38 protein-coding genes (2 of these 38 cut by a window edge) are annotated in these 57,671 nt (G+C 73.0%); 15 read left to right on the forward strand and 23 right to left on the reverse strand.

Features of this window, described 5'->3' with window-relative positions:
• Window positions 1–256: the 5' portion of a globin gene (locus tag IF19_RS0108395; RefSeq protein ID WP_030116570.1), read on the reverse strand. 149 nt of this gene lie to the left of the window's left edge; the window shows 256 of its 405 coding nt (coding positions 1–256); the start codon lies at window positions 254–256; the stop codon falls past the left edge of the window.
• Between the two features lie 127 nt (window positions 257–383).
• Between IF19_RS0108395 and IF19_RS0108400 the strand changes: the two genes are divergently transcribed.
• Entirely contained in the window at window positions 384–1,391 is a 1,008-nt protein-coding gene (locus IF19_RS0108400; RefSeq protein ID WP_030116571.1) for a methyltransferase domain-containing protein, read from the forward strand.
• Between the two features lie 100 nt (window positions 1,392–1,491).
• On the opposite strand, the gene IF19_RS0108405 is transcribed toward IF19_RS0108400, so the two are convergent.
• The 13 genes from IF19_RS0108405 to IF19_RS0108470 form a co-directional block, all read right to left on the reverse strand.
• Window positions 1,492–3,150: an FHA domain-containing protein gene (locus tag IF19_RS0108405; protein ID WP_030121212.1), complete on the reverse strand. Its 1,659-nt coding sequence runs from the start codon at window positions 3,148–3,150 to the stop codon at window positions 1,492–1,494.
• 130 nt (window positions 3,151–3,280) lie between these two features.
• Complete coding sequence (locus IF19_RS0108410; protein WP_030116573.1) at window positions 3,281–4,630, reverse strand: vWA domain-containing protein; 1,350 nt, start codon at window positions 4,628–4,630, stop codon at window positions 3,281–3,283.
• 17 nt (window positions 4,631–4,647) lie between these two features.
• On the reverse strand, window positions 4,648–6,234 hold the full coding sequence (locus tag IF19_RS0108415; RefSeq protein ID WP_032748307.1) for a PP2C family protein-serine/threonine phosphatase: 1,587 nt from the start codon (window positions 6,232–6,234) through the stop codon (window positions 4,648–4,650).
• Window positions 6,235–6,236: 2 nt separating this feature from the next.
• Window positions 6,237–9,095, reverse strand: a complete 2,859-nt coding sequence (locus tag IF19_RS0108420) for a serine/threonine-protein kinase (protein ID WP_078580973.1) — start codon at window positions 9,093–9,095, stop codon at window positions 6,237–6,239.
• Window positions 9,092–10,444 (reverse strand): hypothetical protein, encoded by a 1,353-nt coding sequence (locus IF19_RS0108430; RefSeq protein ID WP_030121217.1) that lies wholly within the window; start codon window positions 10,442–10,444, stop codon window positions 9,092–9,094. Before IF19_RS0108430 ends, IF19_RS0108420 begins: the two co-directional genes overlap by 4 nt.
• A 105-nt stretch (window positions 10,445–10,549) precedes the next feature.
• On the reverse strand, window positions 10,550–11,584 hold the full coding sequence (locus IF19_RS0108435; protein ID WP_030116581.1) for a glutamate ABC transporter substrate-binding protein: 1,035 nt from the start codon (window positions 11,582–11,584) through the stop codon (window positions 10,550–10,552).
• Window positions 11,585–11,595: 11 nt separating this feature from the next.
• Entirely contained in the window at window positions 11,596–13,026 is a 1,431-nt protein-coding gene (locus IF19_RS0108440; protein WP_030121219.1) for a hypothetical protein, read from the reverse strand.
• Between the two features lie 315 nt (window positions 13,027–13,341).
• The gene (locus IF19_RS0108445) at window positions 13,342–14,499 is read right to left on the reverse strand and encodes an N-acetylglucosamine kinase (protein ID WP_050493946.1); all 1,158 of its coding nucleotides are present in this window, start codon (window positions 14,497–14,499) and stop codon (window positions 13,342–13,344) included.
• Window positions 14,490–15,755: a 6-phospho-beta-glucosidase gene (locus IF19_RS0108450; RefSeq protein WP_030116585.1), complete on the reverse strand. Its 1,266-nt coding sequence runs from the start codon at window positions 15,753–15,755 to the stop codon at window positions 14,490–14,492. Before IF19_RS0108450 ends, IF19_RS0108445 begins: the two co-directional genes overlap by 10 nt.
• Window position 15,756: 1 nt before the next feature.
• Window positions 15,757–16,659 (reverse strand): carbohydrate ABC transporter permease, encoded by a 903-nt coding sequence (locus IF19_RS0108455; RefSeq protein WP_030116586.1) that lies wholly within the window; start codon window positions 16,657–16,659, stop codon window positions 15,757–15,759.
• Between the two features lie 3 nt (window positions 16,660–16,662).
• Window positions 16,663–17,604, reverse strand: a complete 942-nt coding sequence (locus tag IF19_RS0108460; RefSeq protein WP_030116587.1) for a carbohydrate ABC transporter permease — start codon at window positions 17,602–17,604, stop codon at window positions 16,663–16,665.
• A gap of 6 nt (window positions 17,605–17,610) precedes the next feature.
• Window positions 17,611–18,942: an ABC transporter substrate-binding protein gene (locus IF19_RS0108465; RefSeq protein ID WP_030116588.1), complete on the reverse strand. Its 1,332-nt coding sequence runs from the start codon at window positions 18,940–18,942 to the stop codon at window positions 17,611–17,613.
• 88 nt (window positions 18,943–19,030) lie between these two features.
• Complete coding sequence (locus IF19_RS0108470) at window positions 19,031–20,254, reverse strand: ROK family transcriptional regulator (RefSeq protein WP_030116589.1); 1,224 nt, start codon at window positions 20,252–20,254, stop codon at window positions 19,031–19,033.
• A 535-nt stretch (window positions 20,255–20,789) separates the two neighbouring features.
• Between IF19_RS0108470 and IF19_RS0108475 the strand changes: the two genes are divergently transcribed.
• From IF19_RS0108475 to IF19_RS0108485, 3 genes are all read left to right on the forward strand, one after another.
• On the forward strand, window positions 20,790–24,446 hold the full coding sequence (locus IF19_RS0108475) for a LamG-like jellyroll fold domain-containing protein (RefSeq protein WP_050493948.1): 3,657 nt from the start codon (window positions 20,790–20,792) through the stop codon (window positions 24,444–24,446).
• 192 nt (window positions 24,447–24,638) lie between these two features.
• A complete protein-coding gene (locus IF19_RS0108480; protein WP_234313247.1) occupies window positions 24,639–31,001 on the forward strand; it encodes an RHS repeat domain-containing protein in 6,363 nt (2,120 codons plus the stop codon).
• The gene (locus tag IF19_RS0108485; protein ID WP_030116593.1) at window positions 30,998–31,516 is read left to right on the forward strand and encodes a hypothetical protein; all 519 of its coding nucleotides are present in this window, start codon (window positions 30,998–31,000) and stop codon (window positions 31,514–31,516) included. The genes IF19_RS0108480 and IF19_RS0108485 overlap by 4 nt, the downstream gene beginning before the upstream one ends.
• A 68-nt stretch (window positions 31,517–31,584) precedes the next feature.
• Here IF19_RS0108485 and IF19_RS0108490 read toward each other — a convergent pair whose 3' ends face one another.
• Complete coding sequence (locus IF19_RS0108490) at window positions 31,585–32,652, reverse strand: mechanosensitive ion channel family protein (protein ID WP_030116594.1); 1,068 nt, start codon at window positions 32,650–32,652, stop codon at window positions 31,585–31,587.
• 313 nt (window positions 32,653–32,965) lie between these two features.
• On the opposite strand from IF19_RS0108490, the gene IF19_RS0108495 reads away from it, so the two are divergent.
• Entirely contained in the window at window positions 32,966–33,502 is a 537-nt protein-coding gene (locus tag IF19_RS0108495; RefSeq protein WP_030116595.1) for an HNH endonuclease, read from the forward strand.
• 120 nt (window positions 33,503–33,622) lie between these two features.
• Here IF19_RS0108495 and IF19_RS0108500 read toward each other — a convergent pair whose 3' ends face one another.
• Window positions 33,623–36,610 carry a glycoside hydrolase family 84 protein gene (locus tag IF19_RS0108500; protein WP_030277533.1) on the reverse strand — a complete coding sequence of 996 codons (2,988 nt, stop codon included), beginning with the start codon at window positions 36,608–36,610 and terminating at the stop codon, window positions 33,623–33,625.
• Window positions 36,611–36,954: 344 nt separating this feature from the next.
• On the opposite strand from IF19_RS0108500, the gene IF19_RS0108505 reads away from it, so the two are divergent.
• From IF19_RS0108505 to alc, 5 genes are all read left to right on the forward strand, one after another.
• Window positions 36,955–37,266 carry a hypothetical protein gene (locus IF19_RS0108505; RefSeq protein ID WP_030116598.1) on the forward strand — a complete coding sequence of 104 codons (312 nt, stop codon included), beginning with the start codon at window positions 36,955–36,957 and terminating at the stop codon, window positions 37,264–37,266.
• Complete coding sequence (gene malQ / locus IF19_RS0108510) at window positions 37,267–39,609, forward strand: 4-alpha-glucanotransferase (protein WP_030121285.1); 2,343 nt, start codon at window positions 37,267–37,269, stop codon at window positions 39,607–39,609.
• Between the two features lie 20 nt (window positions 39,610–39,629).
• A complete protein-coding gene (locus IF19_RS0108515; protein ID WP_428835876.1) occupies window positions 39,630–39,860 on the forward strand; it encodes a hypothetical protein in 231 nt (76 codons plus the stop codon).
• A 213-nt stretch (window positions 39,861–40,073) separates the two neighbouring features.
• Window positions 40,074–41,000 (forward strand): LysR family transcriptional regulator, encoded by a 927-nt coding sequence (locus IF19_RS0108520; protein ID WP_030116601.1) that lies wholly within the window; start codon window positions 40,074–40,076, stop codon window positions 40,998–41,000.
• A 60-nt stretch (window positions 41,001–41,060) separates the two neighbouring features.
• Window positions 41,061–42,215, forward strand: coding sequence for an allantoicase (gene alc, locus IF19_RS0108525; RefSeq protein ID WP_030116602.1), 1,155 nt, complete (start codon window positions 41,061–41,063; stop codon window positions 42,213–42,215).
• Between the two features lie 249 nt (window positions 42,216–42,464).
• Here alc and IF19_RS0108530 read toward each other — a convergent pair whose 3' ends face one another.
• Complete coding sequence (locus IF19_RS0108530) at window positions 42,465–42,998, reverse strand: hypothetical protein (protein WP_030116603.1); 534 nt, start codon at window positions 42,996–42,998, stop codon at window positions 42,465–42,467.
• A 192-nt stretch (window positions 42,999–43,190) separates the two neighbouring features.
• Here IF19_RS0108530 and IF19_RS0108535 point away from each other — a divergent pair, with 192 nt between their 5' ends.
• Window positions 43,191–43,652, forward strand: a complete 462-nt coding sequence (locus IF19_RS0108535; RefSeq protein ID WP_030116604.1) for a hypothetical protein — start codon at window positions 43,191–43,193, stop codon at window positions 43,650–43,652.
• Window positions 43,653–43,725: 73 nt separating this feature from the next.
• Here IF19_RS0108535 and pepN (IF19_RS0108540) read toward each other — a convergent pair whose 3' ends face one another.
• Entirely contained in the window at window positions 43,726–46,302 is a 2,577-nt protein-coding gene (gene pepN / locus IF19_RS0108540; RefSeq protein ID WP_030116605.1) for an aminopeptidase N, read from the reverse strand.
• A gap of 103 nt (window positions 46,303–46,405) precedes the next feature.
• Here pepN (IF19_RS0108540) and IF19_RS0108545 point away from each other — a divergent pair, with 103 nt between their 5' ends.
• Together IF19_RS0108545 and IF19_RS0108550 are read left to right on the forward strand one after the other, a co-directional pair.
• A complete protein-coding gene (locus IF19_RS0108545; protein ID WP_030116606.1) occupies window positions 46,406–46,636 on the forward strand; it encodes a ribbon-helix-helix domain-containing protein in 231 nt (76 codons plus the stop codon).
• Window positions 46,623–46,970, forward strand: a complete 348-nt coding sequence (locus IF19_RS0108550; protein ID WP_030116607.1) for a type II toxin-antitoxin system PemK/MazF family toxin — start codon at window positions 46,623–46,625, stop codon at window positions 46,968–46,970. The genes IF19_RS0108545 and IF19_RS0108550 overlap by 14 nt, the downstream gene beginning before the upstream one ends.
• A gap of 71 nt (window positions 46,971–47,041) precedes the next feature.
• On the opposite strand, the gene IF19_RS0108555 is transcribed toward IF19_RS0108550, so the two are convergent.
• From IF19_RS0108555 to pepN (IF19_RS0108570), 4 genes are all read right to left on the reverse strand, one after another.
• Window positions 47,042–48,070 (reverse strand): aspartate-semialdehyde dehydrogenase, encoded by a 1,029-nt coding sequence (locus IF19_RS0108555; protein WP_030116608.1) that lies wholly within the window; start codon window positions 48,068–48,070, stop codon window positions 47,042–47,044.
• A gap of 255 nt (window positions 48,071–48,325) precedes the next feature.
• On the reverse strand, window positions 48,326–51,634 hold the full coding sequence (locus IF19_RS0108560; protein WP_030277531.1) for a S8 family serine peptidase: 3,309 nt from the start codon (window positions 51,632–51,634) through the stop codon (window positions 48,326–48,328).
• Window positions 51,635–51,961: 327 nt separating this feature from the next.
• Window positions 51,962–53,041, reverse strand: coding sequence for a hypothetical protein (locus IF19_RS0108565; protein ID WP_030116611.1), 1,080 nt, complete (start codon window positions 53,039–53,041; stop codon window positions 51,962–51,964).
• A 354-nt stretch (window positions 53,042–53,395) separates the two neighbouring features.
• Complete coding sequence (pepN, locus tag IF19_RS0108570) at window positions 53,396–55,996, reverse strand: aminopeptidase N (RefSeq protein ID WP_030116612.1); 2,601 nt, start codon at window positions 55,994–55,996, stop codon at window positions 53,396–53,398.
• 181 nt (window positions 55,997–56,177) lie between these two features.
• Here pepN (IF19_RS0108570) and IF19_RS0108575 point away from each other — a divergent pair, with 181 nt between their 5' ends.
• Both IF19_RS0108575 and IF19_RS0108580 read left to right on the forward strand, forming a co-directional pair.
• Entirely contained in the window at window positions 56,178–56,828 is a 651-nt protein-coding gene (locus IF19_RS0108575) for a mycothiol-dependent nitroreductase Rv2466c family protein (RefSeq protein WP_030116613.1), read from the forward strand.
• A 139-nt stretch (window positions 56,829–56,967) separates the two neighbouring features.
• Window positions 56,968–57,315, forward strand: a complete 348-nt coding sequence (locus IF19_RS0108580; protein WP_030121288.1) for a VOC family protein — start codon at window positions 56,968–56,970, stop codon at window positions 57,313–57,315.
• Between the two features lie 36 nt (window positions 57,316–57,351).
• Here IF19_RS0108580 and IF19_RS0108585 read toward each other — a convergent pair whose 3' ends face one another.
• On the reverse strand, window positions 57,352–57,671 hold the 3' portion of the coding sequence (locus IF19_RS0108585) for an NCS2 family permease (RefSeq protein WP_030116615.1). Its footprint extends 1,138 nt past the window's final position; only the last 320 of its 1,458 coding nucleotides appear in the window; its start codon lies off the right edge, out of view; its stop codon occupies window positions 57,352–57,354.

The following is a 57,671-nucleotide window of genomic DNA, read 5'->3' on the forward strand; positions in this document are numbered from 1 at the left end:
GGGCGTGCCGCATCCGCAGACGCGGGTGACCGCGGTGGTCGCTGTAGGTGCGCGGGCCGCCCCAGTACTGCATCAGGAAGAGCGCGAACCGTTCCTCGGCCGGGCCCAGATCCTTCTCCGGGTACATCGGCCGCAGCAGTTCGTCGCCCGCCACGCCCTCGTAGAAGCGGTGGACCAGGCGCCGGAAGGTCGCCTCGCCGCCGACCTGCTCGTAGAAGGTCTGCTCCTGAAGCGTGTCGCGCGGAATCTCAGTCACCCGTCCATGGTCGCAGACGCACCGGCCGAGGACGGCGGTCCTAGGACCGGGAGCGGGCGGACCGCACGGATTCGGCCCGCCCGCCCCGTCGTTCGCCGAAGCGGCCCCGGCGCAGGACAGTGGAGTCATGGGCGCACACCGGCACGGTCCCTCCTCGTCCGCCTCCGCACCCGACCCCGAGGCCGACGCGGCGCGGGCGGCCCTGGTGCGGGAGATCGCCGCCCGGGGCGCGTTCACCGACCCGGCCTGGCGCACCGCCTTCGCCGATGTGCCCCGCCACCTTTTCGTCCCGTTCTTCTACGTGCACGGGATCCGGGGCTACGAACGCCTCTGGGGCGAGGACCCCGACCCGGAACGGCGGTCCCGCTGGCTGCGCGGCGTGTACGCGGACGGGGCGCTGGCCACCCGCCTCCAGGACGGTGAACTCGTCTCGTCCTCCAGCCAGCCGTCCCTGATGGCCCTGATGCTCGACGCCCTCGACGTGGCGGACGGACACACGGTCCTGGAGATCGGCACCGGACCCGGCTACAACGCGGCCCTGCTCGCCCACCGGCTCGGCGGTCCGGCGGTGACCACCGTCGATCTGGACCCCGCGATCACGGACGCGGCCCGCGGTCACCTCACCGCGGCCGGATACCACCCGGCGGTGGTCACCGGCGACGGCGCGCGGGGCTGCCCGGGACGTGCCCCGTACGACCGGATCATCGCGACCTGCACCCTGCCGTCGGTGCCCCGTGCCTGGCCGGAACAGTGCCGTCCGGGGGCGCGGATCGTCGCGCCGCTCGCCACGGGGCTCGTCGCGCTGCAGGTCGGTGCGACGGCGCACGGTCCGCGCGCCGAGGGGCACTTCCTGCACACCCCGGCGTACTTCGTGCCCCTGCGCGGGGCGTATCCGGCCGCCGGCCCCCTCCCGCACCTCGGCGGGCTGCCGCGCCGGGTGGCCGGGGACGACCTCTTCCGGTTCCTGCTGACCCTGAGCGCGGGCGCGCTCGATCCGCACGAGGCCCTCTCCCTCTGGGAGCGCGAGGGGCGTCCGGAGCGGGAGAGGTACGGGGTCACGGTCGACCGGGGCCGCCAGTGGGCCTGGCTCGACGACCCGCGGGGCCCGTACACCTGGCCGCTCGCCGCCGACTGAGCGGGCGTGTGCCCGGTCGTGGAGGACCGGGCCGGGCACACCGCACGGGGAGGGGGCGGAGCGGCGCCGCCCGGCCCGACGGCCGGGGGCGCCGCGGCCCTCAGTCCCGGCGCAGGGTGATCGTCGTCCACGCCCCGACGTGCACCCGGTCGCCGTCCTGGAGGGGTACGGGGACGTAGGGCTGGATCGGGTCCTCGGCGCCGTTCAGCGTGGTCCCGTTGGTGGAGTTCTGGTCCACGACCGCCCAGTCGCCGTCGGGCTGCCGCACCAGCATCGCGTGCTGGTGCGAGACGCCCGGGTCCTCCGGGGGTACCGAGAGGTCGACGTCGGGGGACTCGCCGGTGCTCTGACGGCGACGCCCGATGGTGACCTGCTCGCCGCTGAGCGCGAGACGCTGCTCCGGGGAGTACGCGGGCAGGTTCAGGCCACTGGCCTCGGGCCCGCTGCGCTGCATCATCGCGAGAAAGTACTCGCGGTCCGGAGCGATCACGGCCGTCCAGGTGGCGGCCTGCCGCGGTCCGCCCTGGCCGGGCACCCCGGCGTGCTGCCGGCCGTCCTGGTCGTACCCCTGGTCCTGGCCCCGCGGCGCCTGGCCGTGTCCCGCGTACGGCTGGTCCTGGCCGCCGCGGTCGTACGGCTGGTCCTGGCCGCCGCGTTCCGGGTCGCCGCGGTCCGGGTTCCGCTGGTCCTGGCCGCCCGGGACGCCCGGGCCCTGCGGCCCATGGCCGGGGCCCTGCCCCTGGCCCTGGTGCGGGCCGGGCTGCTGGAACTGCTGGGGCGGCTGCGGGGGCTGCGCCTGGGAGGGCGGCGGCAGCATCCAGTCGTCATCGCCGTCCGGGTGTCCCGACGAGCGCGGCGGCGCGGGCGGCGCCGACTGCTGCTGCTGCGGGGGAGCGAAGGGCGAGGACTGCTGCGGTTCGAACGGCGAAGGGGCCGACGGGGCCGACTGTTCACGCGGTTCGAACGGTGAGGGAGCCGAAGGAGCCGACTGCTCGCGCGGCGGGTGCCCCTGCTGCTGGAACGAGGGCGGCGGAGGGCCCTGCTGGAACGAGGGCGGGGGCCCCTGCTGGAACGACGGAGGCGGAGGGCCGCCCTGGCCGCCGTTCCCCCGCGGGCCGTCCTGCTCGGGGCCGAGCGGTTCGGCGGGACGGTTCATCTGGGAGGGGCGCGACCCTTGGTAGTCGAACGGGTCGTGCGCCCGGGGCGCGCCGGAAGGCCCGCCCTGCCCACCGGGACCGGGCTGCCCAGGGCCACCGGGGCCAGGCTGTCCGGGCCCACCGGGCCCGTGCTGTCCACCGGGACCGTGCTGTCCGGGGCCACCGGGGCCAGGCTGTCCGGGGCCGCCCTGCCCACCGGGGCCAGGCTGCCCGTGGCCCGGCTGGCCACCCGGGCCGCCGGCGCCCGGCGACTGGAAGCCGGGCGGCAGGTTCAGACCGGCCGGCCGGCTGCCGGGCGTGCTGTGCTGCGGGGCCAGCGGGGTGTACGAGGTCGCCTTGTTGGTGAGGAAGTTCCAGCGGCACTCCTCGCAGAACGGCGCCATCGCCTCACGCGGCGTGCGGCACTGCGGGCAGAGCTCCGCCTGCATGGTGGGCGGGCCGTCACCGGCCCCCGGCTGCGGGTAGCCGTAACCGGGCGCGGGCGGCGGGGGAGGCGGCGGGGGCACGGCGCCCGAGGGCGCTCCACCCGGGGCCATGCGGTGTCCGCAGACCTCGCACCAGTCCTCGGAACCCGACTGGTGTCCGTTCGGGCAGGTCGGCATGTCGGCGCTTCCCCCTCTCCTCTTCCGGCCCCGAGGGCCGTCCTTGCCGTCGATCGCGGCGTCGTTGCTCAGCGAATGTGCCGGGCTGTTCGGTGGTGACGGTCGGTGGTCATCGGATGACCGGGCCGTGCTACTTCTTGACGCGAACGGTCTTGGTCGAGCGCGTTTCGAGAGTCATCTCGTCCGCTTCCGCGACCTTCGCCTTCAGTCGCACAGTACCGGTCGCGGCATCGACGACGTCGACCACCTTCGAGAGCAGTCGCGCGGTGTCCTGGTTCCCGGACGCCGACGCCAGCTGCACCGCGCGCCCCAGCTTGGCCGTCGCCCCGTCGAAATCACCCGACTTGCGCGCTTCCAGGCCCTGCTGGATGACCTGCGCCAGCTCCGCCTGGCCCGTGTAGTGCGCGACCTGCGGATTGATCGAGGTGGACGCCGCCATGTCGTCCGTCCACACGGCCCGTACGAGCCCCTGCGACAGGGTCTGCGGGGCGCCCGCGCCCGAGGGGTCGGGCAGGATCAGGGAGACCCGGGCCGCCAGCATCTCCTGGCCGATCCCGGCCTGCGGCACCCGTACGCACACGTGGTAGTCGCGCGACTCGTCGCCCCACGAACCGGTCGGGTAGTCCCCGGCCCGGGGCCCCGCCTCGGTGCGCCGCCCGGTCAGGTCCGCCACGCTCGGCGCGACCTGCTTCACGAACCGGATCTCCACCCCCACGGGCGTCCAGAGCCGCAGCGCCACGTCCGCGACCTCCTTGCCCATGACGTTCTCCATCATCCGCGTGAAGTCGTCGGCCAGGCCCGAGGGGTCGGCGACGATGTCGGCGGTGCCGAGGAGCGCGGAGGCGATGCCGGTGACCTCCTTCACCTCCCAGTCGGTCCCCACCCCGCGGGCGTCGCAGGTGAACCGGCCCGCGCAGGACTCCAGCGCCGCCCGCAGGTCCTCGGGCGCCTCGTGCTCGTTGCGGCCGTCGGTCAGCAGGACGCCGTGCCGGATGCCCGCGTCGGCCGGGCCCAGCAGCCGGTCGGCCAGCCGCAGCCAGGTGCCGATCGCGGTGCCGCCGCCCGCGCTCAGTCCGCGCAGGGCGTCCTTGGCCAGGGCCTTCGTGTGCGCGTCGGCGACCGCGAGCCGTCCGCCGCCGGGGTAGACCTCCCGGGCCACGTGGGTCCCGGCGACCACCGCGAACAGCGTGCCCTCGCGCAGGGTGTCGATGGCGGCGGCCGTCGCGTCGCGCGCGTTGCGCATCTTCGTCGGGGGGTAGTCCATCGAGCCCGAGCAGTCGACCATCAGCACGACGGCCGCGCCCGGCCCCGTCCCGTACGCGGGCCCCGAGCCCGCCAGGGGTATCCCGCCGGTGGTGCCGCCGCCGGTCGAGGTGACGGTCACGATGGCGTTGACCTCACGGCCGCCCTCGGGCAGGAACGCGTTCTGGTACACCTCGACGGAGAACTGCGGCACGTTCGACTTGGAGAAGTTGGCCATGGTCGACTCCTTGAGGTTCAAACGGATTCGCGGGCCGATCCTGCCCCGTCCGGTCCTACGGCGAACGGCAGCAGCGCCACCGTCACGTTGTCGTGGCCCCCGCCGTCGAGGGCGTGGCCGACGAGCACCTGGGCGGCGTGCAGCGGACGCTCCTGCGCGTCGGCCGGGACGGCGGCGGCCATCTCCTCGCCGGACTCCGCGTAGTTCCACAGGCCGTCCGTGCACACGACCACCAGGCCCGGCCGGTCCGGCTTGAACGCGGCCGTGTGCGGCTCCAGTTCGTACGCGTCGGCGCCGAGCCAGCCGGTGATGGCGTGGGCCCGGTCGTCCGCGTACGCCTCCGCCTCGTTCATCAGGCCTGCCGCCACCATCTGCGCGGCCCACGAATCGTCCTCGGTGAGCCGGGCGGTGGGCCGGGTCCGGTCCTCGGGCACCCAGTAGACGCGGCTGTCGCCGACCCAGCCGACGATCAGCAGACCGCCCGCCACGACCGCGCCGACCAGGGTGCAGGCCGGGGCGTTCTGGTGGCGGTGGGCGTCGTGCCCCATCGCCCCGGCCGGCTCCTGTGCCAGGGCGTTGACCGCCTCGGACGCAGCGACGATCGCCTCGTGCATCGCCTGCTGCGGATGCGTACCGCGCGGCAGGGCCGCCAGCAGCGCCTCGTTCGCCGCGGTCGCGGCGGCGGCCGACGCCTCGTCGGGGCGGCTCGCCGACGAGACGCCGTCGCAGACGATCGCGACGACGGCCGGCGAACCGTCCGGCAGCGCGGTCGAGGAGACCGCGAAGGAGTCCTCGTTGCGGTGGTGGCGCAGCCCCCGGTCGCTGACGGCGGCCACCGTGTCGAGCTCCTGCTCCATGTGGTCGCGCTCACGGGGCTGGGCGTGCCCGCAGTTCTCGCAGTAGCCGTCGGGGTCCACCCGGCCGGAGCGGCACGCCACGCAGACCTTCTCCCCGGCGGCCGGGGCGGCGGGCGCGTGCTCCGCCGTACGGGGGTCGGGGGCGGCCAGCGGGAAGTCACCGGAGTCCGGATCGCCGCCGGGCTCCGCCGCACCGTCCGGGGCGGCGCCCGCGACCGCGGCCGCCCGGTCGCCCGTCGTCCGCGCGGCCCCGCCGGCGTCCGCCGCGGCGCCGGTGGCCGTACCGCCTCCCGGTGCCGCCCGGTGGTCGTGCCGGACGCGGACGGCGCCCGCCTCCTCGTGCGCCGGCCCGCCCGGCGCGGCCCCGGCGCCCCCGCCGGACTCCGCCCCCGGTCCCGTCAGCGGCCTGCCGTCCGAATCCGTCCCCGGCACGTCCGCCGGGCTGTGCACGGGCGCGGGCACGTCCGAGCTGTCGGTCTCCGCGGCGGCCGGCCACCGTACCGCCCCGCCCTCCACCGCCCCGGCGCGCGGTGCGCCCGCGTCCGGTGTCCCGGCGTCTCCCGGCCCGGCCTCCGCCGCCTGCCCGGCCGGGGGCACCGCGACGGCCATCGTGGGCCGGTCGCCGGGGCCGGTCGGCACGGCCGAGAGGTCGTGGCCGCACGCCCCGCAGAAGCGGTCGCCCGCGTCCAGCGGCTCCTCGCAGCCGGGGCACGTCGGCAGGGCGGGCTGCTGGTGGCTCTGAGACATCTTCACACCCACGTCCGGGGGCGGAAACGGTTGGCCCGCTCCACCAGTTCGATCCTCTCGTCGCCCTGCTGCGCGAGCCGGGCGAGCATGCGGTACGAGCGTTCGAGACCGAACCGCAGTCCCCGCTCGTCCAGTTCGGCGCCGAGCAGCTTCGGTGCGCCGCCCGGCGTACCGGCGGCCGGTACGTCCGGCCCCTGGACACCGGGACTACCGGAGAGTACCCAGTCCAGCGCCTTGCCCAGTACCTCGGTCGACAACTGCTCGTGGCGCACCGGGTCCAGTCCGAAGGCGGCCAGCGCCGTCACCTGCTCCCCGGCGGCCCTCAGGTCGGCCCGCAGCGGCTCGTGGGGCGAACGCTCGCGCAACCGCGCCCGTACGGTGGCCACCCGCGCGGCCGTGTAGTGGATCGACGCCTCCGGCACGGACTCCAGGGTCGCGACCGCCGCACCCCGCTCACCGGCCGCGATCTGCACCCGGGCCAGGCCGAACGCCGCGCTGACGAAGCCCGGATCGGTCGTCCACACCAGGCGGTAGTACTCGGCGGCGTTGTCCAGCTGACCCAGCACCTCCGCGCAGATCCCGAGGGCCAGCTTGGGCGCCGTCTCCCCGGGGAACGCGTCGTAGACCGCGTCGAAGGAGAGCGCCGCCGACTCGTGGTCGCCGGTCACCAGCGAGGTGATCCCGCGATACCAGACCACCCGCCAGTCGTCGGGGTGTTCACCCTCCAGAGTGGACAGCGCGCGGGAGGCCGCGTCCTGCTCCCGCATCTCCAGCCGGGCCCGCAGCTCCCGCAGCCGGGTCTCCAGCGAGGGCGCCGGGACCGTGTGCAGGGCGGCGATCAGCTCGGCGGGGGCGGAGGCCATCAGCCCGGCCAGGAAACCCGCGTTCGGGTCCGTCGCGTCGACGCGGGGGACCGGCAGCGCCAACGAGGCGGCCCGGGCGTCGAACAGCGCGAGCCGCACGCCCCCGGCGGTCCTCCCGGCGGAGCCGTACGGACCGGCCGGCCCGGCGTACGGTCCCGCCGCCGGCCCCGGGACCGGCTCGGCCGCCCGGGGCCCCGGAAGCGGGGCGTGCGCCGGAGACCCCGAAGCGGGAGCGTGCGCCGGGGGAGGGTACGGGAGCGGGGCCCCGCCGCCCGGGGCGGAACCCCGTACGTGCGTCGCCTCCACCGCCAGCGGAGCCGCCCCCGGGCCGGACGAAGGACTCCCCGCCGGCCCGTGCGGCCGCGCCCCCACCGGCAGCGCGCCGGCCACCGCCGACGCCACGGCGCCCGGCGCGACCGGCCGCGCCGGGTCGGCGAGGTGACCGGCGGTGCCGGACGCCGTACGGCGACCGCCGCGGCGGCGGCCCGGCAGCCCCCGCGACGCACCGGTGTCCCGGCCGCCCAGCGACGATACGTCGCCCGTCTGCGGGGCGAACAACTCGGTGTCGACCACGCGCGGTTCCGCGCCGAACAGGGTCGACAGCGCCGGACGCGGCCGGCCGGACCGCAGCGCCACGACCTCCCGCAGCACCCCCGTCAACTGCTCGGCCATCTCCGCCGCCGAGGCGAAACGGCGCTCCGGATCCGGGTCGGTGGCCCGCACCAGCAGCCGGTAGAACGACTCGTAGGTGCGGAACACCTCGATCGTGTCCGGGTCCGGCAGGGCGTCCACGTACACGTTCGTGTAGCCCTGGAAGTCGAACGTGAGGATCGCCAGCGTCCGCGCCACCGTGTACAGGTCGGAGGCGACCGACGGACCCAGCTCCGCGACCTCGGGGGCCTGGTAGCCCACCGTGCCGTAGATCGCCGACTCGTCGTCGTCCATCCGGCGCACCGCGCCCATGTCGATCAGCTTGAGCTGGTCCTCGCTCTGGATCGCGTTGTCGACCTTGAAGTCGCAGTACAGGAGGTTGCGCCCGTGCAGATGGCCCAGCGCCTCCAGCGCCTCGATCCCGTACGCGCACGCCTGGTCCACCGGCAGCGGATCGCGCTTCCCGGCCGGGGTGCGGCGCTCGTTGGCGATCTCCTTGAGGGACTTGCCGCCGACGTACTCCATGACGATGTAGCCGTCCAGCGAACCCGTCCGCTGGTCCAGGTGCTCGACGAAGTTGTAGATCCGCACGATGTTGGCGTGCTCGATCTCGGCGAGGAAGCGGCGCTCGGAGATCGCGGCGGCCATCGCGTCCTGGTCGCCGGTGTCCAGCAGGCCCTTGAGGACCACCCAGCGGTCCGACACCGCCCGGTCCACCGCCAGATACACCCAGCCGAGCCCGCCGTGCGCCAGGCAGCCCACCACCTCGTACTGGCCGTGCACGATGTCACCGCTGTTCAGCTTCGGCACGAAGGAGTAGGGGTGCCCGCACTTGGTGCAGAACCCCTCGGTCCGCCCCGGCCGCTCGCCGCGCGCCCGGCCCACCGGCGCCCCGCAGTCGGAACGGGAGCAGAACCGCTTCCGCTCCGGCACCTCCGGACGCTCCATCACCGCCGTGCGCGGATCGTGCCGGGGCACGTCCGGCACCTGGACCAGCCCGGCGCCGAGCCGCCCCCGGGCCGACGCGGTCGAGGACGAGCCCGAGGAACGCACCGAGACCGAACGGGAGGTGGACGCCCCGGACAGCGAGCGCGACAGCCGGCCGGAGACCGAACGGCGCGAGGTCGAGGACCGCGACGAGGCGCGGGCGGAGGCACGGGAGGCCGACCGCTGCGAGGAACTGTCCCTCCCGCCCCTCCCGCCCCCGGCGATCCCGGTGGGCGGCGAGGAGACCATGCCCGTCGGCGAGACGACCGGGGCCAGACCGCAGGTGTCGCAGTACAGCTCACCGCCGCCCATGTCCTCGTAGGACCCCTCGCACGAGGGGCGCTGGCACCGCGTACTCATCGTGTCTCCCCCAGTCCGCCCGTGCCCCGGCGGTCCTCCGGCTCCTCGGACGGGCGCGGCGTCAGCGCCTCCGCGACCGCGTGCTGGTAGCGCAGGACGGCCTGCTCGGCGGCGCGCAGATCGCACGGCGCGCTCCACAGCATGCGGCGCGCCGCGTCGTACCGCTCGATCAGCACCAGATCCTCCGCCAGCCCGTGCCGGGCCGCCTTCGCCTTGTACGCGTCCAGCCGGCCGCGCAGCTCCGCGCGGACCGCCAGCGGAGCCGTGACCGAGGTCAGCGACTCGCGGGCGCGCAGCAGTTCGTCCTCGGCCTCCTGCTCCAGCGCCTCCAGCAGCGGGGAGAGCCGGTGCCACCGGGCGTGCCGGCGGTGGTCCGACGCGGCCGCCAGCCGCTCCTGGAGGGCGGTCGGCGGCCCGCTCACCGCGGGCACCTCGGACGCGGCGATCTTGGCCAGCACCTCGCCGCGCGCCGCACGCGCCTCCGTCAGGGTCCGGTCGGCCCGCGAGAGCACGTCCCGCAGCCGCACCAGGCGCGCCTCCGCGTCCTGCCGCACCGCGAGGACCGCCTCGATCTCCCGCCGTACGTCCTCCAGCGCGCGGGCCGCCCGGTCGTAGCGCGAGGTGTCGGGACGGCCGCCGCCCGGCGCGGCGCTCCCCGGACCCGGCAGCCAGAACGCCAGCGGGTCGGAGACCACCTGCACCCGCAGCGTCGTCAGCTCCTCGGTGATCTCCGCCAGGTCGTCCCCGGACGGATGCTCACCGGGCCGCACCCCCACGGAGTGCGCCAGCGAACGCGTCCGGTGCAGTTCGGCCGCGAGCAGGTCGATCCGGGCGGGCAGCGCCGACCAGACCGCGTCGGAGGCGACGACCATGTCCAGCGACCTGGCGTACAGCTCGTTCATCCGGGCCACCAGCTCCTGGAGCGAGAACCGCTCGGAGAGCCGGGCGGGGCCCGCCTCAGGCGGCGGCACCGACGCCCCCGGGTTGGCGACGGTGACCGCCTCGCCGCACAGCAGCTCGGTGAGCGCGACCAGGTCCTCCCGGTTCGGGTGGCGGCGGCGCGCACGGATCTCCCGGGCCTCGGCCAGCGCTCCCGCGTACGCGTCGAAGTACCCCCACAGCAGGGTGATCGCCCGCTCGGTCGTGGCCCAGCGCTCCCGGGTGACGCCGGTCAGCTCGGCGCCCTCCAGCAGTCTGCGGCCGGCATGGTCCTGGAGCGCGAGGAGCGAGGTCTCGATCGCCTCGTGCTCCGCGCCGAGCCGGGCCAGTGCCCGGTCCGCCTCCTCCCGGTCCAGGACCGGGCCGGGGGGCTTCCCCGCGAAGCCGGGGAAGGATCCCGCGACGCCCATCGATCACCTCTCCGCTCTCCCCGCCGGGCCGGTCGGCCCGGCGGGATCGGTCTGCTTCGGTCTGGCTCCGGCCCGCCGCTCCGGCCCGCACGGGGGCGCCCCGGCTCAGTCGCCGCGGTACTTGGGGGCGGGCGGCCCGGATATCCCGGGCAGGCCCGCCGCGAGCCACTGCCGGTAGGACGTCATCCAGGCGCTGTCGTCGCCGCCCGCCCGGTAGTCGACGAGGACCTTGTTGACCCGGGCCACCAGGTCGTCGGCGCCCTTCTTCGCCGCGACGCCGTAGTACTCGGTGGTGAACGGGGTCTTCCCCTTGAGCTCCACCGCCGGGTCCTGCGCCGCCTGACCGGCCGCCAGGGCGTTGTCCGTGACCACCGCGTCGACCTCGCCGAGCTGGAGCCGCACCAGGCAGTCCAGCTGGTTGGGCACGGTCAGCAGGTCGGGGTCGCGCTTGGTGCCGTCGTGGTCGTCCTTGTAGAGCGCGCCGAACGACTGCCTCTCCAGCGCCTCGTACGCCGTGGAGCCCTCGGCCGAGCAGACCCGCTTGCCCTTCAGCGAGGAGTCGTACCCGGTGATCGCCGACTCCTTCGGGGCGAGCACCTGCTGCCCGGCCTGGAAGTAGGCGGTGGAGAAGGAGACCTGGTCGAGCCGCTTGCAGTTGATCGTCATCGTCCGCACGACGACGTCGACCCGGTCGTTCTCCAGGGCGGCGATGCGCTGGTTGGTGGGGATCGCGCGGAAGACCACCGCGTCCGGGTCGCCCAGGACGTCCTTGGCGATGGCCCGCACCAGGTCGATGTCGAACCCTTCGAGGCGGCGTGTCGCCGGGTTGCGGTAGCCCCAGCGGAAGCTGTTCTGGTCCACGCCCGCGATCAGCTTCCCGCGCTGCTTGATCCGGTCGATGTTCGGCCCGCCGCCGTCCGAGGGGGGCAGGCTGGCCTCGGGCTCGGTGCACGCCTCGGCCCGCGCCCGGTCGGCCGTCGCCACCCCGCCGCCCGAGAGGTCCGCCCCGCTCGCCCCGCCGTCGTGGTGGGCCAGCGGCAGCAGGGTCACCGCGGCGGTGAACGCGCACGCCGCCGCCATCCCCGTCACGCCGCCCCAGCCGCGCAGGCGGCGCGCGGGCCGGCCGATCGCCCTCCTCATCGCTGCCCCTCTCACCGGTACTCCGAGAGCCTGCGGTTGACTCCGACGATCACGGCGGCGGCCCCCAGGACCGCCAGCACCGCGGCCCCGTTCGGCAGGCCGCGCAGGGCCCCGCGCCCGTCCCGCGCCGCCGAGGTGAACTCGACCTGCTCATGGGCGAGCGCCGCCTGCAGCGCGGTGTCCACCTGCTCGAAGGACTGCCCGGTGGACTCCTCGGCCCCGATGACGCGGCTCAGGGCGCCGTCGTAGTCGCCCCGGTCGTCCGTGGCGCGGGCCTCGCGGTGCCGGGCCTGCCACTGGGACGCCCCCTCGACCGCCTCGGCCACCGGCCTCCGCCCGTTCGCGTCGTCCGCGAGCCGCCCGGCCTTCTCCAGCCGGTCCTTCAACGTCGTCATCCCCGCCGCGTAGTCCGTCTCGTACTGGTCGGCGGAGCCGTCGGCGGTCAGCACCGCACCGCGCGCCACCAGCGTGAGGTTCTCGTTGGCGCGGGCCTTCAGGGAGCTGATCCGGGCGTCGTTGAGCACGTCCAGGGACGCCTGGCCGTGCTCCATCGCCGACCGCAGCTCCGTACGGGCCACGGTGTGCCCCACGGCCAGCCACAGCACCACCACCGACGCGGCGGCCGTCGCCGCCAGCAGCCCGTGGTTCAGCACCCGGTTCGTCCGGCGGTAGGTGCGCCGCTGCATCCACACCAGGGCGCCGAGCACCACGATCCCCGCGCCGATCGAGAGGAAGGGCCAGCGCCGGGCGTCGGCGGAGTCCGCCTCCAGGCGGCCGGTCTCCACCGCGTACAGCCGCTCGGCGGCCGGCAGCATCTCGCCGGCCATCTTCTGGTTCGCGTACCGCAGATAGGCGCCGCCCAGCGGCAGGCCCTGGCGGTTGTTGGCGCGGGCGCGCTCGATCAGCCCCGTGTAGACCGGGAGCAGTTCGTTGAGGGTTGCTATCTCGTGGCCGGCGGCGCTGTCGGCGTCGGTGCCCGCCGCCGCCTCGACCAGCAGCCGGGCCGCCCCCTCGATGTCGTCGCGGTACCGCGCCTGCACGTCCCGGGGCTCCTGCGCGCCCGCGAGGAACCCACTGGCCGCCGTCGTGTCCGCGTCCGCCAGGTAGCGGTAGACGTCCGCCGCGTCGGCGCTGAGCGGCTGGCTGCGGCCGACCACGTCGTCGGCCGCGGCGGCCCGCTGCGAGACCTCCAGCGTGGTCACCGCGCCGAACGCCACGACCAGCAGCGCCAGGACGGCCCCGATGATCCGGAGCCGACCGGGCTCGGTCGTCGCCGCGGCGCGCAGCCGTTCGGCCTGGACGGCCCAGGCGGCGCGGGGCCGCGCGGGCACGGCGGTCGGCACGAGTGCTCCGGCGGAGGCGGGTGCGGGTGCGGCGGCGGGCACGGGCTTCGGGTCCGGCGCGCGCGACGTCTGTGAGCCGCCGCTCGGCGGGTGTGTCACTCGACCTCCCCCTCGGTCACCGACGGTGGGCCCCCGCCCCCGTCCCCGTTATCGGTCCCCGCATTCGACCAGGGCAGGCGCGGCCGATCAAGGCGGACGGCGCAACGTGCCCGGATACATCCCCATAAGCGAACGGACTTCCCATCAGGTACACGTTCCGGAGGCCCGTCCGGTTCCCTCGCGCCCCTCCCGTGCCAGGCGTTCACCCGTACGGGTAACGAACAAGAGGCGCCCCCACGCGCGTCGCGTGACGGGGCGCCTCTCTGCGGTCCGCAGACCGGGCCGGACGCGTCCGCAGGCCGGTCCTGACACGCCCTACGCCGGGGCGGACGCTCCCGGGGCCCGGAGGTACTGCGCGCGCAGCCTCCGGCGGACCTCCTGGTCAGCCCCCGTACGGTCCAGGCCCAGCAACGCCGCGCCCAGCACCGGCGGTTCGGTCACCACGCGGACCTCGGCCTTCGGGGCGCGGGCCGCGAGGAGCGCCGCGATCCGGTCGTTCAGCTGCGGGTGGCGTGCGGCCAGCACACTGCCGCCCAGCAGCACCGGAGCCTCCTCCTCCAGCAGTCCGAGCCGGTTCAGCGCGACCGAGGCCATCGCCACCACCTCCTCGGCCAGCCGCTCCACCAGCGCCGAGGCGACCGCGTCCCCCGCCGCCGCCGTGGCGAACAGCACCGGCGTCAACTCGTGCCGCCGCACCATCGGGATCGCCCCGCGGTGCAACGCCTCGATCAGCGCGTACATCGAGTCGAGCCCGAAGTGGCCCGGCAGCGCGCGAGCCAGTTCGGACGGTTCGCCCCGCCCGTCCTCGGCGCGCGCGGCGAACCACAGTGCCTCCTCGGCGAGCCCCGAACCGCCGCCCCAGTCACCGGATATGCGCCCGATGGCGGGGAAGCGGGCCGTCCGCCCGTCCGGGGTCATGCCCACGCAGTTGATCCCGGCCCCGCAGACCACGGCGACGCCCCGGGGGTCGTCCACCCCGGCGCGCAGGATCGCGAAGGTGTCGTTGCGCACCTCCACCGACGAGCCCCAGCCGCGGGCCTCCAGCGCGGCGGCCAACTCGGCCTCCTCGACCGGCAGATCGGCGTTGGCCAGACACGCGGAGACATGCACGGACGGCCCGAGCACACCGAGGCCGCCGGAGGCGCCGGGCACGCCGGAAACGCCGCGCGTCCGGGCCGCGCCGGCCGTGCCGGAAGCCTCGCCGCGCGCACCGGAAGCGCCGAGCGGATCAGAAGCACCGGAAGCACCGGAAGCACCGGCCGAGCCCCCCGACCCGCCCGCCGCCGACAGCTCCGCGACCGCCCGCCCCAGCGCCTCGGCCAGCACGTCGACCGCGGCCTCCACCCCGACCACCGGCGGCTGGAAACCACCCCCGCGCGCCGTGGCCAGCACCGTGCCGTCCTCGCCGATCAGCGCCACGTCGGTCTTGCTGTTGCCCGCGTCGATGGCGACGACCGACACGTTCACGCCCACGCCAGGTGCTCCCGGTTGTGCGCGATCAGCCGGTCGGTGAGCCCCTCGGCGTAGTCGAACTGGCCGATCAGCGGGTGGGCGAGCAGCGCCTTGAAGACCCGGTCCCGGCCACCGCGCAGCGCGGCGTCCAGGGCGAGGTCCTCGTACGCCGTCACGTTGGCGATCAGACCGGCGTACAGCGGGTCCAGCGCCGGAACGGGCAGCGGCGCCGCGCCGTCGCGTCCGACCCGGGCCTGCACCTCGATCACCGCGTCGTCGGGGAGGAACGGCAGGGTGCCCCTGTTGTACGTGTTGACCACCTGGACCGGCGATCCGCCGTCGCCCAGCAGGGAGGCCGCCAGGTCCACGGCCGCCTCGGAGTAGAACGCGCCACCGCGCTTGGCGAGCAGCTCGGGCTTCTCGTCCAGCGCCGGGTCCCCGTACATCGCGAGGAGTTCCTTCTCCATCGCCGCGACCTCGGCGGCCCGCGACGGCTTGGTGCCCAGCTCCCTCACCACCTCGTCGTGGGCGTAGAAGTAGCGCAGGTAGTAGGAGGGGACGACGCCGAGGCGGTCCACGATCCGCCGGTCCATCCGCAGATCGCCGGCGATGGCCTCACCGTGCTCCGCGAGCAGGCGGGGCAGCACGTTCTCGCCGTCCGGGCCGCCCAGACGCACCCCCAGCTCCCAGGTCAGGTGGTTGAGCCCGACGTGGTCGAGGTGCACCTCGGAGGGGTTCACGTCCAGCAGCCGGGCGAACTTCCGCTGGAAGCCGATCGCCACGTTGCACAGGCCGACCGCCTTGTGCCCGGCCTGGAGGAGGGCGCGGGTGACGATGCCGACGGGGTTGGTGAAGTCGATGATCCAGGCGTCCGGGTTGGCGCGGCGGACCCGCTCGGCGATGTCCAGGACGACGGGAACGGTGCGCAGCGCCTTCGCGAGGCCGCCGGCTCCGGTGGTCTCCTGGCCGACGCAGCCGCACTCCAGCGGCCAGGTCTCGTCCCGTTCGCGCGCGGCCTGTCCGCCGACGCGCAGTTGGAGCAGGACGGCGTCGGCGTCGGCCACGCCCGCGTCGACGTCGGTGGTCGTGGTGATCCTCCCGGCGTGGTCCTGCTTGGCGAAGATCCGTCGGGCGAGGCCGCCGACCAGCTCCAGGCGGTCGGCCGCCGGATCGACGAGCACCAGCTCCTCGATGGGCAGGGTGTCCCGCAGCCGGGCGAACCCGTCGATCAGTTCAGGGGTGTAGGTGGACCCGCCACCCACTACAGCGAGCTTCATGTCAGCCTTTTACTCCGGTCAGTGTGACGCCCTCGACGAATGCCTTCTGGGCGAAGAAGAAGACGGCGATCACGGGGGCCATGACCAGGACGGTCGCGGCCATGGTCAGGTTCCAGTCGGTGTGGTGCGCGCCCTTGAAGGATTCCAGGCCGTAACTGAGCGTCCAGGCGGCCGGGTTCTCCGAGGCGTAGATCTGCGGTCCGAAGTAGTCGTTCCAGGCGGCGAAGAACTGGAAGAGGGCGATGGCCGCGATACCGGGCTTGGCCATCGGCAGGACGACCTTGATCAGGGTGCGGAGCTCGCCGCAGCCGTCGACCTTCGCCGCGTCCAGGTACTCGTTCGGGATGGTCAGCAGGAACTGCCGCAGCAGGAAGATGGAGAACGCGTCACCGAACGCCATCGGGATGATCAGCGGCCACAGGGTGCCGGAGAGGTCCATCTGCTTGGCCCAGAACAGGTACATCGGGATGATGACGACCTGCGGCGGCAGCATCATCATCGAGATGACGAGCATCAGCGACAGCTTGCGGCCCCGGAAGCGGAACTTCGCCAGCGCGTACGCCACCGGGATCGACGACACCACGGTCAGGACGGTGCCCGCGCCGGCGTACAGCAGCGTGTTGCGCCACCAGACCAGGAAGCCGTCGGTCCTGAAGACCCGTGCGTAGTTGTCCCACTCCCAGGTGTTCGGGGTGAGGTCGCGGGTCAGCGCCTGCTGGTCGCTCATCAGCGAGGTCAGCACCACGAAGACGAACGGCAGCACGAAGAAGAGCGCGGCGGCGACCCCGAGGGAGTGCACGGCGATCCAGTGCAGCAGCGCCGTGCGGCGGGCGGTACGGGAGGCCGGCGTCCGGGGCGCGGTGGCCGGGGCGGAAGCGTCGGTCTTGTCGAGGAGTCGGGTCATGGCTCAGTCACCGGCCGAGATCAGGTTGTTGCGGCCCCGCATCAGCAGCGCCGTGAAGGCCATGGCCAGGGCGAACAGGACGAGGGCGACGACACAGGCGGCGCCGTAGTCGAACCGCTGGAAGCCCAGGTTGTAGACGAGCTGCGGAAGCGTCAGTGTCGACTTGTCGGGATAGCCGGGCTCGAAGGACTGGCCGGAGCCGCCGATGACTCCGGCGGCGACCTTTCCGGCGATCAGCGGCTGCGTGTAGTACTGCATCGCCTGGATGACGCCCGTCACCACGGCGAACAGCACGATGGGCGAGATGTTCGGCAGGGTCACGAAGCGGAACTTCTGCCAGGCCGACGCCCCGTCCAGCTCGGCCGCCTCGTACTGCTCGGTCGGCACGTCCAGCAGCGAGGCCATGAAGATGACCATCAGGTCCCCGATGCCCCACACCGCGAGCATGGTGAGCGCCGGCTTGGACCAGGAGGCGTCGTTGAACCAGCCGGGCGCCGGCAGCCCGGCCTCCGCGAGGAGCGCGTTGACGGGCCCGGTGCCGGGGTTGAGCAGGAAGACGAAGGCGAGCGTCGCCGCGACCGGCGGGGCCAGGTAGGGCAGGTAGAACAGGGTCCGGAAGACCCCGGCCCCCGTCTTGATCTTCGTGATCAGCATCCCGACGCCGAGCCCGAAGACGACCCGGCAGGTGACCATGACGAGCACCAGCCACAGCGTGTTGCGCAGCGAGGGCCAGAACATCGGGTAGTCGGTGAAGACGTACGTCCAGTTGGTCAGCCCGTTGAAGACCGGGGCCCCGAAACCGTCGTAGTGGGTGAAGGAGAAGTAGACGGTCGAGACCATCGGGTAGACGAAGAAGACCGAGAACCCGATCAGCCACGGCGACATGAAGGCCGTCGTACGCAGCGCCGATCTGCGGCGCTTGGAGCGGAGCGTGTGCGTCGTCATCGGGGGCTACTTCGCCTTGGCGATGTCGGTGTCGATCTGCCGCGCCGTCTTCTCCAGGCCGGCCTGGAGGTCCTTCACCGCGCCCTTCTCGTACTGGAAGCCGAAGTCCTGGAGGGTCTGCTGGTACGTCGATCCGTTGACGGCCCCGTCCGGGGTGTTGGACTTCGGGTGCTGGGCGATGTCCAGGAAGGTGGTGAAACGCGGGTCGAACTTCAGGTCGGGCGACTTCAGCGCCTCGAAGGTGGAGGGCACGTTCCGGATGCCGTTGGCGAAGTCGACGACCGCCTTCGTGTCGCTGGTCATGAACTCGACCAGCTCCCACGCCGCGTTCTGCTTCTTGCTGGCCGGGGCGATGCCCACGATCGTGCCGGAGAGGAATCCCTTGCCGTAGCTGTCGGCCTCGTCGTCGGCGACCGGCATCGGCGCGACGCCGACCTCGAAGCCGACCCCGGCGTCCTCGGCCATCCCGAGCCGCCACTCGCCGTCCAGCTGCATGGCCACCTGGCCGGTGTGGAACGGGTGCTTGGCGCCCCACTCGTCGCCGAAGGTGCCCCGGTACTTCTCCAGCTTCTCGTAGCCGCCGAGGTCCTCGACCAGCTTCTTCTGGTACGTGAACATCTCCGCGAACGCCGGGTCCTTGGCGATGTTCGACTTGCCGTTCTCGTCGAAGTACTTGTGGTCCCAGGAGGACAGGTAGTGGTCGGCGACGGTCTCGTAGCCGTGGAAGGTCGGCATGAAGCCGAGCTGCTGGTAGCCGTCCCCCTTCTCCACCGTCAGCTTCTTCGCGACGCTCGCCAGCTCGGACATCGTCTTCGGCGGCGCGGTGATCCCGGCCTTCTCGAAGGCGTCCTTGTTGTAGTAGAGGCCGTAGGCGTCGGTGAGCAGCGGCAGGGCGCAGCGCTTGCCCTCGAACTGGGTGTAGTCGAGGAGGACCTTCGGGAAGGTCTTCTCCAGGTCGAGCTTCGACTTCTCGATGAACGGCTTCAGATCGGCGAACGCCCCGGACGAGCAGAACTTGCCGACGTTGGAGGTGGTGAACGACGAGACCACGTCGGGTCCGTTCGAACCGCCCGCGCGCAGCGCCTGGTTCAGCTTGTCGTCGTTGATGTTGCCGGAGACCTTCACCGTGATGTTCGGGTGGGCCTTCTCGAACCGCTCGATGTTCGCCTCGACCGCCTTCACCTCGGAGGGCGCGCTCCAGCCGTGCCAGAAGTTGATCGTGGTCTTCGCGTTCGGGTCGTCGGAGGCCCCGGCCTCGGACTGGCCGGTACACGCGGTGGCGAGCACCGATATCGCGGCCACGGCGACGGCGGTGGTGGTGAGACGGCTGGTGCGCATGACGGAACTCCCAGGGAGGGGAAGAGATTTCAGACGTCAGGACAGGGGCGGAGCGGGGTGGAACGGGGGAGGACGGAACGGACGTGGTTCAGCGCGAGGTGTCGAACACCTCGTCGCGAGTGTCGGCGAGCGCCCGTTCCAGGGCGCCGCGCAGGACGGGGGTGCGGTCGATCTCGCCGACCACCAGGCGGGGCCGGGAGGCGGCGAGCTCGGCCAGTTCGGACTGGATCAGGGAACGCAGGACCTCGCCGCCCGCCGCGACCGCCCCGCCGGCCAGCACGATCAGCCCGGGGTCCAGGACGGCGGTGACGGAGGCGAGCCCGGTGGCCAGCCGCTGGGCGTACTGGCGCAGCAGCTCGGTGAGCGCCGCGTCCTCCTCGTACGCCCCGGCCGCCCGCGCGAGCAGGTCGGCGGCGACCCCGGCGTACGGCTGCTGCGGGGTGTCGATGCCGAGCGCCCTGGCGAGCCGGGGCACCGACTGGGCGCCCGCCAGCTCCTGGAATCCGCCGCTGTTGGCCCTGACGACCTGACGCACGAGCGGGGTGCCCGGCACCGGCAGGAAGCCGACCTCGCCCGCGCCGCCGGTGAAGCCGCGGTGGAGCCGGCCGTTGATGACGAGGGCGGCGCCGAGGCCCTCCTCGTTCCACAGCAGGACGAAGTCCTCGTGGCCCCGGGCCGCGCCGAGGCGCTGCTCGGCGACGGCGACCAGGTTGACGTCGTTCTCGTACTCCACCGGCATCGGCAGGAACGCGGCCAGCTCGTCCAGCAGGGTGGGGGAGTGCCAGCCGGGCAGGTGCGAGGCGTACCGCAGCCGCCCGGTGCCCGGGTCGAACGCCCCCGGGGTGCCGATGACGATCCGGTGGATGTCGGCGCGGGCGAGGCCCGCGTCCTTCACCGCCCCGTCGAGCGCGTCGGCGACCTGGCGCACCACGCTGTCGGTGCGCCGCCCGGGGGTGGCCAGTTCGAACTCCCCGACGGTCCGCCCGGTCACGTCCGCGACGGCGGCGGCGATGCGCCGCCCGTTCACGTCGAGCCCGGCCACATGGGCGGCGCGCGCGTTCACCGTGTAGAGCTGGGCGTTGGGTCCGGGGCGTCCCTCGCTGGTCCCGGTGGCCACGACGAGCCCGGCGGCTTCCAGCCGGGCCAGCAGTTGGGACGCGGTGGGCTTGGAGAGCCCGGTCAGCTTCCCGATCCGGGTCCGGGACAGCGCCCCGTGCTCCAGCAGCAGATCCAGCGCGGCCCGGTCGTTCATGGCCCGCAGGACCCGCGGGGTGCCCGGTGTGCCGGGGGGACCGGGAGTGGTTCCCGCCATCGTGGATGCACCGCCCTCTGCCGGGGCGACCGCCCGCGACTCTGTTAGGAAAGTTTCCTGTTCGCTGGGGAGGACGTTAGGACGCAGGTCGCCGGGGCGTCAATGGGGGCGACTATCGGCCAATCAAAGCGTTATGTGCGCCATCATCACGGCGGTGAGCGGCGGCCGGCGGCCGTGACGCTCGGCGACCGTAGCGGTCGGGACCCCTCCGGTTGATCGTTTTTCGCGGGCATTCGCGGGGCGTGGGCGATTTCGTCGCCCCGGTCGGCCGTCGGCGTGCTGGCGCAGCGTAGCGACGTGCGATCGGTACGGCTGGAGCGTGCGGTCCCGGTGGCCGATTTGCGATCGCCTCAGCGTTTGTTTTCGCGAACTTCTTGCTTGACGCCGGGATCCGCCATGCCATTGACTCTGCCCCCGCTTGTGTTGTTCTTGTGACTCTGGGGTGGGGACTGTGGAGTTTGGTTCGGACATTCGGCGTACCCGAAGACGGTCCGGGGGAGTGGCCTCTCTGCTGGCGCTGGCGTTGCTGCTGGTCATGCCGGTGCCGCAGGCGCGGGGCGCGGAGGCGGCGGAGAACCCGCCCGCCTCCACCGAGGAGGAACGGGCCCTGGACCGGGCCCGGGATTCGGGGACCCGTACGGAGGTGGAGTCCCGCCGCACGGAATACGCGACTGTGTACGCCAACCCGGACGGCGCCACGTTCACCCTCGAACAATCGGTGGTCCCCGTACGGGTCGCCAAGGCCGCGGGCGGGTGGCAGGCCCCCGACGCGACGCTCGAACGCCGCTCCGACGGAACGGTCGGGCCGAAGGCCGCCGCGGTCTCGATCGCCCTGTCGGGCGGCGGTGACGACGCCCTCGCGCGGATCGAGAAGTCCGGACGTTCGCTGCGCTTCACCTGGCCGCAGAAGCTGCCCACGCCCCGGATCGACGGCGCGAGCGCCGTCTACGCCGACGTGCTGCCGGACGTGGACCTCAAGGTCACCGCGACGGTGGAGAGCTTCCAGCAGGTCCTCGTGGTCAGGACGCCCGAGGCCGCCGCCGACCCCCGGCTCAAGAAGCTGACGCTCGGGATGGAGACCTCCGGCCTGGACGTCCGCAAGGGCGGCTCCGGCAATCTGGCCGCGGTGGACGGGGACGGACAGACCGTCTTCCGGTCGCCCCCGGCCCAGATGTGGGACTCCGCCGGAGCCGCCGCACCGGCGTCCGCGCCGCGGCGCGCGACCGGGGCGACGGCCCCCAGGAGCCCGGTGACGTCCGCGGACCCGGCCACCGGCGCCTCGGCGAAGTCCGGCGCCCCGGCCTCCCCGGCGCCGGAGAAGCCCGCCGACCCGGCCGAGTCGTCCCCCTCGGGCCAGGGCGCCGAACCCGGGCAGGGCGACAACGTCGAGCGCGTCGACGTCCAGGTCACCGAGGACTCCCTGACCCTCGTCCCGGACGCCGGGATGCTGAAGGGCACGCCCCCCGCCGCCTTCCCGCTCTTCATCGACCCGCCCGTCACCTGGGGCGGTTCGGAGCGGATCCTGCTGAGGTCGGACGGCTACGAGTCCTACGGCTGGGGCAACGGCGACGACAACCAGGGCAAGGGCGTCGGCAAGTGCGGCACCTGGGGGGTCTACTACTGCGGCCCGGGCTACACGCAGCGGCTCTACTTCGAGTTCTCACCCGCCGAGCTCAAGGGCAAGAACGTCCTGCACGCCGCCTTCCGGGTGACCGAGCCCTGGGCGTTCCAGTGCGATCCCCGGGTGGTCGACCTGGTGCGCACGAACAACATCTCGTCCTCCACGACCTGGTCCTCGCGCCCCGCCAACCTGGACCTGATGGTCGACCGGAGCGTCTCCGCCGGCCGCGGCTCCGCGTGCGACCCGGACTCGCCGGACGCCCCCATCACCTTCGAGGACTCGCCCAGCGAGTCCAACGAGAACCTCACACCGACCGTGAAGAGCTTCGCCGCGGGCAAGTTCTCCCGGCTCACCCTGATGCTGAAGGCGCACGACGAGGGCGACACCGCGGCGTGGAAGCGCTTCAAGAACGACGCCGTGCTCATCGTGAAGTACGTCGGCCTCCCGGCGCTGCCCACCGCCACCGGGTTCGTCACCGGCAACGGCGTGGTGTGCTCGCGTGACGCGGACGCCCCCTCGGTCATCGCCGACCCCGGCCCCCTCGTCACGGGGAAGCCCATGGCGGCCCCCGGCGGCACCTCCCAGGCGAACCTGCGCATCCGGTGGCGTACGGAGAAGCTGTCCGGGTCCACCTGGTCAGTGGCCCACACCGACCTCGACGGGCCCACCTCGGGCTACGTCGGGAGCGGGGCGGCCCAGAACCGGCGGCTGCCCACGCTCGCCGAGGGCGTGCAGTACCGCCTGAAGGCGCTCACCCTGTCCTACGACGAAGCAGGCGACAACCGTCTCAACACCGGCTACACCAGCCCCTGCTACTTCACGGTCGACCGGTCCCGGCCGAAGTCCCCGGTCATCACCCCGGCGAGCGGCAGCCCCTACACCCTGTGCACGGCGGTCTGCCTGCCCGGCGGCGGCCCCGGGGTCAAGGGGAAGTTCACCTTCGCCCCGGCGAGCGGCGACACGAACGTCGCCTACCAGTACCGGCAGGCGAACAAGGGCACCTGGTCGGCCGAGATCAAGGGCTCCACGGTGAGCGTGGACATCACCCCGCCGGCGACGGGCACCTACCAGTTGGAGGTCCGGGCCAAGGACACGGTGACCTGGGGGGCCTCGCAGATCGTCAGCTTCCTCGTCAAGGCGGGCGAGGGCCCCGTCGGCCGCTGGCGGTTCGACGAGGCGAGCGGCGCCGCCGTCGACTCCTCGACCACCGTCCCCGCGAACCAGGAGAACGCGACCCTCAACGGCGGCGCCGTCCGCGACGGGCTGGGACGACGCGGCGAACTCCGCCACGGCCCCGACGGCACGCCCCTCGCCACCCCGAGGACCGACACCGGTCTCCGGCTGAACGGGACCACCGCGTACGCCTCGACGAGCGCTCCGGTCCTGGAGACCCGCTCCGCGTACACCGTCGCGAGCTGGGTCCGGATGGAGGACAGGAAGACCGAGGGAGTCGTCCTCTCGCAGGACGGCGCGACCTACAGCCCGTTCCTCCTCTGGTACGAGAACACCTACGATTCCTGGTGCTTCGGAACCAAGGCCCAGGAGGCCGACGACGGCAAGGCGTACCTCGGCGTGTGCGGCAGGCAGCCGGCCGTGCCCAACGCCTGGACCCACCTGGCGGGCAGCTACGATCCGGCCACGAAGACGCTGGTGCTGTACGTCAACGGCCAACGCCAGGCCTCCCGGACCGTCGAAGGGGCCTGGGCCGCACCCGGCGGGCTCCAGATCGGCCGCTACAAGTGGGCCGGTAAGTACTACAACAACTTCCACGGGTCCATCGACGAGGTCGCCGCCTGGCAGCGCGTCCTCTCCCCCGAGGAGGTGGCCACGGAGGCGCGGACCCTGTCGCCCGGCACCGGACAGGCGGACGTCGAACTCGTCGCGCACTGGGACGCCGCCGGAGCGTCCGGCGCCGCTCTCACCGACCGCACCACCGGCTACGGGCGTGACCTCGCGCTCGGCGGCGGGGCGGCTCTGGACGGACGCTCCCTGGTGCTCGACGGCAAGGACGACGCGGCGGCCACCGCGGGCCCGGTCGTCGACGAGTCCGGGTCCTTCACGGTCACCGCCGCCGTCGAACTGGACCAGGAGGCCCTGGCGGCCAAGGAGATCGGATACATCGGACAGGTCGCCGGACAGCGCACGGCCAACGGCTCCTCCTGGGGCCTCTGGTTCAAGCTGACCGGCAAGGAGACCCGCTTCGACGACGACGGGAACGAGTACACGGCCCCGGTCGGGCTGTGGCACTTCGGCCGGGTCGGCGCCACCGGGGCGGGCGACTGGGTCAGTTCGGACGAAGTGGCGGAGCTGGGCAGCCCGGTGAGGCTCACCGGAGTCTTCGACGCCCTCGACGAGACGAACGGGCCGGTGGTCCGGCTCCACGTCGGACTGAAGCAGAACGACGCCGACCGGACCTGGACGTCGGCCGTCGGCGCGGGCGACTTCACCGTCGGCAAGGGCTACAGCACCACGGCGTGGGGGCACCACCTGCCCGCCCGGGTGGACGACGTCCGCCTCTGGGCCGGAGCGATGTCCGACGTGGACCAGATCGCCGAAGTCGTCGGCGACTGACCGCACCGGGCCGGCCGCCGGATCCGGCGGCCGGCCCCACCCGGTTCGAGGACCGGCTGTCAATCATTCGTGACCTGTGGGGGTGGTTCCGCCATGCGCGGAAAGTCGAAAGCGTTCCAACGGAGACCCCGGAGGGCGGCTCTCTTCCGGAGAGCGCCCGGGGGACCGGGCCGTACGGGAGCACGCACCTCCGTGGTGCTCGCCCTCGCCGTCGTCCTCGCCGTTCCGGTCGGCCTGACCCCGGTGGCGCAGGCTGCCGGCGGGCCCGGCCGCCCCGGCGTACCGAAGCAGCGGTCCAGCGAGGTCGAGGCCGTGCCGGCGGACGGCGCCGCCGCCGCGCGGCGGACCGCGGTCCGCTCCGCCGCGCGCAACGCCGCCGAGACGGGGCGGGCGGCGAGCGAGCGCGCCGCCTCCCGCTGGCCGGCCGCCGGGGCCGCCGAGGTCGTGGCCGCCCCGGCCGGGAAGGGCACGCCCACCCGCGTCGGCCGGGTACCCGTCACCGTCGAGCGAGTGGGCCGCGCGGCCGGCCCGGCCGCCGTGGACGTGCGTGTCCTGGACCGGAAGGCCGCAGCGGCGGCCGGCGTACGCGGCGTGCTCCTCACCGCGCGCGGCGACCGGTCCGGCACCGCCGAACTGACCGTCGACTACGCCTCCTTCGCCTCCGTGATCGGCGGCGACTGGGCGGGACGGCTGAGCCTCACCCGGCTGCCGGCCTGCGCCCTCACCACCCCCGGAGCGGCCGGCTGCCAGGACGCCAGCCCGCTCGACACCCGCAACGACGTCACGGGGCAGCGGCTGTCGGCGGAGGTCTCCTTCCCGGCCGGCGCGAAGGCGGCGCCCGTCGTCCTGGCCGTCGCCGCTGCCGGCACCGGACAGTCCGCGGGCGGCGCGGGAGACTTCTCCGCCACCCCGCTCGCCTCCTCCTCGACCTGGAAGGCGGGCGGCTCGTCCGGCTCGTTCACCTGGTCCTACCCGATGGACGGACCGGCGCCCTCCGCCGGACCTCAGCCCTCCCTGGACCTCTCCTACGACTCCGGGTCCGTCGACGGCCGCAACTCCTCGACGAACAACCAGGGCACCGACGTCGGCGAGGGCTTCGGGCTCTCCGCGGTGTCGTACATCGACCGGCAGTACGGCTCGTGCGCCAAGGACGGCCACAGCAAGCAGTACGACCTGTGCTGGAAGTACGACAACGCCTCCCTCGTCCTCAACGGCAAGGCGTCCGAACTGGTCAAGGACGACACCACCGGCGCCTGGCGGCTGAGCGACGACGACGCCTCCAAGGTCGTCCACCGCACCGGCGCGGACAACGGCGACGACAACGGCGAGAGCTGGACCGTCACCACCGGTGACGGGACGACCTACCACTTCGGGCTCGACAAGCTGCCCGGGGCGGGCGCGCAGCGGACCAACTCGGCCTGGACCGTGCCGGTGTTCGGCGACGACGAGGACGAGCCCGGCCACAAGAACGGCGACACCTTCGCCGAGCGCTCCCTGAACCAGGCGTGGCGGTGGAACCTCGACCTCGTCGAGGACGTGCACGGCAACGCCATGACGTACTGGTACACCAAGGAGGACAACCACTACCGGAAGAACAAGCAGGACAAGGCCGACACGTCCTACATCCGCGGCGGCCACCTCGACAGGATCCTCTACGGACAGCGGAGCGACACCCTCTTCACCGCCACGGCCCCGTACCGGGTCGGCTTCGGCCACGCCGAGCGGTGCACGGCCTCCGACTGCGAGAAGCTGACGGAGAGCACCGCCAAGAACTGGCCGGACGTCCCCTTCGACGCGATCTGCGCACGCGGCGCGGACAAGGAGAAGTGCCTGGCGGAGAGCCCGTCGTTCTTCTCCCGCAAGCTCCTGACGAAGATCACGACCGAGGTGCAGGCGAAGACCGGCGGCGGTTACGACCCCGTGGACTCCTGGGCCTTCGACCAGACCTACCTGGACGGCGGTGACATCGGGGACTCCTCCGACCAGACCCTCGTCCTCCGGAGCGTCCGCAGGACCGGCCACACCGGAACGGCCATCACCCTGGACCCGGTGGACTTCACCTACCACACGCGCCCCAACCGGGTGGAGGGCGGGACCCAGCCCGGCGGCGGCAACATCCTCCCGCTCACCCGCCCCCGCCTGAACACCGTCACCACGGAGACCGGCGCGCTCACCACCGTGACCTACAGCGCCCCGGAGTGCGTCCGCGGCAGCCGGATGCCGGCGGCCGAGGACGACAACGCGCTGTCGTGCTACCCGCTCTACTGGAACGTCAACGGCGCGACGGACGCCAGCCTGGACTGGTACCACAAGTACCGGGTCCTGGCGGTGACCCTCGGGGACCCCGCCGGCCACGGCGAGACCGTCGAGCACGCCTACGCGTACGAGAAGCCGGCCTGGCGCTACAACACCAGCCCGTTCGTCCCCTCCGACGAGCGCACCTGGTCGAACTGGCGCGGCTACCAGAAGGTCACCACGCTCACCGGCGCCGCGACGGGGACGCGGAGCAGGACCGTGTCCACGTACCTCCAGGGCATGCACAAGGACCCCCGCAAGGCGGGCGGCACCCGGACCGTCAGCGTTCCCGGTCTCGACGTCGCGGGCCTCGACGTGCCCGACGTCACCGACGCCGAGCAGTACGCCGGGTTCGCCCGGCAGACCGTCACGTACGACGGGAACACCCCCGTCACCGTGACCGTGAACGACCCCTGGTCCGCCCGGACCGCCACCCAGCACAAATCGTTCGCCGACACCGAGGCGTACTACGTCCGCACCGGGAAGGCCACCACCCACACCTACCTCACGCGCTCGCAGACCTGGCGTTCCACCAGCACCTCCACCACGTACGACTCCTACGGCATGCCCGAGCGCGTCGACAGCACCGGCGACCTGGCCAGGACCGGGGACGAGACGTGCACCAGGACCTGGTACGCGCGCAACGACGCCGTGGGCCTCACCGACCTCACCTCCCGTGTCCGCGTCGTCGGACGCTCCTGCGCGACGGGTGAGACGGCGCTCTCGCTGCCCGCCTCCTCCGCCACCCGCGGAGACGTGCTGGCCGACACGGCCACGGTCTACGACGCACCGGGGGCCACGGCCACCGGCTGGACGCCCGCCCAGGAGCCCACCCGCGGCACGGAGACCTGGACCGGACGGGCCACCGGATACCCGGCGGCCGCGACGGGCGGCGAACGGGCGCCCAAGGGCTGGCAGCTCTCCACCCGCTCGACCTACGACGCGCTCGGCCGCGCGCTGAGCGTGACGGACGCCGCCGGCAAGCCCACCTCGACCGTCTACGCGCCCACCGGGGCCGGCGTCCCCACCCGCAACACGGTCACCAACGCCAAGGGGCACCGCACCATCAGCGTGCTGGACGGCGTGCGCGGTCTGGTGGTCCAGAAGTACGACGCCAACAACCGCAAGACCGAACAGACCCACGACGCCCTCGGCCGGCTCCGCCAGGTCTGGCTGCCCGACCGGAACGCCGCCGCCGGCCAGAGCGCCAGCATCGGCCACACCTATACGCTCCAGCGCGGCAAGGCGCCCGCCGTCGGGACGTCGGTCATCAAGTCGTCGACGACGGTGAGCACGTCGTACGAGATCTTCGACTCGCTGCTGCGGCCCCTGCAGAAACAGACACCCACCCCGCTCGGCGGCCGGGTCCTCACCGACACCCGCTACGACTCGCGCGGTCTCGCGCGGCAGACGCTGAGCGAGATCTACGACTCCACGTCCGCTCCCAACTCCACGTACACACGCGGTGAGTCCGGTGGCGCGCCGAAACAGAACGACCTCATCCACGACGGTGCGGGACGGGAGACCAGCAACACTTTCGCCGTCTTCGGCGTCGACCGGTGGACCACGTACAAGAGCTACACCGGCGACTCCACGGCCACCAGCGCCCCCGAAGGCGGCCGGGCCACCCGCGAGATCACCGACGCCCTCGGGCGGACCGCCCAACGCCGTGAGTACGCCTCGCCCCAGCCGGCCGACAGCGAGTACACCAAGGAGGCCGGGGCCGCGTACACGACGACCCGGTTCGGCTACACCCTCGACGGGAAGGAGACCTCGATCACCGGCCCGGACAACAGCAGGTGGACCTACACCTACGACCTGTTCGGCCGCCGGACCGCCTCGACGGACCCGGACAAGGGGGCGTCCTCGACCGGCTACACCGCCGCCGACCGGCCGGACTGGACCGAGGACGCGGAGGGGCGCAAGCTCCTCTACGGCTACGACGACCTGGGCCGCACGACCGACCTGTGGTCCGGCGCCCGCACCGATGCGAACAAGCTCGCCCACTGGACCTTCGACACCCTGCTCAAGGGCCAGTTGACGAGCTCCGTCCGCTACGACGGCGGCGCCGTCCCCACCGGCAGGGCGTACACGAAGGCCGTGACCGCCTACGACAGCCGGTACCGCGCCACCGCCTCCCGGATCACCCTCGACGCCGGGGAACCGCTCGTCGTCTCGGGCGCCGCCGAGAGCAGCTACGACTTCGAGACCGCGTACAACCTCGACGGCACCGTGCAGTACACCAACGAACCGGCCGTGGCAGGACTCCCGGCGGAGCGCGTGGCGTACACCTACACGTCCACCGGCCAGACCGCCTCGGTGTCCTCCGGCGCCTCCGGCTACCTGCACAGCGCCGCGTACGACGTGCTCGGCCGCCCGCAGCAGTTCACCCTCGCGGTGTCGGGGGCGGCGGAGGCGAGGAAGACCTACCTCAACAACGAGTACGACCAGGGCACCGGACGGGTCACCCGCTCCTACGTCACGACCCCGCAGACGGCGCCGTACAAACCGCAGGACCTCTCCTACACCTACGACCAGGCGGGCAACGTCACCCGCATCACCGACACCCCCAACCCGGACGCGGTCCTCAAGGGCGAGACGCAGTGCTTCGGGTACGACGGGTACAGCCGGCTGAAGGAGGCCCGGACCTCGGCCACGGCCGACTGCTCCGGCACCACACCCGCCGGACCGGCCCCGTACCGCACGGCGTACACGTACGACGAGGGCGGACAGCGCCGCACCGAGACCCAGTACGACGTCAACGGCGCCGGGACCACCAGCACCTACTGCTACACCGACGCCGCCCGCCCCCACGCCCTGACGGCGACCACGAAGGCGACCGGCGAGAAGCCGTGCGACGCGGTCGCTCCCGCGTACGTCCACGACAGGACCGGCAACGTCACCAAGCGCCCGGGACCGACGGCGGGCCAGAGCCTGCTGTGGGACGCGGAGGGGCGGCTCTCCCGGCTCACCGAGGGCAGCCGCAGAACCGACTACGTCTACGACGCCGACGGAACCCTGCTCATCCGCCGCGCCACGGGCGACGGGGAGAGCGTGCTGTACCTGGGCGGCACGGAGATCCACCTGCGGGCCACCGGCTCCACGCGCAAGACCTGGGGCACCCGCTCCTACCGGGCGGGCGAGGAGGTCGTCGCGGTCCGCACCAACGAGTCCGGAAGCCAGCGCGTCACCTTCCTCGCCGGTGACCGGCACGGCACCTCCAGCCTCGCGATCGACGCCACCACGCAGGCGGTGATCCGGCGCTACACGACGCCGTTCGGCGCCCCGCGCGGCACCGGCCCCGGCAACTGGCCCGACGACAAGAGGTTCCTCGGCAAGCCGACGGACCCGGGGACGGGCCTCACCCACATCGGGGCCCGCCAGTTCGACGCCCTGCTGGGACGGTTCCTCAGCGTCGACCCGCTGCTGGAGAGCGACAAGCACCAGTCGCTGAACGGCTACTCCTACGCGGAGAACAACCCGGTGACCCTGTCCGACCCGACCGGCCTCGGCTCGTTCACCTGCTCCAAGAACTGCTCGCCCGATGTGATCGCCGCCGAGGAGACCGTCTCCCCGCCGGTGGTGGGCGCGAGCGGCCAGGGCGGCACGAGCGGGCCGATCAAGTCCAAGGGCAAGAACGTGTCCGGCAACACCTGCGGCCCGCAGTGCCGGGCGGCCGCGCTCTACGAGCAGCAGCGCCTGCTGGCCCTCCGCCAGACCCGCGCCGACCAGATCCGGATGATGATGCTCGGCACCCCGCCCCCGCAGGCCAAGCTCCTGCCCCTCGTGGACATGACGGGCTGCAACAAGGAGTGCCAGGCGGAGTTCCTGCGCCTGCACATCGCGAACATGCCGGCCGGCGGTGGTGGCGGTTCGAAGGGCCCCGATCCGATTGAGTGGCTGAACCGGGAGGTCAAGAGGCTGGAGAGCGATGCGCTCGGAGAGCTGTACGAGTACAGTGCGCGTCTCACGGGTGGCTCGTGCAAGAACAACGGGGCCGATCTGACTGTCTGCACAGAGGGGTGGATGCCCCTGTCGGCCAGAGGCGGAACCACAGTGGGGGACACGTACACCACCAAGCCGGGTACGCCCGAGTTCGTCTCCGACAAGCGCCTCAAGCACGAGCGGAAGCACGTCAAGCAGTGGGAGGAGCACGGAGCCGACTTCATCACCGAATACTTCATGGAAGGTACGAACCCATGCGGGAACAAGTACGAGGAGCAGGCGGACTACGTCGACGGGGGCTACTACTGCCCATGACGTCCACGTACCTGTTCCCCGCCCTGCTTGTCGGCGTGACGCTGGCCGCTCTCACGTCGTGCATCCCGCCCAACAGCCCGATCGCCTACGCGGGTTTCCGCATGACGGGTGGTGACCTGGTCGTGGCCATGCCGCTGTGCTCCGGCGAGACGGTCGAGAGCGCGAAGATCGCCGTCCCGAGCAAGGACGAGGAGAAGGGCGGCTTCGAGACGCTCTGGAGCGCTCGGGGGCCCCGGACGGCCGAGGCGCGGGGCGGGATCTTCCAGGTGAACAGTCCGCGCAGCTTCGCCGAGGTGACCAAGGATCTGTCCGGCGCCCTGCCGGACGAGTTCTACGTCGACACGAGACAGGTGAGGAAGGACAGGACCGTGAACGGATCGGGGTATGTCGATCTCGCCGAACTCGAATCGGTCGATCTGGCGGACGGGGAGTTCGTCACGCATGAGGGCAAGGTCATGACCCGCGCCGAGATCAACGCCCAACTCCCCTGCAACAAGAAGGACAAGCAGAAGTGACCGTCACACCGTGACGCGGAAGGGGCGCTCCACCGGATTCCGGTGGAGCGCCCCTTCCGCGTCGGCCGCTACTTGTTCAGGTTCGTCGGCGGCGGGATCGGAGTGGTCGCCAGGGACTGCGGGGAGGTCGCCGAGGCGTAGGCGGAGGGGGCCGCCATCGCCGCCGTCGGGTCCGCGGCGGACTCGCCGTCCAGGCCGTGCGGGATCGCGCCGATCATGCGGATGCCGGCCTCGTCCAGCGCCTGCTTGATCCGCCAGCGCAGCTCCCGCTCCACGCCGATCGACTTGCCCGGCATCGTCTTCGCGGTCACCCGGACCGTCATCGAGTCCAGCAGAACGGCGTCCAGGCCCAGCACCTCGACCGGTCCCCACAGCCGCTCGGACCAGGGCTCCTCCTTGGTCATCGCGTCGGCGGCCGCGGTGATCGCCTTGCGGACCTGCTCCAGGTCCTCGGTCGGGCGCACGGTGACGTCGACCCCGGCCGTGGACCAGCCCTGGCTGAGGTTGCCGATCCGCTTCACCTCGCCGTTGCGGACGTACCAGATCTCGCCGTTGTCGCCGCGCAGCTTGGTGACGCGCAGCCCCACCTCGATGACCTCGCCCGAGGCCACCCCCGCGTCCACCGTGTCACCGACCCCGTACTGGTCCTCCAGGATCATGAAGACGCCGGAGAGGAAGTCCGTGACCAGGTTGCGCGCGCCGAAGCCGAGCGCCACACCGGCGACACCGGCCGAGGCGAGCAGCGGGGCCAGATTGATCTTGAAGGCGCCCAGGACCATCAGGGCGGCCGTGCCCATGATCAGGAACGAGGCCACCGAACGCAGGACGGAGCCGATGGCCTCCGAGCGCTGGCGTCTGCGTTCCGCGTTCACCAGCAGCCCGCCGAGCGCCGTGCCCTCCACGGCCTGCGCGCTGCGGTTCATCCGGTCTATGAGGTTGGTCAGGGCGCGCCGGATCAGATAACGCAGCGTGATCGCGACCGCGATGATCAGCAGGATGCGCAGGCCGGTGCTCAGCCAGGTGGACCAGTTCTCCTCGACCCAGCCCGCGGCGTTCCCGGCCTGTTCGGCGGCTTCGCCCAGCGAGCCGACCGGCTCGGGAGACGGAGATGCGGCCAAGAGGACGGACAAGGACACGACGGGGACCTCCAGGGGGACGACGGCTGGTCAGTAACAGTAACGAAGCCGGGGGAGTGGATCGTTGCCGAATCGGAAGGAGAGACGGGTCTCACCGGGAACCCTCGGCTGTGGCCGATCGCACAGCCCCTCCGGCCACGCAGGTGAAACACCTGTTCGGCGTCGCCGGGCGGTGCGCGGGGCCCGGGGTGAGAAAAATCCTCCCGGCCCGTTACCCGTACGTGGTGGCGCTCCGACCAGGCATGAGGAGAGACTGAGATCGGATCGTCCCGGCGCGAGCCACGCGCCGCCGACGTACAAGGAGGCATCCACCGTGCCGCACGTCCTGGTTCTCAACGCGTCGTACGAGCCGCTCGGCGTCGTACCGCTCCGCCGCGCACTCGTCCTCGTCCTGGAGAACAAGGCCATCTGCCTGGAGGAGTCCGGCGCCTTCCTGCACAGTGCCACCCAGGCCGTGCCCGCACCCAGTGTGGTCCGCCTCAAGCGCTTCGTCCGCATCCCCTACCGGGGTCCGGTCCCCCTGACGCGGCGGGCCCTGTTCGCCCGGGACGGCGGGCGCTGCGTGTACTGCGGGGCCGCCGCCACCAGCGTCGACCACGTCATCCCGCGCAGCCGGGGCGGCCGGCACGTCTGGGACAACGTGGTGGCGGCCTGCCGCCGCTGCAACCACGTCAAGGCCGACCGGCACCTGCCCGAGCTGGGCTGGCGCCTGCGCCACCAGCCCGCCCCGCCGACCGGGCTGGCCTGGCGGATCATCGGGACCGGGCATCGCGACCCGCGCTGGCTGCCGTACCTGCAACCGTTCGGCGCGGACGACGTGATGGCCCGGATCGACGGCGTCTCCGCCTGAGACCGGGCCTTCGCCGTCCGCCGGGCGGGCAGCGCGTACGGGCGGCGGCTCCGCGGTGGGGCGGCCGCCCGTACGGGGCTCGGCCGGCGGATGTGCGGCGGTCCGCCGACCGTGCGGGGCTCAGTCGTCCGCGACCGCGTACGCCTCCACCGACCAGAGCGAGTAGCTGTACTCGGTCGCCCGGTCCTCGCCCCGCACCCGGATGAACCGGGTGTCCTTCTCGTCCATCCGGACCGACTCGCGCCCGCCCCCGCCCTCCGTCACGGTCGCGGCGGTGCGCCAGGTCCGGCCGTCGGCGGAGACCTGGACGCGGTAGCGCGCGGCGTACGCGTCCTGCCAGCTCAGCACCACCTGGCCCAGGCGCACCGGCTCCGGCAGCTCCGCCTGCCACCACGCGTCGTCCCGCACCGGCGAGGACCACCGGGTCTCCGGGTCGCCGTCGGCCGCCGCCGACGCGGGGAAGTCCGGGGTCTCGTCACCGGACGAGGACGCCGTCGCCGTACGCACCAGATCGGGGCCGCCCGTACGCGGGAAGGCCCGCACGGTCAGCGTGGACTCCTGGCCGCCGAAGGCCAGCGGCACCTCGTACTCGCCCACCGGGGTGTCCGCCGGGACGGTGATGTCGACGGGCACCTCCGTACGGGAGCCGCGCGGCACGGTCGTCTGCTTCGGGACCCGCACCTCGATGCCCTTCGGCGCCTTCGCGGTGAGCCTGCCCTTCACCTCCGCCGGACGCCGGCCGGCCAGCCGGGCCGCGACCCGCTGGGGATCGCCGCCGATCTCCGCGTCGGTCGCGCCGTGCTTCAGGTCGAGCGTGGCGGCGGGGTCGTCCCCGAACCACGGCACCAGGGCGCGCAGCCGCGGGCCGTCCGCCAGGACGGCGGGGGCGGCCGGCAGGCCCGGACTCAGGTACGGGGGCCCGGCGTCCCGCGCCGCCCTCGGCGCCGAGACCCGGACGGCGTCCGCGCGGAGCCCCTTCGCGGCGGTCTGGGTGAACCCGCTCGGCGAGAGCTCGCCCAGGGTCCGCCACCCCTCGCCGGGCACATGGGCCTCCACGACCGCGCCCGCGAGGGCGGCCCCGGGCTCCGCGAGCGCGGTCACGGCCTCCACCGGGCGGGGGGCGTCCAGCCGGACCGTGTGGCTGCGGGCGTCCCTGGTGACCCGGCCCGAGGCGCGGTCGGTGCCGTTCCACCCGGCGGCCACCTTCGCCGCCCGGTCCAGGAATGGGTCCAGCACCCCCTCGCCGACCGTCGCCCGGGCCGCCGCGATCTCCTCGCGCAGCGGCTCCAGGGCCAGTTGGCGGCGCCAGGCGGCGGCGCCGTCCCCGGCGGCCTGGGCCTGGAGCAGATCGACGGCCAGTTCACCCGCCCGGCCGTAGCGGGCCAGCTGATCCGTCCAGGGGCGGACCTCGTCGGACAGCCGCCCGTCGGCGGGGGTCTCCAGCCGGTCCGGGGCCTGCCGCATCACGGAGAACGCCGCCCGCAGCTCCTTCGCCGCCCGGTCGCGGCGGGAGGCGTCGGCGCGGGAGCCCCAGAACGCGTCGAGCAGCGGCCGGAGGTAGGCGGACTCCTCGGCGCCGAGCACCGAGCCCGCGCTGTTCCCGGCCAGGGCCAGCAGTGCGTCACGGGCCGCGGCGTCCCCGTCCGCCAGGTCCTCGACGGCCGCCCGCCAGGACGCGTCGGGGTCGTACGCCTTCGGGTTCCAGGCGAAGTCGGCGGCGGTGAACAGCGGGATCCGGGAGGCGGACGCCTGCTCCATCGCGTTGGCCAGCAGCGCCGCCGAACCGCTCGCCACAGCGGGCTCCCGGCCGGTGTACGGGCCGAGGAAGACCCGGTCCTGCGCGTAGTCGTTGACCGGGTAGTTGTCCATCGTCACCAGCGGGCGGCGGAACGCGGCGCGCGCCCCGGCCAGCTCGCTCCCGGTGATCTTCTCCGGTACCACCCCGACCCCGGTCCAGGCCACCTGCACCCGGTCGTCCAGCTCGGCCGCCAGCGCCGTGCGGTAGTCCGTGGCCCCGTCCTGGTGGAACTCCGTCGGCAGCACCGACAGCGGCTCCGACCCCGGGTACCGCTCTTCCAGGTGCCGGGCCAGCGCCCCCGCGACCCGGGCCTGCGCGCGGGCCGCCGCCTTCGGACCGTCGCCGAAGGTCTCCGCGTCCAGATCGCAGTGCCACTCGCTGTAGCTGACGTTCTGGAACTGGAGCTGGAAGACCCGGACGCCCAGCGCCCACATCGCGTCGGCCTTCTCCGTCAGCGCCCGGACGTCCTGGTCCGAGGCCATGCACATCGCCTGACCGGGGGAGACGGCCCAGCCCAGCGTGACGTGCTCGGCGCGCGCCCGCTCGGCCAGCTCCCGGAACCCGGCCCGCTCGCCCGCCGGGTACGGCTCGCGCCAGCGCGCCAGCCGGTAGGGATCGTCGCCCGGCGCGTAGAGGTAGCGGTTCTGCTTGGTGCGGCCCATGAACGAGATCTGTTCGAGCCGTTCCTCACGGGTCCACGGCTGTCCGTAGAACCCCTCGGTCATGCCGCGTACGGCGGTTCCCGGCCAGTCCCGGACCGTCACGCCCGCCACCGCGCCCCCGGCGACGAGTTGGCGCAGGGTCTGAACGGCGTGGAAGAGGCCGTCCGCGCCGGTCCCGTCCAGCGCGACGGTGGCGCGCCCGGCGGCCTCGCCGACCGCGATCCGGTAGCCGCCCGACGGCAGGTCGCCCCGGCCGGGGGCGCGCAGCGCCCGCAGCGCCTCGTCCGCCCCGGCGCCGCCGAGGCGGACGACCGGGCCACGGCCCGGCAGGCTCTCGTGCAGGGTCCGCACGCCCGCCTCGCGCAGCAGCGCGCGTGCCTGCTCCACGGCGTACGGGTCGGCGTCGGGGGCGGCGGCGAGGGTGGCCTCGGCGCCCAGCTTCACGGCGGGCCCGGTGGTCCGCATGCTCTGCGGGCGGGGCCAGACGGGCGGCGGCGCGGTCTCGGCGCGGCCCGCCCGGTCGCCGGCGTGGCTGCCGGGCTCCGCGGGGGCCGCCGAAGCGGCCGGGGCGACCACGACGGAACCGAGGAGTCCGCCGATCACGGCGGCGGCGACGGCCGTCGCCCGACTTCTGCGCCCGAACCGCACGTCGCGCTCCCCTTCGTACGTATCCACTGCCGGTCGACGTTCGTAGGTGTCCCCGGCGGTGACGCCCGGGAGGGCTCCGAGCCCACCACCCGCGCGCGAGGGTGTCAATGCGCGTGGCCGTTCTGCGGTTTTTGCCAGGATTGGCGGTAGCTTCGGGTTCCCTGGGGCGGCTGTGACAGGAGGGACTGGCTGAAAACGGCCCATACCTGCCGTTCAGGGGAACGGACTGTGACCCGGAGCACGTTGGGCTCGTTGGTCATAACGCCTACATCACGTCCACGTCTGCCAGGGCGTGGCCTGGGTAGGGCTTGCTGTGTCCTGTTCTCCACGGCCAGGAGGCCACCATGCCCGCAGCCGCGCAGCTTCTGCTCTCCGCCCTCTCCAAACAGGTACCCGCCCAGGCCGACTCCGCGCCACTGACCAGCGAACTTCCCCGCTCCGACGTCCGCCACCTGATCAGCGGGCCGCCGCTCGCCGATGTCTCCCTCCTGCTCGGCGAATCGTCGTTCGCCGATTCCCTGCCGCTCACCAGCGAGCCTCCGCTCGCCGACGCCACACCTCTCACGAGCGAGCCGCCGCTCGCCGCCGTCGCCCCTCTGACCAGCGAGCCGACCGCACCCGGCACCGCAGGGGGCTTGGAGTTCCCAGGAGTCTGAATGGGCTTGTCCCGGCTCGCCGCACTGCACGGTGTCGCCACCTCCTACTCCCCGTCGCCGGATGCCACGGTGTCCGTCCCCGACGACACGGTCATCGCCGTGCTCGCCGCGCTGGGCGTCGACGCCGGCACCCCGGAGGACGTACGGAGGTCCCTCGTCGCCGCGGAGTCCCGCTCGCGCCTGCTGCCGCCCACCGTGGTGGTCTGGGCCGGCGAGCCCCTGCCGGCCGCTCTGGCCTCGCTCCCCTCCGGCTCGACCGTCACGGTCGAGCCGGAGGCGTCCGGGCCCCCGGGGCGCCACCCCGCAGGCCGCCCGCCCGCCCCGCTGAGCATGCGCTCCCGGGCGGCGGCCCCGGCCCCGGCCGTGACGCGCCCGGCGGCCCAGGCCGCCCCCGCGACCGCCGGAACGGACGGAGCCCCCGCCCCCGGAGCCCTCGCGACCGCCGCGGCCCTTGCCCCCGAAGCCGCTGCCGCCGTAGCCCTCGCCGGGGTCGGAGCCGCCGGGGCCTCCGCCGGAGTCGGAGCCCCCGAAGCCCCCGCCCCCGGAGCTCCGGCCGGGACCGGCGTCCCCGCCTGGTGGGTCCCGCCGCCCCACGGCGTCCACCGCATCCACGTCCGTACGCCGGACCACCGCCGGGCCTCCGCCACGCTCATCGCCGCCCCGGCCCGCGTCCCGCAGCCCGCCGAGCGCACCCACGGCTTCCTCGTCCAGCTCTACTCCCTGCTCTCCGCCCGCTCCTGGGGCATGGGCGACCTCGGCGACCTGGCGGACCTCGCCGCCTGGGCCGGGCGCACCCTGGGCTCCGGGTTCGTCCAGGTCAATCCGCTGCACGCGGCCGTTCCCGGCCGCCCCACCGACCCGTCCCCGTACCGCCCGTCCTCCCGCCGCTTCCCCGACCCGGTGCACCTGCGGGTCGAGTCGATCCCGGAGTACGGGCACATCCGCGACCGGGCCACGCTGGACGACCTCCGCCAGGACGCGGCCGCCCTCAGCGAGGCCGTGCTGAACAAGGGCGCGCTGATCGACCGGGACGCGGTCTGGGAGCTGAAGCGCCAGGCGCTGGAGCTGGTCGTCCGGGTGCCGCTCACCCCCGGCCGCCGCGCCGCCTACTGCGACTTCCTGGCCGAGCAGGGGCAGCCGCTGGAGGACCACGCCCTGTGGTGCGCGCTCGCCGAGGTGCACGGCCCCGACTGGCACACCTGGCCCGAAGCCCTCCGCGACCCCCGCTGCCCGGGCGCCGCCCGCGCCCGGAGCGACCTGCTGGACCGGGTCGACTTCCACTGCCGCCTCGCCTGGCTGACCGCCTGCCAGCTCGCCGAGGCCCAACGCGCCGCCGAGGACGCCGGGATGGGCGTCGGCGTCGTCCACGACCTGGCCGTCGGGGTGCATCCGGCCGGCGCCGACACCTGGGCCCAGCAGGACGCCTTCGCCCGGGGCATGTCCGTCGGCGCGCCGCCCGACGCCTTCAACGCGCGCGGCCAGGACTGGGGCCTGCCGCCCTGGCGCCCCGACACCCTCGCCGCCACCGGCTACGCCGCCTACCGGGATCTGCTCCGCGCCCGGCTGGCCCACGCCGGGGCCCTGCGCATCGACCACGTCATGGGCCTCTTCCGGCTCTGGTGGGTGCCCGAGGGCCGCCCGCCCACGGACGGCACGTACGTCGCGTACGACGCCGAGGCGATGCTCGCCGTCCTCGTCCTGGAGGCCCACCGGGCCGGCACCGCCGTCGTCGGGGAGGACCTGGGCACCGTCGAACCCGGGGTCCGCGAGGCCCTCGCCCGGCGCGGGGTGCTCGGCACCTCGGTGCTCTGGTTCGAGCGCGACTGGGAGGGCGACGGGCGGCCGATCGCCCCGGAGAAGTGGCGGCGCGCCTGTCTGGCCACCGCGACCACCCACGACCTGCCCTCCACCGCCGCCCGGCTGACCGGCGACCATGTGACGCTGCGCCACCGCCTCGGCCTGCTCACCCGCTCCCTGGAGGAGGAGCTGACCGACGACGTCACCGACACCGCCGAGTGGCTGGCCCTCCTCGCCCGGCTGCGGATGCTCCCCGAGGGCGACGGCGACGAGGAGGCGGCCGTCCGCGCCGTCCACCGCTTCCTCCTGCGCACCCCCGCCCTGCTGACCGGCGTCTGGCTCCCCGACACCGTGGGCGACCGCCGTCCGCAGAACCTCCCCGGCACCTGGGACCAGTACCCGAACTGGCGGCTCCCGATCGCCGACGGCGAGGGCCATCCGGTCACCCTGGAGGAGATCACCGCCTCTCCTCGGCTGCACGCGCTGATGGAGGTCCTGAGGCCCCGAAAGCCTCGTACGGCACCCCCGGGCGAGCGCCGTCCCTAGGCGTTCGCTACGTTGGCACCGTGGACAAGAAGAACGCTATGCGCGCCGGCGTCGTTGCGGCCGGGACGACGCTGATGATGCTGCTCATGTCGAACCCGGCGCTCGCGCTCACGCCCGACGACGGTGACGACCCGGCTCCGCGCCTGAGCGTGATGGAGACCGTCGGTCTCTACGTGGTCGCGCCCATCGCCCTGTTCGTGGTGATCACGGCCCTGGTCATGGTCCTGGACAAGTCGAAGAAGCAGGTCTGACCCGCACGGGCACACCAAGCTCGTCGGGTGCGCCGCCGGTGGTCTCCACCGGCGGCGCACCCGTGCGTGCGGCCCCGGACACGCACGTCCCGGACGCGCACGCTCCGGTGACGGGCGAGTGCGCGGGCCCCGGCCCCGTACACGGTCCCGGGCCGGAGCGCCCCGGCCCGTAGGACCGCGTCCCCGCCCCGCGCCGGGCGGTAGGTTGCGCCCATGACCGAGTGGGACGTCAAGAAGCTCCGCATCCTGCGCACCCTGCGCGACCGGGGCACGGTCACGGCGACCGCCGAGGCCCTGCTGATGACCCCCTCCGCGGTCTCCCAGCAGCTCACCAACCTGGCGAAGCAGCTCGGCGTGGACCTCTTGGAGGCCCAGGGCCGCCGGGTCCGCCTCACCGACGCCGCCCACCTGGTCCTGCGCCACGCCGAGGCGGTCTTCGCCCAGTTGGAGCGGGCGGAGGCCGAACTGACCGGCTATCTGCGCGGCGAGGCCGGCGAGGTCCGCGTCGCCGCGTTCTCCACCGCCGTGCCCGCCCTCGTCGTGCCCGCCGTCCGGCTGCTGCGCGCCGGGGAGCGCCCGGGGCCCGACGTGCGCGTACGGGAGGCCGAGGCCGCCCAGGCGTACGACCTGCTCACCGCGGGCGAGGTGGACCTCGCGCTGTCGCTGGCCGCCCACGCGCCGACCGCCCGCGATCCCCGCTTCCGCCTCTTCCCGCTGCTCGCGGACCCGCTCGACGTGGCGCTCCCCGCCGATCACCCACTGGCCGGCGCGCCCGCGCTGCGCCTGGCGGACCTGGCCGCCGACCGCTGGATCTTCGGCGGCTCCGGCCCCTGGTCCGAGATCACCACCGCCGCCTGCGAGGCGGCCGGCTTCGTCCCCGAGCAGGCCCACAGCGCCGCCGGCTGGACCGCCATCCTCGCCCTGGTCGAGGCCGGCATGGGGGTCGCGCTGGTGCCCCGGATGGCCGCCCGCGAGCGCCGCGAGGACGTCGTGATGCGGGTGCTGGAGACGGACCGGCCGCGCCGCCACGTCGTCGCGGCCGTCCGCCACGGAGCCGAGAGCGGCCCCGCCGTGGCCCGAATCCTCGCCGCACTCACCGAGACCGCTCGGTCGTTCCCCGAAACCGTTCAGCAGAACTGAACGGTACGTACGGAAACTTTCGATGGACCTGACAGGTTCGGTGGCGTCAAGGTGAGGGGCATGACCTTCGACGCGAGCGAGACCGCATTCCAGGACCCCGACACCGACCCCCACGCCAACGACGCCGCGCCCTACGGCGGCGGCGACCCCTACGCCGACTACCGCGAGGCCGGAGACCTCCCCTTCACCGAGCTGGTCGACCTCGCCGACCGCCGCCTCGGCGCGGGCGTGATCGCCGCCAACGACGAGTTCTTCGCCGAGCGCGAGAACCTGCTGATCCGCGAACGCGCCGTCTTCGACCCCGAGCGCTTCGGCCACAAGGGCAAGATCATGGACGGCTGGGAGACCCGCCGCCGCCGCGGCGCGGACGCCGGCCACCCCTTCCCGGCCCCCGAGGACCACGACTGGGCCATCGTCCGCCTCGGCGCCCCCGGCATCATCCGCGGCCTGATCGTGGACACCGCCCACTTCCGCGGCAACTACCCGCAGCGCGTCTCCGTACAGGCCGCGTCCGTCGAGGGCGCCCCGGGCCCGGAGCAGCTCCTCGCCGACGACGTGAAGTGGGAGGAGATCCTCCCGCCGACCCCCGTACGCGGCCACGCGGCCAACGCCTTCGAGATCACCGGCGGCCGCCGCTACACCCACCTGCGCCTCTGCCAGCACCCCGACGGCGGCATCGCCCGCCTCCGCGTGCACGGCGAGGTCGTCCCGGATCCCGCCTGGCTCGCCGCGCTCGGCACCGTCGACCTGCTCTCGGTCCTCAACGGCGGTACGTACGAGGACGCCTCCGACCGCTTCTACTCCTCGCCCACCCAGATCATCCTGCCGGGCACCTCCCGCAAGATGGACGACGGCTGGGAGAACCGCCGCCGCCGGGTCCGCGACACCAACGACTGGGTCCGCTTCCGCTTGCCCGCCCAGGGCGCGGTCCGCGCGGTCGAGATCGACACCGCCTACCTCAAGGGCAACTCCGCCGGCTGGATCGCCCTCCAGGGCCGCAACGGCGACACCGGCGAGTGGTTCGAGATCATCCCGCGCACCCGCCTCCAGCCCGACACCCTCCACCGCTTCGTGCTGCGCGCCCAGGCCGTCGTCACCCACGTCCGCCTCGACGCCTTCCCCGACGGCGGAGTCGCCCGGATGCGGCTGCACGGCTCGCTCACGGAGTCCGGCGCGGCCGAGCTGGCCCGCCGCTACGAGGAGTCCCGCGCGTAACCCGCGTACCGGGCGACCGGGCCGGGCACGCCCCCTCATCTCCGCCCGGCGGACGGCTGCGCGCCTGCGCCCGTCCGCCGGGCGGCTTCCAACCGGACCGGAAGTCTCCCCGCCGAACCGGACCGGAACGAACCGAACCGAAACGGGACCCTCCCGCCGAAACGGCCCGGACCCAACCGCGACCCGGAACCCGGACCCGGACCCGGACCCGGACCCGAACCCCCGGCCCCGGGCGTGGCTCCGCCCGGCTCAGGCGGCGTACGCTGTCCAGCGCAGCGTCTTCGCCAGCACCCGCCAGGTCACCCAGGCGAACGTCCGGTTCACCGCCTTGCACAGCGGCGCGCCCGTGCAGTCGGTCGGCCGGTCCTGCCAGGCCCGGACCGTCAGGGTGTGGAAGCCGAGGGTCCGCGAGAACGCGAACCGGATGTGCATGTTCCGGCCCAGTTGGTGCCCCGGCAACGTGTTGATCTGGAAGAAGTCGTCCCCGATGAACTCCACCTCCACCGGGTTGCCGCCCACCAGCTCGCACCGCGCCCCCGCCCGGATGCGCCCCGCGCAGCCGCCGCTGACCGGGAACAGCCAGAAGTGGTCGGTGAGCTGCCTCCGTACGGCGTCCGGCCCGGTCAGCGGGTGCAGCCCCAGGGTGTAGCCGTACGTGTAGAGGTCGTAGCACCCGGTCGGACCGGCCCGGCAGTCCGGGCGGTCACGCTCCTGCGGCGCGGGGCCCGCCAGCAGACCCGCGCACAGGGCCAGCGCGACCGGCACGGCGGCGAAGCCGGGCATCCGAACCTCCCGTGGCCTGCGGCCGGAGCTCCTGCGACGACCCTTCGGACCGTAGGCCACGGGAGCCGCGCCCGCGCGCGGGCCGGGGCCGAACGCGCGAGGGCTCGGCCAGGGGGCCGGGAGCCGGGTCCGGTCGTCCGCCGACTACTCTGCGGACGACCGGACCCGCCTTCGCACCCCGGGGGACGCCGAATGGCCGAGATACTGCTGTGCGCCGGACTGAACCCCGACGATCCGGACGCCGAGACGGTCGTGGTGGTCGTCTCGGAGGTGCCCGACGACCACGAGCGCGCCGCCGCCCGCCTCGCGGCCTGTGGCTACGAGGGCGACGGCTGCTTCCAGCTGGTCCAGACGGACGGCTGGGCCGAACGCCGGCTGGACGGCGACGTGCTGACCGTGGACATCGTCGCCCACCCCGTCCTGCTCAGGGGGCTGGAGGTGGACCGGGCGAAGTTCACCGCCCGCTCCTCGTACGCGCCCTCCGTGCTGCGCCTGCTGCGGGTGGAGGCCCGGGTCGACCCCGCCGCGTACGCGCGCGCCTCGGAGGAGACCGTGCTCCTCACGGTGCCGCCCGGAACCCCGGCCGAGGACGCCGTGGCGCTGGTCCGGTCCGGCGAGGAGTGGCCGCTCGTCCTGACCCCGCCGGGCGGCTGACCCGGTCCCGGCACCACGCCGAGGGGCGCCCCCTCCGTGAGACGGAGAGGGCGCCCCGGGGCCGTACGGACCGCTACGCGGTGGCCGCCGCCGCGTCCGCCGCCTGGGCCCGCAGGGCGCGCTCCACCCCGGACCGCGACTCCGACATCAGTCGGCGCAGGGCCGCGCTCGGCTCCGCCGAGGCCAGCCAGGCGTCCGTGGCGTCCAGGGTCTCCTGCGAGACCTGGAGGGCCGGGTAGAGGCCCACCGCGACCTGCTGCGCCATCTCGTGGCTCCGCGAGTCCCAGACGTCCTTCACCGCGGCGAAGAACTTCTCCGTGTACGGAGCCAGCAGCTCACGCTGGTCCGTCTGGACGAAACCGCCGATGACCGCTTCCTGGAGCGAGTTCGGCAGCTTGTCGGACTCCACGACCGAGGCCCACGCCTCCGCCTTGGCCGCCTCCGTCGGCTGGGCCGCCCGCGCCGAGGCCGCGTGGCGCTCGCCCGCGGCCGTCCTGTCCCGCTCGTACTCGGCGGCGATCTCCTCCTCGTCCAGCAGCCCGGCCGCCGCCAGCCGCTCCACGAACGCCCACCGCAGCTCGGTGTCGACGGCCAGGCCCTCGATCGACTCGGTGCCGTCCAGCAGCGACTGGAGCAGGTCCAGCTGCTGCGGGTTGCGGGCGGTGGCCGCGAAGGCGCGGGCCCACGCGAGCTGGTGGTCGCTGCCCGGCTCCGACGCGCGCAGGTGCGCCAGCGTCGCGTCGGTCCACTGGTTGAGCGCGCCCTCACGGGTCTCCGGGGCCGCGTACAGGTCGAGCGCCATCTTCACCTGGCGGTGCAGCGACTGCACCACGCCGATGTCCGACTCCTTGCCGATGCCGGCGAGCACCAGCGCCAGGTAGTCGCGGGTCGCCAGCTCGCCGTCGCGCGTCATGTCCCAGGCCGAGGCCCAGCTCAGGGCGCGCGGCAGCGACTCGGCGAAGTCGCCCAGGTGCTGGGTGACGACCCGCAGCGACTCCTCGTCGAGGCGGACCTTGGCGTACGACAGGTCGTCGTCGTTGAGCAGGACGACGGCCGGGCGGGCCTTGCCCACCAGGGCCGGCACCTCGGTGCGCTCGCCGTCGACGTCCAGCTCGATCCGGTCGCCGCGCACGAGCCTGCCGTCCGCGTCGAGGTCGTAGGCGCCGATGGCGATCCGGTGCGGGCGCAGCGTCGGCTCGCCCTTCGCCCCGGCGGGCAGCGCGGGGGCCTCCTGGAGCACGGTGAAGGAGGTGACGACGCCGTTCTCGTCGGTCTCGATCTCCGGGCGCAGGATGTTGATGCCGGCCGTCTCCAGCCACGCCTTCGACCAGGTCTTCAGGTCGCGGCCGGAGGTCTCCTCCAGCGCGCCCAGCAGGTCGGAGAGGCGGGTGTTGCCGAAGGCGTGCGCCTTGAAGTACGCCTGCACGCCCTGGAAGAACGCGTCCTTGCCGACGTACGCCACGAGCTGCTTGAGCACCGAGGCGCCCTTGGCGTAGGTGATGCCGTCGAAGTTGACGAGCACGTCGTCCAGGTCGCTGATGTCCGCCATGATCGGGTGCGTCGAGGGCAGCTGGTCCTGCCGGTACGCCCAGGTCTTCATGGAGTTGGCGAACGTCGTCCAGGAGTGCGGCCACTTCGAGCCCGCCGCGTCGGCCTGGCAGGCGATCGAGGTGTAGGTGGCGAACGACTCGTTCAGCCAGAGGTCGTTCCACCACTCCATCGTCACGAGGTCGCCGAACCACATGTGGGCCAGCTCGTGCAGGATCGTCTCGGCCCGCACCTCGTACGCCGCGTCCGTCACCTTGGAGCGGAAGACGTACTGGTCGCGGATGGTGACCGCGCCCGCGTTCTCCATGGCGCCCGCGTTGAACTCCGGGACGAAGAGCTGGTCGTACTTGGCGAACGGGTACGCGTAGTCGAACTTCTCCTGGAACCACGCGAAGCCCTGCCGGGTGACGTCGAAGATCTCGTCCGCGTCCAGGTACTCCGCCAGCGAGGGGCGGCAGTAGATGCCGAGCGGGACGGTCTGGCCGTCCTTCTCGTACGTGCTGTGCACCGCGTGGTAGGGGCCCGCGATGAGGGCCGTGATGTACGTGGAGATGCGCGGCGTCGGCTCGAACGACCAGACGTCGTCCTTCGGCTCCGGCGTCGGCGAGTTCGAGATGACGGTCCAGCCGGCGGGGGCCTTCACGGTGAACCGGAAGGTCGCCTTCAGATCCGGCTGCTCGAACGAGGCGAACACCCGGCGGGCGTCCGGGACCTCGAACTGGGTGTACAGGTAGGCCTGCTCGTCGACCGGGTCGACGAAGCGGTGCAGCCCCTCGCCGGTGTTGGTGTACGCGCAGTCCGCGACGACCCTCAGCTCGTTGGCGCCCTCGCGCAGGCCGGGCAGCGCGATCCGGGAGTCGCTGAAGACGGCGGCCGCGTCGAGGGCCTCACCGTTCAGCACGACCTCGTGGACGGTCGGGGCGACCAGGTCGATGAAGGACTCCGCACCGCTCTCCGCGGAGTCGAAGCGCACGGTGGTCACGGACCGGTAGGTGCCGCCCCCCTGCGCTCCGGAGAGGTCGAGATCGATCTCGTACGCGTCCACGGTCAGCAGGCGCGCCCGCTCCTGTGCCTCTTCGCGGGTCAGATTCGTGCCAGGCACGCGGTCATCTCCTTCGATGGTGACGTTTCGGATCATCCTTCCATGTCCGGCCCTGCCGGACGACGGGTAGCGCTCCTATTCCTACCGGGGTAGTATGGCTGGTATGAAGATCAGTGTGAGTCTGCCGCAGGAGGATGTCGCCTTCGTCGACGAGTACGCGGCGAAGACAGACGCGGACTCCCGGTCCGCTGTCATACACGCCGCTATCGAGTTGCTGCGCGCCTCGAATCTTGAGGCCGACTACGAGGCGGCTTTCGCCGAGTGGGACGAGAGCGGGGACGCCGAGTTCTGGGACAAGTTCTCGGGGGACGGGATCGTCGATGAGGCGCGGTGACATCTATCTGGTCGACTATGAGCCGGTGCGGGGCAGCGAGGCCAACAAGGCGCGTCCCTCGGTCATCGTCTCGAACGACGGTGCTAACGCTGCGGTGGACCGGACGGGGCGCGGAGTCGTCACCGTGGTGCCGCTGACGTCGAACGTCTCTCGCCTCTACCCCTTCCAAGTGCTCCTCCAGGCGGGCGATTGCGGCTTGCCGAAGGACTCCAAGGCACAGTGCGAACAGGTGCGAGCGATGGCTCAGGAGAGATTCTTGCGGCAGATCGGCAAGGTCCCCCGTCAACGCATGTCCGAGATCGACGCGGCGCTCCGCCGCCACCTCGCCCTCTGACCCGTACACACAAAGGGGCGGCCACCGGTGCACACCGGTGGCCGCCCCTCGGCGGTACGCGTGAGCCGCGGTCAGCCCTTCAGCTCGGCCGCCACCAGCTCAGCGATCTGCACGGCGTTCAGGGCCGCGCCCTTGCGCAGGTTGTCGTTGGAGACGAACAGTGCGAGGCCGTGGTCCACCGTCTCGTCGACCCGGATGCGGCCGACGTAGCTCGCGTCCTTGCCGGCCGCCTGGAGGGGGGTCGGGATCTCGGACAGCTCGACGCCGTCGGCGTCCTTGAGCAGCTCGTAGGCGCGCTCGACGCCGATCGGGCGGGCGAAGCGGGCGTTGATCTGGAGCGAGTGGCCGGAGAAGACCGGGACCCGGACGCAGGTGCCGGAGACCTTCAGCTCCGGGATCTCCAGGATCTTGCGGGACTCGTTGCGGAGCTTCTGCTCCTCGTCCGTCTCGAACGAGCCGTCGTCCACGATCGAGCCGGCCAGCGGCAGCACGTTGAAGGCGATCGGACGCTTGTAGACGCCGGGCTCGGGGAAGTCCACGGCCTCGCCGTCGTGGACCAGCTTCTCGGCGTCGGCGACGACCTTGGACGCCTGGCCGTGCAGCTCGGAGACCCCGGCGAGGCCGGAGCCGGAGACGGCCTGGTAGGTGGCGACGGTCAGCGCTTCGAGACCGGCCTCGTCGTGCAGCGGGCGCAGCACCGGCATCGCGGCCATGGTGGTGCAGTTCGGGTTGGCGATGATCCCCTTGGGGCGGACCTTCGCCGCGTGCGGGTTGACCTCGGAGACGACGAGGGGGACCTCGGGGTCCTTGCGCCAGGCGGAGGAGTTGTCGATCACCACGGCGCCCTGGGAGGCGACCTTCTCGGCCAGCGCCTTCGAGGTCGCGCCGCCGGCGGAGAACAGCACGATGTCCAGGCCGGTGTAGTCGGCCGCGGAGGCGTCCTCGACGGTGACGGGGGAGCCCTGGAAGTCGATCGTGGAGCCCGCGGACCGGGCGGAGGCGAACAGCCGCAGCTCGTCGACCGGGAAGGAGCGCTCGGCCAGGATCCTGAGCATGACTGTGCCGACCTGACCGGTGGCGCCGACGATTCCGACCTTCACGAGGACTCCTCTGTTCTGTGCACCTGTGCGTCTGTGCGGTCCGTATGCCGCACCATGATGCGTATGTCCGGGCCCGACTTGTCCAATCCATTGTCCGACCTGCGGACTCTTCCCGGGAGGCCCGCAGATTCTGCGACGTGCCTGCCTGCGTGGGGAAACATCTGCTGCGCCGTCGGCGGCCTGTGACGAGGAACACGCACAGCGGGGCGGGTGCTCGTGAGAGCGCCCGCCCCGCCGTCGTAGCGCGGAGATCCGCTACGGCACGACCTTCTCGATCGCGACGCTGCCGGTGCCCGCGGCGGTGCCGCGCGCGTTGACCAGCCGGACCTCACCGAAGAACCGACGGCCCTCCGGAGCCGCCCCGGCGACCACGACCTCGGCGCCGACCTGGGCGGACGCGCCGCCGGCCAGGTTCACCGCCTTGGTGGAGTCGACCTTGAGCGTGCCGAGCGACGCCGAGTAGTACACGTCCCGGTAGTCGTACGTGGTCGACCCGGTGGGAACCGAGTAGCCCTCGACGACGACGGTGTACGTGCCCGCGGCGGGCTTGGCCAGGCTGACCGACTCCTCGGAGCCGGCGGTGGTGCCGCTGCCGACCTGCGTGGCGCCCCGGAAGACGTACAGGTCGAGGTCGGCGTTGGCGTCCGACGTACCGCCGATGGCGACGTCGAGCTTCTCGACGCCGGCGCCGATGGTCACCGTGGTCTGCCGGGTCTGGCCCGTGGAGATCGACGGCGTGTCGACCTTGGCCGAGCCCAGCGAACCGCCCTGGAGCTTGCCCTGGAGGGCAGCCGCCTTGTTGGTGACCTTCCAGCTCACCGGGGCCGGAGCACCGATCTTCGCCTCGTCGATGGTGCGCACCGCCGGGTCGAACTCGACGCCGAGCAGCGAGACGTCCAGCTTGTACGGGTTGTCCAGCAGCGGCGACGTACGGCGCGCCTCGACCTCGATCTCCCACACGCCGGGCTGCGGGTCCTTGTAGGAACGCGCGTCCGGGCGGCAGGTGTTGGCCGGGTTCTCGTAGTTCGGGTAGCAGTTGGTCGTCGCGGTGGGGTCGACCGGCGTCCCGTACGGGTGCAGGGCGATGAACCGCGTCTGGCTGCCCGAGCGCAGCGCGCTGAGGGCGACCTCAAGGGTCTTGGCGCCCTGCGGCACGTTGACGAAGTACGACGTGGTGCCGTTGCGCTGGACCGAGCCGGACGCCTTGTAGGCGTAACCGGGCTGCTGCAGCTCCTGGGCGATGACGACCGTGGTCATGATCTGGTGGTCGACGCCGGAGGTCTTCTTGTCGTCGAGCTGGAGGATGGCGCTGTGCACCCCGGCGGTCTTGGCCTTGGCCCTGACCTTCAGCTTGACCGGCGTGTCGAGCGGCAGCGAGACGTACTGCGGGCTGCTCAGCTCGAAGGTGCCGTCGTTGTTCTTCCACGTCAGCTTGTGCTGGACGTCGCGGTCCGGGCCGGTGGTCCGGGTGACGACGACGTCGTAGACCTTGCTCTGGCCGACCTTCAGGCCGCCCTCGCGGTCGTAGAGGCCGGTGCCGAAGCCCGGGTCCTTGAGCGCGAAGTCGATCGCGGTGTCGACCGGGGCCTTCACCGAGAACTCGTGCGCGGGCTTGCCCTGCTTGGCGATCTGCTTCCACGCCTTGACGATGTTGATCAGACCGGAGCCCTGGACGTGCGCGGGCACGTCCTCGATGTGGCCGGCGGTGCTGGTCAGCGCCGTGCGGAGGTCGGCCGGGGGAAGCTCGATGCCCTTCTGCTTCGCCGCCGAGAGCAGGAGCGCCGCGGCGCCCGCGGCCTGCGGGGAGGCCATCGAGGTGCCCTGGAGCATGGAGTAGCCGGCCGGCAGGTCGTAACCCGCCTCCTTGACCGGACCGCCCGGAGCCCAGGTCTGGGTGGTGTTGATGGACGCGCCCGGCGCCGAGATGATCGGCGTGAAGCCGCCGTCCTCACGCGGACCGCGCGAGGAGAAGGGCAGCATGTCGTACTTCTTGGTGACGTTGGAGCCGTAGTTGGCCGCCCACGTCTCCTTGGAGATCGACGCGCCGACCGAGATCACGTGGTCGGCGAGGGCCGGGTCGCCGATGGTGTTGAGGCCCGGGCCGCTGTTGCCGGCCGAGATGACCAGCTGCACGCCGTAGATGTCGACGAGGCGCTTGTACAGCTCGGCGCGGGCGTTGTTGCCGTCGTTCAGCGGCGGCAGGCCGCCGATCGACATGTTGACGATGTCGACGCCGCGGTTGACGACGAGGTCGATCATGCCCTCGGTCAGCGCGATGTTGGTGCAGCCGCCGGTCCACGTGCAGGCGCGCGAGGAGACGATCTTGGCGCCGGGGGCGGCGCCGTTCATCTCGCCGCCGAACAGCCCGTTGGCCGCGGTGATGCCCGCGACGTGCGTGCCGTGCGAGCCCTCGATGACACCGATGTTGACGAAGTCGGCCTTCGCGCCGGCCGCGTTGTAGACCACGTTCTTGCGGGTCTCGACGACGAACGGGATGCGCTCGACGACGGGGGTCCGCGGGTCGTCCTCACCGAAGTAGGAGACCTGGAACTTGTCCTTGTACGGCTTGAGGACCGCGTCGTCGGAGAAGTCCGTGTTGCTGTTCAGGTCGACGCGCGTGGTGCCGGTGACCGGGTCGTACAGCACGCCCCACGTGTCGGTGGTGTCACCGTCGCGGTTGAGGTCGCCCGCCATGTCGCCGCCGGTGGTGGCCGACTCGGCGAACGTGGCGAACCGGTAGCTGCCCGCCGGGGCGGAGTAGGTCTTCCCGCCGGACGTGAACGTCGGTCCGGTGACGGTCTCCGTCATCCGGAGCCAGGTGCCGTCGCCGTCGCTGACCGGGTCGGTCGCCGTCACCCAGTCGACGATCTTGCGCTCGCCGGTGGTGGTCTTCCGCAGGGCCGGGTGACCGAGGTCGACGCCGGAGTCCAGGATGCCGATGGTGATCCCGCGGCCGTCCGCCTCGGGGTGCTTCTCGACGAAGTCGACCGCACCCGTCTCGAAGGAGGGGTTGTACGGGTTCGTCGCCGGCGTCTTCTTGCCGGGCGCCGGGTAACTGCCCGTGGCCTTCAGCTGCTTCGCCCCGTCCGCCCGGTCGCCCTTGGGCGTCGGGTCGTCCAGCTTGATCTCCTGCTTGAGATCGATGCCGAGGACGGAGGAGAGCTTCGAGGCCGCCTTGATGGTGGACTCGGCGCTCTTCGTCGGGACGCTCGCGCGAACGTAGCCGAGCTTGTCGTAGGTCTGGCCGAGCACGGACCCCTCGACGGCGTCCAGCTGCTTGCTGACCTGCTCGGTCGCCCCGGGGGTGGTGGCGACCATCATGGTGATGTTCTTCTCGCCCTTGGCCTCGGCCTTCGCCAGGATCTCGGCGTCGGCCGTGCCGAGCTTGTCGCCGCGGTCGCTCGTGGCGGCCGGTTTGACGGGAGCCGGAGCCGGGTCGTCGGCGGCGAAGGCCGGTGCGGCGCCGGAGGCCGCCAGCGCGGCAGCCAGACCGGCCGCTGCCGCGATACGAGCTGCTCGTCTCGCCCCGGGTATGGAGCTGGGGGATTCCTTGGTCATCAGCATCCCTGTAATTGAAAGAGAGAGTCCGGAATTCGGTACCGGATGACCGCTCACCCTGTCGTAAATGACAGGGGTTTGTGGAGAGTTGACGGAGACGAGTCAGGGACATGGCAGAGATCCGCCAGAGTGCGTGCCGCGCCACAGGGGAGGAACGAGGTCAAACGGTACGCCGGTGGCGCACGGGGCCGCCGTGGCTCCGCTTCCGTGGTCCGGACCTGCCGCAGCGGTGGGCCCGGGGCCGCCGCGCCCGTGGTCCAGGAGGCCGCGCCCGGGCCCGAAGGCGATCCGCCCGCGGGACGCTCCCGCCACCGGGCCCGGCCCCGGCCCTGGTCAGCGCGGCAGGACCATGACGTACGCGGCCGGCTCCCGGTCCGCCGCCGCCATCAGCGCCGTCCGCACCACCGTCGCCTGCTGGTCCGCCGCCTCGCGCAGCTTGCGCGGGGTGAGGTGGACGACCGTGACGCCGAGCCGTTCCAGTTGCTCCCGCTTCGCGGCGTACGCGGCCCACTGCGGGTCCTCCTCCGCCTGGCGCCGGCGCGCCGGTACCCCGTACCGGGGCGCCCGCGCGTCCAGCTCCACCGCGACGGCGTGATCCGGCCAGTACGCGTCCACCGCGCCGAGCCGGGGCCCGCCCGGCAGCCGCAGCTCCACGTTCCACACCGGATCCGGCAGCCCGTGCTCCCGCACCATCGCGTACAGCCGGGCCTCCGCCGCCGCCCGCCCCTCGGCCAGCAGCGCGTCGACCGCGCCCACCACGGCGGGCCTCCCCAGCAGCTCCGCCTCGCTCAACTCCCGTACCACGGCGGCCGGCTCGCAGTGGCCCTCGCGGACCGCCTCGGTCAGCAGCCGCCGGACGTCGGCCGCCTCCGCCGTGGCCGCCACCGCGTCCGCGAGAGCACGCTCCACCGGGGCGACGGGCACCTCGCCCACCCGCACCGCGCGCGGCATCACGGCGGTCCGCAGCACCTCCACGAACCGGGCGGACCGCAGCCGCCGGGTACGCGGCACCAGGACGTCGATCCGGTGCAGCGCCCCCAACGGCCCCACCGCGGCGAAGCCGTACAACGCCAGGGCGGCGACCCCGGTCACCATCGCCTCGCCGTACGCGTCCTCCTGACCGGGCCCGTAGCCCGGCTCCGCCAGGCGCGCCGGAGCGCGCCGCGCGGAGACCGGCGGACGCCCCGCGTACAGCAGCGCCCCGTGCAGCCGCTCCCGGCCGGTGGGCGGGCCCGGGTGCAGCAGGTAGACCCCCGGCAGGATCTGCTGCCAGGGGCCGCCGGGCAGGCACTGGGCGGACGTCTGCGCCGCGGACACCCCGCGCGCCCGCAGCTGGGCGGCGGACCGGACACGGAGCGTCACGTCCTCGGAGGGGAGGGGGAGGCGGGAGGAGAGCGGGGTGTTCTGGGTCATGTCCCGTGATTTCCCTTGTCCGGAGGGGGTCCTAACCCCTGTTACACGTCCGTCGACAATCCCGGACAACGCCGTCCTGATGCACGGACGTTCGGCAATCGAAATGGCCCGTCCCGCCGGGAATCAGGGGAGGGGCGCTGCGATCAGATGTACGAGCGCTGCTTTCGCGCCGCGCGCACGCCCTGCCCGAGCGCCCCTCCCGCACGCCCCCTCACGCCGTCGCGCGGACCGTCCGGGCCGCGGCGGCGGCAGCACCCGCACCGGGCCCCGTGCGGTCACCCCACGTGAACGGGCCCCGCGCGGTGACGCCACGTCGGTGACGTCCCGCACGGGGCCCGGTTCAGCCCGGCCGGATCACGCCTTCCGGTCGCACTCCTGGCCGCGCAGCGCCCGCGCGAGGTCGTCACGGGCCTCCAGCACCAGCCGCCGCAGCGCCGGGGCCGCGTCGGCGTGCCCGGTCAGCCAGGCGTCGGTCGCATCGAGGGTCTCGGTGCTGTCCTGGAGCCCCGGGAACATCCCCTGCACCACGTGCATGCCGATCTGGATGGACCGCTCCGCCCAGATCCGCTCGATCACCTCGAAGTAGCGCGGTGCGTACGGGGCCAGCAGCTCCCGCTGCGAGGGCTGCTCGAAGCCGTTGATGGTCGCCTCGACCAGCGCGTTGGAGAGCTTGTCCGACTCCACGACGGCCGCCCACGCCTGCGCCTTGACCGCCTCCGAGGGGCGCGAGGCCAGGCACCGTACGTGGTGGCGCTTGCCGGACGCGGTGTCGTCACGGGCCAGTTCGGCGTCGATCGCCGCCTCGTTCGCCACCCCGCGCGAGGCCAGCGGGGAGAGGAACGCCCAGCGCAGCTCCTGGTCCACGTCGAGGCCGTCGATCCGCGCCGTGCCCTCCAGCAGCCCGCCCAGCAGCTGGAAGTCCGCGTCGGACGCGGCCACCGCCGCGAAGAAGCGGGCCCAGGTCAGCTGGTGCTGGCTGCCCGGCTCCGCCGCCCGCAGCTCGCGCAGCGCACCCTCGGCCGCCGCCCGGCCGCCCTCCTCGCGCCACTCCGGCGCCACGTAGCGCACCAGCGCGGACTGCGTCCACGCGTGCAGCATCTGCAGCACGCCGATGTCGCTCTCCCGCCCGGCGAACGCCAGCACCAGCGCGACGAAGTCGCGGGCCGGCAGCAGCGCGTCCCGGGTCAGGTTCCACAGGGCCGACCAGCACAGGGCGCGGGCGAGCGGGTCGGTGATGTCGCCCAGGTGCTCCCGGAGCGTGGCCAGCGAGCCCTCGTCGAAGCGGACCTTGCAGTACGTCAGGTCCTCGTCGTTGACCAGGATCAGGTCGGGCCGCTCGGAACCGGCCAGCTCCTCCACCACGGTCCGCTCGCCGGCCACGTCCACCTCGGCCCGCGCGTAACGCGTCAGCTCGCCCTCCGGCGTACGCCGGTACAGGCCGACCGCGACCCGGTGCGGGCGCAGCTCCGGGTGCGACGCGGCGGCCTCCTGGACGACGGCCAGCTCGGTGAGCACGCCGTCCGCGTCGTACGCCGGCACGGGGGTCAGCACGTTGACGCCCGCCGTCTGGAGCCAGGAGCGCGACCAGGCGGTCATGTCCCGGCCCGAGGTCTCGGCGAGCACCGACAGCAGGTCGCCCAGGCGCGTGTTGCCGTACGCGTGCTGCTTGAAGTAGCGCCGGGCGCCCTCCAGGAAGGCGTCCCGTCCCACGTACGCCACGAGCTGCTTCAGGACGGAGGCGCCCTTGGCGTACGTGATCCCGTCGAAGTTCAGCTTGGCGTCCTCCAGGTCACGGATGTCGGCCGTGATCGGGTGCGTGGAGGGCAGCTGGTCGGCGCGGTAGGCCCACGCCTTGCGGTTGTTGGCGAAGGTGATCCAGCCGTTGGTGAAGCGGGTCGCCTCGACCATCGAGAAGGAGCCCATGAAGTCGGCGAAGGACTCCTTCAGCCACAGGTCGTCCCACCACTCCATGGTGACCAGGTCGCCGAACCACATGTGCGCCATCTCGTGCAGGATGACGTTGGCCCGCCGCTCGTAGGCCGCCGAGGTGACCTTGCCGCGGTAGATGTACTCCTCGCGGAAGGTGACCATGCCCGGGTTCTCCATGGCGCCGAGGTTGTACTCGGGCACGAACGCCTGGTCGTACTTGCCGAAGGGGTACGGGTAGTCGAAGTTGTCGTGGAAGAAGTCCAGGCCCTGCTTGGTGACCAGGAAGACGTCGTCCGCGTCGAAGTACTTGGCGAGCCCCTTGCGGCACATCGCGCCGAGCGGGATCTCCAGCGTGGTGCCGTCGTCGAACGTACGGGAGTAGTAGTCCCTCACGTAGTGGTACGGACCGGCGACGACGGCCGTGATGTACGTGGAGATCGGCTTCGTCTCGGCGAACCGCCAGACCTCGCCCTCGCGCGACTCCTCGGCCCCGTTGGACCAGACCCGCCAGCCCTCGGGGGCGATGACCTCGAACCGGAAGGGGGCCTTCAGGTCGGGCTGCTCGAAGTTGGCGAAGACGCGGCGGGCGTCGGCCGGCTCGTACTGGGTGTAGAGGTAGACCTCGCCGTCCTCCGGGTCGACGAAGCGGTGCATGCCCTCGCCGGTCCGGCTGTACGCGCAGCGCGCGTCGACCACGAGCACGTTCTCGCCCTCGACGAGCCCGTCCAGCGCCACCCGCGTCCCGTCGAACACGACCGCCGGGTCGAGGTCCGTCCCGTTCAGCTTCACCGCGTCCACGGCCGGGGCCACCAGGTCGGCGAAGGTGGAGACGCCCGCTCGGGCCGAGCGGAACCGGATCGTGGTCAGCGAACGGAAGGTCCGCGGTCCGGCCTCCCCCTCGCCGCCGTCGGTCCCCTCGGGCTCGCCGACGGCGGACCGCAGGTCGAGCTCGACCTCGTATCCGTCGACGGTCAGCAGCTCGGCCCTTTCCTGGGCCTCGTCGCGGGACAGGTTTTCACCGGGCACGGGCACTCCTTCGTGGCGCGCGTCATGTGTCGTGTTCGAACCCATTGATCCTTGCATGCGTCCCCGGGCGGCGGCATTCAGGGAATGGGTCACCCGCCGGGGGCGTTCTCGCCCGCAGGCGTACCGCGCGTGCGCACCGCGCAGGTGTGCCGCGTTCTTCCGCATTCTTCCGAGGAGAGACATGTCCGAGAACACCCCGGCGAACGGCACGACCCCGGTCGACTTCTGGTTCGACCCCCTCTGCCCCTGGGCGTGGATGACCTCCCGCTGGATGCTGGAGGTGGAGAAGGTCCGCGACGTCGAGGTCCGCTGGCACGTGATGAGCCTGGCCGTCCTCAACGAGGACCGGCTCGACGAGCTGCCGGAGGAGTACCGCGACATGATGGAGAACCAGGCGTGGGGGCCGGTCCGGGTCGTCATCGCCGCCCAGCAGCTCCACGGGGACGACGTCGTCGGCCCCCTCTACACCGCGCTCGGCACCCGCTTCCACAACAACGGCGAGGGCCCCACGCGCGAGGCCGTGGCCGCCGCGCTGAAGGACGTCGACCTGCCCGCCGAGCTCGCGGAGTACGCCGACTCCGACCGGTACGACACCGAGCTGCGCGCCTCCCACCGGGAGGGCATCGAGAAGGTCGGCCAGGACGTCGGCACCCCGGTCATCGCGGTCCCCGGCGCGGACGGCGAGCAGATCGCCTTCTTCGGCCCGGTGGTCACCCCCGCCCCCAAGGGGGAGGAGGCGGCGAAGCTCTGGGACGGCACGCTGCTGGTCGCCTCGGTTCCGGGCTTCTACGAGATCAAGCGGACCCGGACGCAGGGCCCGCTCTTCGACTGACGGCCTTCGACTGACGGCCTTCCGCTGACGGTCTTCGACCGACGGCGCCGGGGTCGCTCGCGCGGGCGGTACGGCCGCGGGGGCGACCCCCGCGGCTGTCCGGGGGCCGTTGTCAGTGGCGGGCCGTACGGTGTTGAGCATGCGAATCTCACCGGAGATGATCACGATCGACTGCGCCGACCCCCAGACCCTGGCCGCCTGGTGGGCCGAGGCGCTGGGCGTCGAGGAGGTCCAGGACTACGAGGCGTTCGTGGTCCTGGCCGCCACCCCGTTGGTGCTCGGTTTCCAGCGGGTGCCCGAGCCCAGACCCGGCAAGAACCGGGTGCACATCGACTTCTCCTCGCCGGACCGCGCGGCGGACGTGGAGCGCCTGGCGAAGCTGGGGGCGACCGTCGTCGGCGAGCAGTCGATGCAGGGGATGTCCTGGACCGTCCTCAAGGACCCGGAGGGCAACGAGTTCTGCCTCGCCGACGAGGGCGCCCACTGACGCCGGCGGCCCGCGCCGGCGTGTCCCCGCGTCGTCCTACCTGAGGCCGAGGACCTGCTCCAGCGGGTCGATGAGGAAGTAGACCAGGAAGAGCGCGGCGGTGCCCCACAGCAGCCAGTGCACCTCGCGGGCCTTGCCCAGGCACGCCTTGATGACGACGTAGGCGACGAAGCCGGCGCCGATACCGTTGGTGATGGAGTAGGTGAACGGCATGACGACGATGGTGAGGAAGGCCGGGATGGCGACGTCGTAGCGGTCCCAGTCGATGTGCTTGACCTGGGTCATCATCAGGAAGCCGACCGCGACGAGGGCGGGTGCCGCCGCCTGCATCGGCACGATCGTCAGGAGCGGCGTGA

It is taken from the genome of Streptomyces californicus, assembly GCF_000717645.1.
GTDB classification, from domain to species: Bacteria; Actinomycetota; Actinomycetes; order Streptomycetales; family Streptomycetaceae; genus Streptomyces; species Streptomyces californicus.

Coding starts and splice junctions, on each gene's coding strand:
- IF19_RS0108400 (WP_030116571.1), top strand. CDS start 384: ATGGGCGCACACCGGCACGGTCCCTCCTCGTCCGCCTCCGCACCCGAC.
- IF19_RS0108405 (WP_030121212.1), bottom strand. CDS start 3,150: ATGCCGACCTGCCCGAACGGACACCAGTCGGGTTCCGAGGACTGGTGC.
- IF19_RS0108410 (WP_030116573.1), bottom strand. CDS start 4,630: ATGGCCAACTTCTCCAAGTCGAACGTGCCGCAGTTCTCCGTCGAGGTG.
- IF19_RS0108415 (WP_032748307.1), bottom strand. CDS start 6,234: ATGTCTCAGAGCCACCAGCAGCCCGCCCTGCCGACGTGCCCCGGCTGC.
- IF19_RS0108420 (WP_078580973.1), bottom strand. CDS start 9,095: ATGAGTACGCGGTGCCAGCGCCCCTCGTGCGAGGGGTCCTACGAGGAC.
- IF19_RS0108430 (WP_030121217.1), bottom strand. CDS start 10,444: ATGGGCGTCGCGGGATCCTTCCCCGGCTTCGCGGGGAAGCCCCCCGGC.
- IF19_RS0108435 (WP_030116581.1), bottom strand. CDS start 11,584: ATGAGGAGGGCGATCGGCCGGCCCGCGCGCCGCCTGCGCGGCTGGGGC.
- IF19_RS0108450 (WP_030116585.1), bottom strand. CDS start 15,755: ATGAAGCTCGCTGTAGTGGGTGGCGGGTCCACCTACACCCCTGAACTG.
- IF19_RS0108455 (WP_030116586.1), bottom strand. CDS start 16,659: ATGACCCGACTCCTCGACAAGACCGACGCTTCCGCCCCGGCCACCGCG.
- IF19_RS0108460 (WP_030116587.1), bottom strand. CDS start 17,604: ATGACGACGCACACGCTCCGCTCCAAGCGCCGCAGATCGGCGCTGCGT.
- IF19_RS0108465 (WP_030116588.1), bottom strand. CDS start 18,942: ATGCGCACCAGCCGTCTCACCACCACCGCCGTCGCCGTGGCCGCGATA.
- IF19_RS0108470 (WP_030116589.1), bottom strand. CDS start 20,254: ATGGCGGGAACCACTCCCGGTCCCCCCGGCACACCGGGCACCCCGCGG.
- IF19_RS0108475 (WP_050493948.1), top strand. CDS start 20,790: ATGCCGGTGCCGCAGGCGCGGGGCGCGGAGGCGGCGGAGAACCCGCCC.
- IF19_RS0108485 (WP_030116593.1), top strand. CDS start 30,998: ATGACGTCCACGTACCTGTTCCCCGCCCTGCTTGTCGGCGTGACGCTG.
- IF19_RS0108505 (WP_030116598.1), top strand. CDS start 36,955: ATGCCCGCAGCCGCGCAGCTTCTGCTCTCCGCCCTCTCCAAACAGGTA.
- malQ (WP_030121285.1), top strand. CDS start 37,267: ATGGGCTTGTCCCGGCTCGCCGCACTGCACGGTGTCGCCACCTCCTAC.
- IF19_RS0108520 (WP_030116601.1), top strand. CDS start 40,074: ATGACCGAGTGGGACGTCAAGAAGCTCCGCATCCTGCGCACCCTGCGC.
- alc (WP_030116602.1), top strand. CDS start 41,061: ATGACCTTCGACGCGAGCGAGACCGCATTCCAGGACCCCGACACCGAC.
- IF19_RS0108530 (WP_030116603.1), bottom strand. CDS start 42,998: ATGCCCGGCTTCGCCGCCGTGCCGGTCGCGCTGGCCCTGTGCGCGGGT.
- IF19_RS0108535 (WP_030116604.1), top strand. CDS start 43,191: ATGGCCGAGATACTGCTGTGCGCCGGACTGAACCCCGACGATCCGGAC.
- IF19_RS0108545 (WP_030116606.1), top strand. CDS start 46,406: ATGAAGATCAGTGTGAGTCTGCCGCAGGAGGATGTCGCCTTCGTCGAC.
- IF19_RS0108550 (WP_030116607.1), top strand. CDS start 46,623: ATGAGGCGCGGTGACATCTATCTGGTCGACTATGAGCCGGTGCGGGGC.
- IF19_RS0108560 (WP_030277531.1), bottom strand. CDS start 51,634: ATGCTGATGACCAAGGAATCCCCCAGCTCCATACCCGGGGCGAGACGA.
- IF19_RS0108565 (WP_030116611.1), bottom strand. CDS start 53,041: ATGACCCAGAACACCCCGCTCTCCTCCCGCCTCCCCCTCCCCTCCGAG.
- IF19_RS0108575 (WP_030116613.1), top strand. CDS start 56,178: ATGTCCGAGAACACCCCGGCGAACGGCACGACCCCGGTCGACTTCTGG.
- IF19_RS0108580 (WP_030121288.1), top strand. CDS start 56,968: ATGCGAATCTCACCGGAGATGATCACGATCGACTGCGCCGACCCCCAG.